The organism is Streptomyces sp. NPDC054794 (genome assembly GCF_053611585.1).
The window spans coordinates 56,795-111,927 of sequence record NZ_JBSHAQ010000028.1; the positions used below are offsets into that span (position 1 = coordinate 56,795).

A 55,133-nucleotide genomic window follows, 5' to 3' on the forward strand; every position below is an offset into this window, starting at 1 on the left:
AGCCGGACTCCGCGGTCGTACGGCTGCCGAGCAGGGCGGCGAAGGCGAGGACGACCAGGCCGGCGCTGACGACGGCGCGGGGCCCGAAGCGTGCGACGACCGGCTGGGCTCCCCGGGCGGCGATCATCAGTCCGCCCATCATCGGCAGCAGACGCACCCCGGTGCCGAGGGCGTCATGGCCGAGGACGGCCTGGAGGTAGGGCGGCAGGACGAACATCAGGCCGGACAGCACGAACATCACCAGGGTCGCGGCGACGGTGTTGAGCAGGAAGCCGCGCTGGGCGAGCAGCCCCATGTCGAGCATGGGCCGCAGGGCTCGGCGCTCGCGCAGCACCAGCCCGGTGAGCAGGACGACGGCCGCCGCGAAGAAGGCCGGCACCCGGGCGTCGCCCCAGCCGCGCCCGGGCGCCTCGATGATCGCGTAGATGAGGGCGGCCAGCCCGGACGCGGTGAGCGCGGTGGAGAGGACGTCCACCTTCGGGGAGGCCGGGTCGCTGGTCTCGGGCAGCAGGAGGCCGCAGGCCGCGACGCCGATGGCCACCATCGGGACGTTGACCAGGAAGACCGAGCCCCACCAGAAGTGGTTCAGCAGGAAGCCGCCGATGATCGGGCCGAGCGGCAGGCCGAGCGCCGAGGCGGCCGAGATGATGCCGACGGCCCGGGTGCGCTCGTCGGGTCCGAACAGCGAGGGCAGCACGGACAGCGCGAGCGGCATGACCAGCGCGGCGCCGACTCCCATCACCGCGCGGGCGGCGATCACCCAGTTCACGTCGTCGGCCAGGGTGCCGACCAGGGAGCCGGCGAGGAAGATCCCGAGGCCGGCGATGAGCATCCGGCGCCGCCCGAACCGGTCGCCGAGCAGGCCCGCGGGGAGCATCAGCGCGGCGAACACGACGACGTACGCGTCGGCCATCCACTGCTGCTGGCCGGTGGTCGCGCCGAGCCGCTCCGCCATGGTCGGCAGCGCCACGTTGAGGATCGTCATGTCGAAGCCGAGCACCAGCATGCTCGCGACCAGGGCCCCGAGGGCCCACCAGCGGCGGGGGTCGCGCCGCGTCTCCTGGGAAGGAATGACAGTAGCCATGAAATGAAAGTAACTCTCAAAATCGAGCTACTGTCAACGCATACGAAAGCGGCCACGGCTCGGATGAGCCGTGGCCGGTGATCGGGGGAGGTGGTTACGCGTGCTGGTACGCCACCAGGGAGATGCCGACGTAGTGGACGACGAAGGCGGCGAGGGTGAGGGAGTGGAACACCTCGTGGAAGCCGAACCAGCGCGGTGAGGGGTTGGGGCGCTTGATCCCGTAGACCACTCCGCCCGCGCTGTAGAGGAGGCCGCCCACGATCACCAGGACCAGGACCGCGATGCCGCCGGAGCGCATGAAGTCCGGCAGGAAGAAGACGGCCGCCCAGCCCATGGCCAGGTAGCAGGGGGTGTAGAGCCAGCGCGGGGCGCCCACCCAGAAGACGCGGAAGACGATGCCGGCGGCCGCGGCCGCCCAGATGCCCCACAGCAGCCACTGCCCCTTGGCGCCGGGCAGGAGCAGCATGGTCAGCGGCGTGTAGGTGCCCGCGATGATCAGGAAGATGTTGGCGTGGTCGAGTCTGCGCAGTATGCCGTCCATGCGCGGACTCCAGTTGCCCCGGTGGTACAGCGCGCTCACGCCGAACAGCAGGCACGCCGTCAGGACGTAGACGCCGCAGGCCACGCGACCGCGCGGGGAGTCGGCGAGGGCGGTGAGGATCAGGCCGGCGACGAGTACCGCCGGGAACATGCCGAGATGCAGCCAGCCGCGGAGCTTCGGCTTGACCGGGTGCGGCAAGGAGAGCGCGACGGGACCGCGGCCGGCGGCCGGCGGTTCCATGGGCGCGTCGGGAGCGGACGCAGTCATGACCGGAATCGTACCTACGGAACCGTAAGTTACGTAGCAGTCCCGGTCGATGGCGTGCCCGGAGTGGCCATCGTCTCACGACGGCTCCGGGGCCGTGCGCAAAGAGTCCCTCAGCCGAACTCCACGTGCACGCAAAGGAACGCGGGACAAGCCGAAAACCGTGGTCTTCCTCACGTCGCTCACCTGTGATGCGCTCTGGACATATGCGCACTACCATCGGATGATCAAATGAGTGCGGTCGGCACCGGATGAGCGGCTACGAAGCGTCCGGGCCGCGGCCCCCACGGGGCAACAAAGGACAAAATCCCTCATTTAGGAGCAATCGTGGCGCGCGACAACGCGGCTCCCCCCGTCATCCCCACCAACCACCAGGAACTGATCTCGTGGGTCAACGAGATCGCCGAACTGACCCAGCCGGACAACGTGGTCTGGTGTGACGGATCCGAGGCCGAATACGAGCGCCTCGCGGAGGAGCTCGTCAGCAAGGGCACCTTCAAGAAGCTGGACCCGGTCAAGCGCCCCCACTCCTACTACGCCGCCTCCGACCCGACCGACGTCGCGCGCGTCGAGGACCGGACCTTCATATGCTCCGAGAAGGAGCAGGACGCGGGTCCGACCAACCACTGGAAGGCGCCCGCCGAGATGCGGGAGATCTTCCAGGGCGAGCAGGGCCTGTTCCGTGGCTCGATGCGGGGCCGCACGATGTACGTCGTGCCGTTCTGCATGGGCCCGCTGGGCTCCCCGCTCTCCGCGCTCGGCGTGGAGATCACGGACTCCGCCTACGTGGCCGTGTCGATGCGGACGATGACGCGCATGGGCCAGGCGGTCCTGGACGAGCTGGGCGAGGACGGCTTCTTCGTGAAGGCCGTGCACACGCTCGGCGCCCCCCTGGAGGAGGGCCAGGAGGACGTCCCGTGGCCGTGCAACCGGACCAAGTACATCTCCCACTTCCCGGAGAGCCGCGAGATCTGGTCCTACGGATCCGGCTACGGCGGCAACGCCCTGCTCGGCAAGAAGTGCTACGCCCTGCGCATCGCCTCCGTCATGGCGCGTGACGAGGGCTGGCTCGCCGAGCACATGCTGATCCTCAAGCTGACCCCGCCGCAGGGCGAGTCCAAGTACGTCGCCGCGGCCTTCCCGTCCGCCTGCGGCAAGACCAACCTCGCCATGCTGGAGCCGACGATCTCCGGCTGGACCGTGGAGACCATCGGCGACGACATCGCCTGGATGCGCTTCGGCGAGGACGGCCGTCTGTACGCGATCAACCCCGAGGCCGGCTTCTTCGGCGTCGCGCCCGGCACCGGTGAGCACACCAACGCCAACGCGATGAAGACGCTGTGGGGCAACGCGGTCTTCACCAACGTCGCGCTCACCGACGACAACGACATCTGGTGGGAGGGCATGACGGAGGAGACTCCGGCCCACCTGACGGACTGGAAGGGCAACGACTGGACGCCTCAGTCCGACAGTCCGGCCGCCCACCCCAACGCCCGCTTCACGGTCCCCGCCGCCCAGTGCCCGATCATCGCGCCGGAGTGGGAGGACCCCAAGGGCGTGCCGATCTCGGCGATCCTCTTCGGCGGCCGCCGCGCCAGCGCGGTGCCGCTGGTGACGGAGTCCTTCGACTGGAACCACGGCGTCTTCCTGGGCGCCAACGTCGCCTCCGAGAAGACCGCCGCCGCCGAGGGCAAGGTCGGCGAGCTGCGCCGCGACCCCTTCGCGATGCTGCCCTTCTGCGGCTACAACATGGGCGACTACATGGCCCACTGGATCGACGTGGCCAAGGGCAAGGACCAGTCCAAGCTGCCGAAGATCTACTACGTCAACTGGTTCCGCAAGAACGACCAGGGCAAGTTCGTCTGGCCGGGCTTCGGTGAGAACAGCCGCGTCCTGAAGTGGATCGTGGAGCGTCTCGACGGCAAGGCCGAGGGTGTTCAGACCCCCATCGGCATCCTGCCGGCCAAGTCGGCCCTCGACACCAAGGGTCTCGAACTCGCCGACTCCGACCTGGACTTCCTGCTCACGGTCGACACGGAGGTCTGGCGCGAGGAGGCGGCGCTCGTCCCCGACCACCTCAACACCTTCGGCGACCACACCCCGAAGGAGCTGTGGGACCAGTACCACGCGCTGGTGCAGCGCCTGGGCTGAGGCCCGCACGAAAGAAAGACTCCGCGGCCGGTCTTCGGATGCCCTGACCAGCGATCGTCACGGCCGGCCGCGGTGCAGTCCTCCCGGACCGGCGAGGTCCCGCACGACGAGGTGCGGGGCCCAGGCCTGTCGCCGCGCTCCCGTCCGCCCCGACGGGAAGACACGGCGACAGGCCATTCGCCTTTTCGGGCGGCGATGTCGATTTTTCAGGCGGCGATGCCGATCCCGATGTCGACGAAGGCCCGGGGACTCAGGGCCCTCGGAACACCCACAGCCGGAGCAGCGCGAAGCGCAGCGCCGTCGCGGCCGCATTGGCCACGATCAGTGCGCCGACCTCCACCTCCGGCGCGTCGGGCAGAGTCCGGTGCACCACGGCGAGGGCCCCTCCGCTGAGCGCGAGTCCGGCGAAGAAGGCCACCAGTCCTTGCAGTTGATGCCGGGCGGCCCCCTCCGCGCCGCGCACCCGGAAGGTGAACCGGCGGTTGGCCGCGGTGTTGGCCACGGCCGTGACCAGGAGCGCGACCAGGTTGGCGGGCTGGGCGTCGAGCACCGGCCGAAGTGCCACGTACAGGCCCAGATAGGCGGCGGTGGACACCAGGCCGATGATCGCGAACACCGGAAGCTGCCGGGCGAACCCGGCCTCGGGTGCGTCGGAGGCGGTGGCGGGCTCGGTGAGGTTCGGCATGGATTACGGCACCCGGGGTTCGAGGACGTGTGTCTGTGCGCACTGAAACAGCGCCAGACAGTACCTTATGTGAGCAAAACGGGCGCCTGGTTGCGCCGCCCCGCTCCAGAATGGGCTGGCATCTCCGAATGATTGATGTGCTCCACGACCCGACCGACCAGATCGAGTCGGCGGTTGAGTTGTCGGTCGTGATCCCGATGTTCAACGAGGAAGAGGCGTTGCCGGCGCTGGTCGGGCGGCTGCGGCCGGTGCTGGACGGTACGGGCGAGCCGTACGAGGTCGTCGCGGTGGACGACGGGTCCAAGGACAGGACGGCCCAACTGCTGACGGAACTGCGGGCCACCTGGCCGCAGCTGCGACTGGTGCGACTGCGCCGCAACAGCGGACACCAGGCCGCGCTGACCGCCGGGTTGCACCACGCCCGCGGTCACTACGCCGCGAGCCTCGACGCCGATCTCCAGGACCCCCCGGAGAAGATCCCCGAGATGCTCGCCCTGGCCCGCTCCCGGAACCTGGACATCGTCTACGGCGTACGCGCCAACCGCTCCACCGACACCGGCTTCAAGCGCCGTACGGCGGGGGTCTACTACTGGCTCATGCGCCGCATGGTCGGCAACCACGTGCCGGCCCAGGCGGGCGACTTCCGTCTCCTGTCACGCAACGTGCTCGACGCCCTGAAAGCCCTGCCCGACCAGCCGCAGGTGTACCGGCTCCTCGTGCCCTGGCTCGGCTTCCCCAGCGGAGAGGTCACCTACCACCGCGAAGAACGCGTCGCCGGTGAGACCAAGTACCCCCTGCGCAAGATGGTCCTGCTGGCGCTCGACAGCATCGTCGGCTTCTCCGTCGCCCCGTTGCGCCTGGCCATCTGGCTGGGCACCTTCGCCTTCCTGGTCTGCCTCGGCGTGCTGGTGTACACGCTGGCCGCGTACACGGCGGGCGACACCGCCCCCGGCTGGACCTCCCTGATCATCGCCGTGCTCTTCATCGGCTCCGTCCAGCTCATCTGCCTCGGTGTGCTCGGCGAGTACATCGGCCGCGTCTACACGGCCATTCAGCGACGCCCGACCTACTACATCGGCGAGGACACCGGCGCGGCCGTCGCCCCCACGGCGAGCCTCGCCTGGCCGGGGCCGCGACGCGGGCAGGACTCCGTCGGCGGCTAGAACGGCCGGGGTGGTTGCCGTGACGGGCCGCAGAGATCACCGGCGAGGCTTGCGGTCGGCGTAGGCCCGGTACTCGTAGCCCGACCTGCCTGCCTCCGTGACCACAGCCTCCTCCACGAGGCCGTGGTCCGGAGACAGCCGGCACGCCGGGTCGGTGCGGGCGGCGTCGCCGGTGAGGGCGAAGGCCTGGCAGCGGCACCCGCCGAAGTCCTCGTCACGGTGGGGACAACCGCGGCACGGTTCGCGCATCCAGTCGGTGCCGCGGTACCGGTTGAAGGCGCCGGAGTGCTCCCAGATCCATGCGAGCGGCCGGTCCGCGACATTCGGCGGGTCGATGCCGGGCAGCGTCGCCGCGGCCGGACAGGGCAGCACCGTGCCGTCGGGTGTGACCGTGAGTGAGACCGCTCCCCATCCGCCCATGCACGGTTTGGCGACCCCCGCGACGTAGTCGGGTGCCACCCACACGAGTTCGGTGCGGCCCGCCAGCCGCTTCCGCCACCGCTCCACGGCCCGCGACGCCTGGCGCAGTTGCTCGACGCGGGGCATGAGCGCGGCCCGATTGCGCAGGGCCCAGCCGTAGAACTGCGTGTTGGCCAGCTCGATGCGGTCCGCGCCCCACGACAGCGCCAGGCGTACCAGGGCGTCGATCTCGTCGAGGTTGTCGCGGTGCAGAACGACATTGACCCCCAGGGGAAGCCCTGTCCGCCGGACCAGCGCCGCCGCGTGCTCCTTCGCCGCGAACGACCGGCGACCGGCGATCCGGTCGGAAGAGTCCGGATCCGCGTGCTGCACCGACAGTTGCACGCTGCGCAGTCCGGCCGCCAGGAGACCGTCCAGCCGGGCCTGGTCCAGCCCCAGCCCACTGGTGATGAGCTGGGTGTGAATGCCCGCCGAGTCCGCCGCCGCGACGATGGTTTCCAGGCCGTCCTTCAACAGAGGCTCCCCGCCGGAGAGATGGGTGCTCACCACGCCCAGGTCTCCGGCCTGCCGCATCACGTCCACCCATCGGTCCGTGGTCAACTCGCGCGAGCGGCGCGTCAGCTCCAGCGGATTCGAGCAGTACGGACAGCGCAACGGGCAGGCGTGCGTCAGCTCGGCGAGCAGGGCCCAGGGCCTTGCGACGCCGTTCACCGCAGCCAGCCCTCGGCCCGCATCCGGTCGAGGAACGCGGGCACGTCGGTGGCCACCGGGGCACCGGGAAAGCGTGTTCCGAGCTCACCGATGATCCGCCGGACGTCGCGCGCGCCGTCGCACAGTCCGAGGACGGTGCCGGCCTGCCCGGTCAGTACCACCACGCGCTCCGGCATGACCAGCAGATCGGTGCCACGCACCCGGTCGTGCCGCAGCACCACGGCCGGCGCGAGTTTGGGACGCCAGTTCGGCGCGGACCCCGCCGTCACGGCCTGGTCTCCTGTCCGGCCACGGCGTCCAGCAACGACCACAACACGTCGCATTTGAAGGCGAGTGCCGCCACCGCCCGCTCCTGCTCGGCCCCGCTGCGCGCCCACCGAAGGACCAGGCGCAATGCTTCCCCGCTGTCCCGCCGTCCCTGCCGGACGCGTGCCCGGAAATAGGCGAGGCCGTCGGCATCGATCCAGGGATAGTGCCGCTCGAAGGCCTCGATACGCCGCCGCATGAGGTCCGGAGCGGACAGTTCGGTCAGCGAGGCGGCCACCGCCTCCAGCGGTGACCGCAGGCGGCAGAAATTGACGTACCCGTCCACGGCGAGCCGCACTCCGGGCCGTACGTCCGCGCCGGACAGCAGCGCGGCCCGGTCCAGGCCGGCGGCCTCGCCCAGCCGCAGCCACCGCTCGATGCCGCCTTCGCCCGGCTCGCGTCCGTCGTGGTCCTCGATCCTGCGCAGCCACATGCGCCGCAGGTCCGGGGAATCGAACTTGGCGGTGATGAGGGCGTCCTTGACCGGGATGTTCCGCTGGTAGTGGAAACGGTTGGTGATCCAGCACCGCAGCTGTGCCGGGCTGAGCCGGCCTTCGTGCATGCGGATGTTGAACGGATGACGGTCGTGGTAGCGCTCTTCGGCCACGCCCCGCAGCCTTTGCTCGAACTCCGCGCTTCCCCAGGGCCGCAGGGCCGCCGCAGCCGGCATGGTGTGATCTCCGTTCCGCCGGCGGCCACCTCGGTGCCACGCCGGTCCGGCGTCCTGATACGTCGGCGTGCACCGCCGTGCGACCCCGAGGGCGGTCGGCGCCCTCAGGGTCGTGTCGGTGACCTCGCTAGCGGGTGGCCAGCGAGTATGCGGTGACTTCGAGAGCCGTGTCGACGACTACGTAGTCGGGCCGTTCCCAGGCCGTTTCGACGGTGCGAGGGGCCGCTTCGGTGTGGGCTCCGCGATCGGGTCCGCCCGTGGGTTCCCTGACTTCGTTCGGCATGATTCCTCTCCTTCCGGTGGACGGTGAGGTCCTCACCAGCATCCGGAGTCGCTGGAGGCCGGGCAACCGGAGACGGCTGCACGGGTGACCCGTCGGGCCTGTCCGGGCCTTGGCCCCGCGTGGCCCGCCTACGCTCCGGGTGAACATGCCCCCAAGGCCACCTGGGCCGTCACCGAGGCATCGCCGAGCGGCCTCGTCTACGCCGACGGCAGTCTGTACATGGCGAGCCTGCGCGGCATGCGCCTGTGGCGCATCCCGGTCAGCGGAACCGGCGTCGGCACCCCGGTGGCGTACTACACGAACCAGTACGGCCGTCTCCGTACCGTCGTCAAGGTTCCGGGCCGGAACACGCTGTGGGTGTTCACGTGCAACTCGGACCACAACGGCTCCCAGCCCGACGGCTCGGACCAGGTACTCGAGACGGATCTGAAGCCTTCGGCGTCCTGATCGGCTCTGCCGCCCTGAATCGGAAGGTCAGTTCGTGGCCTTGCGTACGAGCAGCGTGACGGTCATCCCCGCCATCGATCGGCTCCAGGCCGGCAAGTACCGGTTCCGCAGCACGGAGGCCTGGCCCTGGTTGATGGCGTTGAACGGGTCGGGGTCGGCACCGTGGCCCATGAGCCAGATGCGCTGCTCGTCCTTCAGGCACCGGTCCGGCACGGGGCAGTCGACCGCCTGGATCTGGTTGGCCTCCCTCGGGGCGCTCTGCAGGAACACGTCGCGCATCTTGATGCCGCGGGGCAGGTAGTACTGGACTCCGGCGTCGATCTTCCACGAGTGCTCACGGTCGTAGACGACGGCGTCCCCGGGCCGGTAGTGCTTCGTGACCAGGGCTGCCGCGGACCTGTAGTCGAGGGGAGCCTGCATGATCGGGCCGTCGTGGTCGAACGGCTGTCGCACTTGTCTCTGGTCGAACAGGTTGAGGACGGCCAGCACCGTGAGGAGGGCCGTTGCGGCCTTCCAGGAGGGACAGGCCGCGCTGATGCCGGCACCGGCGAGAAGGGCCCAGGCAGGGATGGTGAACAGCAGGTACGCGGGGCGGAAGTAGGAGATGCCGCCCTGGGAGGCGAGCCACACGAGCACGGGGGGCAGGACGGCCCAGACGGCGCACAGGAGCGGAGCAGACCTGCGCGGCGAGCGAGCCAGGACAGCGAAGGCGATCAGTGCTCCGGCGCACGCTCCGGAAGCGACGATGTCCTGCCAGATGGTGAGGAGCGCCCACCCGTCGGGCACCGGAATCCACCACAGCTGGGTGTTGACCTGGGACCGGCTGAGCAGGACGAGGGGGGCGAGACAGACGGCGACGGCCAGGAGGGCGAAGGCGGACTTCCACCACAGGGCGCGGTCACGCCGCGCGTGGGTCGCGAGCACGCAGGCGTGGGCTGCCACGACGGACAGCGCGATCACGTGGAGCAGTCCGAGGCCGAGTAGCGTGAGCGCGTACGCGGCCCAGCGCCACGGGTTGCGAGGGCGGTCGAGTACCCGGAGCAGCAGGAGGGTCGCGAGCGCCGCGAGGAGGATCACGAGGGCGTAGCTGCGTACCTCCTGGGCGTATCGGCTCACAGCCGGAACGAGCGCGAAGACAATTCCCGCCAGAATTCCGGCACGCGACCCGAAGAGCCGGTTCCCGATGAGGCTCACGACGGACGCGGCTCCGGACGCGGCGAGAACCGAGGGAAGCCGCATGGAAATGACGGAGTCACCGAAAAGGCTCACCCACAGGTGCAGCAGCAGGTAATACGTGCCGTGTACGGCGTCGATATTGTGCAGAGTGGCAAGGATGTGTCCCGTGTCGCGGGTCACCACGTCCCAGGTGATCAGCTCGTCGCGCCCCAGCGCGGGAGCGGTCAGGCCGTAGCCGGTCACGCCGAGGGTGAGGACGAAGGGCCACAGCAGCAGCCGTGTCCGGTGTCTCCTCGGTTCGGTCGCCGCCGCACCCCGGATCTCTTCGAGCGGTAGGGGCGGCGGAGCGGTGGCTACCATCAGGATCTCCTGTGCATTGCGGTGGGAACCCGGTACGCGAAGTGTTAGGCCGAGGCCGGCTCGACCGAGTTCCTGTCGGCGACGGCCTGAGGGGGCACGCTCGGTGTTTGGTTTCCGTGGCGGAACTCGTGGATCGTCGTCCGGAGGAGAGCGATCAGTGCGAGGAGCATCAGCGCGGCGTGCGCGGGCATCGACAGATAGGGAGTCATGGCCGGCGAGACGCAGCAGTACAGGTAGCTGCCGAACGATGCCAGCTGCACCAGCAGTGGCACGTACCAGAGCTGACGGGGCAGCTGGAACGCGGCCACCACGCTGAGCACGTCCGCCGCGTAGAAGTACCGCTCGTGCATCGAGGGCAGCAGGAACGGCACCACGACCGAGGAGCAGGCGGCGAGCAGCACGATCCGGGTGTCCGTGAGTCCCGGTACGCCGGATCCGGAGTGGGGTACCCCACGTCGGCCGCGCCGCAGTGCCCACACGGACAGTCCGATCAGGAGCGACACGAGGACTCCCGCGATCACGATGCCCGCGCTGCGCACGGCGCCGGTGTCACCAGGCACCGACACGAACTCGTACACGGACGGCGCATTGATGCTGAGGGCGGGATACGTGCCCGTCTGCCGGGAGTAGACCGTCAGCAGTGGACCGGGGTCGGCGCCGAGCAGCAGGGCCGGGACATCGAGTACGAGATACGTCGCGGGAATGGCGAGCAGGCACCGCCACGGCACCCGTCCCACCAGCACCAGTACGAGCAGGAAGGGGAAGAGGAAGACGGCCTGGAACTTGAACGCCAGGGCGAGCCCGAAGAACGCGCACGCCCACCACGGCCGGTGGCGCAGCACGTGGTAGATCCCACCGACCAGGAAGGCCACGTAGATGGCGTCGCACTGCCCCCACCAACCGCTGTTCGTGACGATGGTGGGCAGGAAGAGCACCGCCGCGGCTGCGCCGACGGCCGCCCAGCGCTGCGTGGGCCGGAGCACGGCCACGATCCGGAAGCTGTAGTACGCCAGCGCCAGGTCGAACAGGATCGAGATCCACTTGATGCCCACCAGTGGGGGCACAGGCAGGTAGGTCAGCGCGGCCAGCAGGTAGAGGTAGGGGACGTTGTAGTCGGAGAAGCCGGGGTCGGCGAGAGCCGGGAACCCGCCGTGGCTCACGATGTGCCAGTACCAGGGCGCAAGGAAGGTGACGTAATCCCCCGACTCGCTGGGGAGCAGGAGGATGCGGACCGAGACCGCCATCACCACCATCGTGTAGGCGGCCAGCGTCATCACCATGGGATCGGCCGTGCTCCGACGCGGTTCCTCGGCGGCAGTGTCGAGCATTCCGGACTCCGTTCAGGTCGCGCTCGATCGCGCCCTGCGGAAGGCATCCGGGCGCGACGGCGAACAGTATGTCCGAAACGCCCCGAGGTGGCGTGTAACAAACCGGCATTTATGGGTAATTCGCCTATGGTGCTGCCATGCGCGGAATTCTCCTGGCCGGAGGTACCGGCTCGCGACTGTGGCCGCTGACCCGCTCGGTGTCCAAGCAACTGCTGCCGGTTTTCGACAAACCGATGGTCTATTACCCGCTTTCCACATTGGTGATGGCGGGTATTCGGGACATCCTGATCATCACCACCCCTGAAGACCAGTATCAGTTCCGTCGTTTGCTCGGCGACGGCGGTCAACTGGGCCTGCGGCTGGAGTACGTGGCCCAGGAACACCCGGAGGGCATCGCCCAGGCCTTCCTGTTGGGGGCCGATTTCATCGGCGGCGAGCCCGTGGCCCTGATCCTGGGCGACAACATCTTCCACGGAAGCGGCCTCGGCACCCGCCTGGCCCACCATGACGGCGACATCGAGGGCGGCAGGGTGTTCGCCTATCCGGTCGCCAACCCCTCGGCCTATGGCGTCGTGGAGTTCGACGAGTCGGGCCGGGCGTTGTCCATCGAGGAGAAGCCGGCCCGGCCGAAGTCCCGCTACGCCGTACCCGGCCTCTACTTCTACGACCGTCACGTCGTGGACGTCGCCCGAGGTCTGCGACCCAGTCCCCGGGGCGAGTTGGAGATCTCGGACCTCAACAGGGCCTATCTGGAGGCCGGGTCGCTGCACGTGACCCGACTCGACCGGGGTACGGCCTGGCTCGACACCGGGACCTTCACCTCGATGGTTCAGGCCGCGGAGTTCGTTCGGGTGATCGAGGAGCGCCAGGGCTTCAAGATCGGCTGCGTCGAGGAGGCGGTCTGGCGGGCCGGTCTGATCGACGACGAGCGACTCCGGGAACTCGCCGAGCCGCTGCTCAAGAGCGGATACGGCCACTATCTGATGGGTCTGCTGGAGGATTCCCGTCATGTCCTCATGCCGCAAAGAGGAAGCGGAATGCGTCACGGAGCACTCACATGAGACCACTGGGCATCGAAGGAGCCTGGGTGGAAACGCCCAGGGTATTCGCGGACGACCGGGGCCGCTTTCATGAGTGGTTCAAGGATGAAAGATTCCATGAATCCACCGATCGGCGGTTGCGGCTCGCGCAAGCCAATTGCTCCCGTTCCGCCCTCGGAACTCTCCGGGGTATTCACTACGCTTCGGTCCCGCCCGGTCAGGCCAAGTACGTCACCTGTGTCGGCGGCGCCGTGCTCGATGTGATCGTCGACCTCCGCACCGGCTCTCCGACGTTCGGGACCTGGGAGGCCGTCCGGCTCGACGACACGACGCACCGTTGCGTCTACCTCTCCGAAGGCCTGGGGCACGCCTTCATGGCGCTGGAGGACAACTCCACTGTGGTGTACCTCTGTTCGGAGGGATACGCGCCGGAACGTGAATTCGGAATCGACCCGCTCGATCCGGCGCTGGCCATCGCCTGGCCCGAAGACCTCACGCCGTTGCTTTCCCAAAAGGATGCGGCGGCGCCCACACTGGAGGAGGCCGAGCGAAAAGGCCTGTTGCCTTCGTTCGACGACTGTGCGGCATATCGCAGACGTCATTGAGCCCGCTCGGGTGATCCTCATGGTGACATGCCGTCAAACCCTGACCATGTCATTGTCGTGAGTTTAAGAATGGTTTTGTCCGTGGCCCCAAGGCGGCGTGACTCGCATGCGAATCATGCGCAATGACTGCGCGCGCTTGCGGTTTGACCCCAGATCCTGAGGAAGGTTCTCTTGAACCGTAGAACGATCCGAAGCTCACGTCTGAGGACCGCCACGATGATGTCGGCGGGCGCTCTGGCGGTGATGCTCAACGTTGTACCGAACACGGTCGCCATCGCCGACGCCATTCACAGGTCGAACGTCGGCAACGCCGCGACCCATGCGGACCCTAATCCGTACGGCTACGACGACGGCAAGAGCGGCGACCGGGGTCCCCAAGGCCCCGCGGGCAAGCCGGGCCACGACGGTCATGACGGCAAGCCTGGCAAGCAGGGGCCGCAGGGGCCGCAGGGTCCGCAGGGGCCGCAGGGTCCGCAGGGCAAGAAGGGCCACCAGGGTGCTCAGGGCGCCCAGGGAGCCCAGGGTGCTCAAGGTGCTCAGGGAGCCCAGGGCCACCAGGGCAACCAGGGAGCTCAGGGAGCTCAGGGTGCTCAGGGTGCCCAGGGTGCTCAGGGAGCCCAGGGCCACCAGGGCAACCAGGGAGCTCAGGGTGCGCAGGGAGCTCAGGGTGCCCAGGGTGCTCAGGGTGCTCAGGGAGCCCAGGGCCACCAGGGCAACCAGGGAGCTCAGGGAGCTCAGGGTGCGCAGGGAGCCCAGGGTGCGCAGGGAGCCCAGGGCGCCCAGGGAGCCTCGGGTAACCAGGGCAACCAGGGAGCTCAGGGAGCTCAGGGAGCTCAGGGAGCTCAGGGTGCTCAGGGCGCCCAGGGTGCTCAGGGAGCCCAGGGTCCGCAGGGTGCTCAGGGTGCTCAGGGTGCTCAGGGTGCTCAGGGAGCCCAGGGTCCGCAGGGTGCTCAGGGTGCTCAGGGAGCCCAGGGCGCTCAGGGCGCGCAGGGTGCTCAGGGAGCCCAGGGTTCCTCGGGTATCAAGACGTACGTCAGGACCGCCACGTTCGCTCCCCCGGACCAGTCGGTGATCGCCTCGTGCGACACCGGCGACATCGCCACCGGCGGCGGATACTTCTCGGAGTCCGGCGCCGACATCTCGCTCAACAGGCCCGTTCCCAACGCTTCAGGGGACACCCCCGTTGCGTGGGAGGTCGGCAGGGCGCCCACCGGGCCCACCGCGCCTGAGCCCGCTCCCCCGAACACGGTCACGGCCTACGTGGTCTGCGCCGACATCACCCCGTAACTCCCACGCGAACGGCAGCGCGCCGGCTGCCGTCCGCTTCCCCTGGGAATCAGCGACGGTGCCCCGAGGCTTCGGCCTCGCGGGCACCGTCCGCGTTGCGCCCGTGCCGCGACCTGGCACCGGAAGGGAAGCCCCGGCGCTGAAACGCCGGGCAGCAGGAAGAATCGGAGAGCTATGCGCGTCCTTGTAACCGGCGGGGCTGGATTCATCGGCTCGGAATACGTCCGACGACGGCTGAACGCGGAGCCGACAGGACGGATCACCGTCCTCGACACACTCACCTATTCGGGGGTCGAGGCCAATCTCGCACCGGTGGCGGAACACCCGGGCTACACCTTCGTCCGGGGCGACATCTGCGACCCGGATGTGGTCGACCAGGTGATGGCGGGCCAGGACGCGGTGGTCCATTTCGCCGCCGAGTCGCACGTGGACCGGTCGATCGACGGGGCCGGACCCTTCGTCCGCACCAATGTGATGGGCACGCAGGTGCTCCTGGACGCGGCCCACCGGCACGGTGTCGGCCGCTTCGTCCATGTCTCCACCGACGAGGTCTACGGCTCGATCAGCGACGGCGCCTGGACCGAGGGGTGGCCCCTGGCGCCGAACTCCCCGTACTCCGCGTCGAAAGCCGGCTCCGACCTGCTGGCTCTCGCCCACCACCGCACCCACGGCCTGGACGTCGTGATCACCCGGTGCTCCAACAACTACGGGCCGTACCAGTTCCCAGAGAAGGTCATCCCGCTCTTCATCACCAACCTCATCGACGGGAAGACGGTCCCCCTCTACGGAGACGGCCGCAACATCCGCGACTGGGTGCACGTCTCCGACCACTGCCGGGGCATCGACCTGGTCCTGCACGGGGGCAGGGCCGGGGAGGTCTACAACATCGGCGGCGGGACCGAGCTGAGCAACCACAAGCTCACCGGTCTGCTGCTGGACGCGGTCGGCGCGGGCTGGGACCGGGTCGAGTACGTGGCCGACCGCAAAGGCCACGACCTGCGCTACTCGCTGGACGACAGCAAGATCCGCGAGCACCTCGGCTATGTCCCGCAGGTGTCCTTCACGGAGGGCTTGGCCGCCACGGTCGCCTGGTACCGCACACACCGCTCCTGGTGGGAGCCGCTCAAGGAGAGGGCCGCGCTGCGATGACCACGAGCTGGCTGGTGACCGGCGCACACGGGCTCCTCGGCCAGGATGTGCTGGCCGAGCTCGTCGGTGATCCGGACGTCTGGGTGACGGGGCTCAGCCGCGACAGGCTCGACATCACCGACCCGACAGCCGTCCGCGCCGCCGTCGCCGGTCACCGAGTGGTCGTCAACTGCGCCGCGTGGACGGATGTCGACGGCGCCGAGCGGTCCGAGGCGGCGGCCACAGCCGTGAACGGCACGGGCGTCCGCCACCTCGCACGCGCCTGTGCGGACAGCGGCGCGCTCCTGCTCCACGTTTCCACCGACTACGTGTTCCCCGGCGACGCCCGTCATCCGTACCCCGAAGACGCTCCGACGGGGCCCGTCAACGCGTACGGGCGAAGCAAACTGGCGGGGGAGCGGGCAGTCGTCGAACTGCTGCCCCGTGCCGGCTACGTCGTGCGCACCGCCTGGCTCTACGGCGCGCACGGCCCGAACTTCGTGACCACCATGCTCAAACTCGCGGCCCGGCACGAGACCTTGGACGTGGTGGCCGACCAGCACGGCCAGCCGACCTGGTCCCGGGCCCTCGCCCGGCAGCTGGCCGTCCTCGGCCGTGCCGCGCTGACCGGACAGGCACCGGCGGGCATCTACCACGGCACGGCGTCCGGCCGCACCACGTGGTGCGGCCTGGCGCGCGAGACCTTCCGGCGCAGCGGTCTCGATCCGGAGCGGATCCGCTCGGTCGGCTCGGACAAGTTCCCGCGTCCGGCCGCCCGGCCGGCCTTCGGCGTCCTGGGCCACGGCAGCTGGTCGGGGGCCGGCCTTGCCCCCCTCCCCCCGTGGGAAGACCAGCTGACGGCATCCCTGAAGGAACCCGTGTTCGCCGACCTGGCCGCCGCGGCGCGCGCGAGCGTCCGCCACACGTAGAAGGCGCCCTGCGGAACCGGACGGTCCGCAGGGCGCCTTCCGGGGCGCCGGGCACTCACCGGCTCACGGACTCCCGGAATTCTTTTGGCACCTGGGAAAGAACCCGGCGATCGACCGCCACCGCATGCCGGAACGCATCCTCGGCCTCGCCCGTGCGGTGCTGCTCCACCAGGAGAGAACCCAGTTGCAGCTGGACCGAGGTGGCCTTCGGATCGGCGGCAGCGGCACGCTTCAAGAGCTTGATCGCCCGGTCGGGATCGCTCGACCTCAGCAGATTCGCCTCGCTGTAGAGAGCGGACATGAATGACGGATCGGTCTCCAGAGCCTTCTCATAGGCGGCGACCGCATCCGCCGGATTGCCGGTCTGCTGACCGACGAGACCGAGGCCGTACCAGGCGAACTTGTTCTTGGGGTCCAGTTCCAGTACACGCCGGTAGTCCCGGGCGGCCCCGAGGGTGTCCTGCTTCGCCATGCTCTCAAGTGCGGACCGCAACAGCGTGCTCGCCTGATTGCCGTTCTGGGGCATGGACGCGGCCTTGGATTCCGACCGCACGGTCGACGGGGACGGAAGCGCCCAGAAGGTCACCCCGGTGGCGACCGCCGCCGTCACGGCGAGCCCTGCCCACAATCTCGTACGTTTCATGGGGTCACTTTTCGTGGAAGGTGGCGGACGGATGGAGTCGGCCTTTCTCAGGTCGTCCGCACCGACGTTACGAGTCGTCCCCGATGGTGCCGTCGTAGGGCAGGCGCGAGGGGCGTTCAGACCACTCGAATGCACGAATGCTGAAAATGGTTGCGGCCCAGCCTCTTTGCGTGGCTTTCATCGGCTGGATTGGATGGGACCCGTGAAGTCAACGGTCTGTCTCAACATGATCGTCAAGGACGAGGCTCCGGTGATCCGGCGTTGTCTCGAATCCGTACGGCCCCTGATCGACACCTGGGTCATCGTGGACACCGGCTCGACCGACGGCACGCAGGAGGTCATCCGCGACGTCTACAGCGACCTGCCCGGCGAACTGTACGAGCGGCCCTGGAAAGGGTTCGACGGCAGCCGTACGGAGGCGATCGAACTCGCCCGTGCCGCCGCGGACTACCTGCTCTTCATGGACGCCGACGACGTGATGGAGATGGAGCCGGGCTCCAGCATGCCCGAGCTGACCCTCGACGCCTACCGGCTCACCATCAGGAGCGGGAGCTACACGCACCGGCGCCGCGCCCTGGTCTCGACCCGGCTGCCGTGGCGGTACGTCGGTGTCCTGCACGAGTACCTCGACTGCGGTTCGCGGCACAGCCTCGCGAACCTGGAAGGCGCCACCATCGTCGTCGTGGGCGGCGGGGGACGCAGCAGGGGGAAGAGCCTGCGGGAGAAATACCTGGGAGATGTCGAGATCCTCCAGCAGGGACTGATCAAGGAGCCCGACAACGAGCGCTATGTGTTCTACCTGGCCCAGAGCTGGGGCAACGTGGGTGAGTTCGAGAGGGCGATCGAGGCCTACGACCGCCGTGCGGGCATGGGCAGTTTGGACGAGGAGGTCTTCTTGGCCCGCCTGTTCGGCGCACAGTTGGCCGAGAAGCTGGGGCGGCCGCCGGCCGAGGTGATGGATCGCTACCTCGGTGCGCACGAGAGCCGCCCCACACGCGCCGAGGCGCTCGGTGAGCTGGCGCGCTGGTGCCGCCTCAACGGGCAGCGGTGGCCGCTCGCCCACCTGTTCGCGCGGCAGGCGGCAAGCCTCCCGTATCCGAGGGCGGACCACCTGCTCGTCGAGCCCGAGTGGTACCGCTGGCGCGCGCTCGACGAACTCGGGGTGTCCGCCTACTGGGTGGGGGAGTACGAGGAAGCGGAGGACTGCTGTGAACGCCTGCTGGCGGGCAACGAGTTGCCCGCCGAACATCGCGACCGCGTGCTCCAGAACCTGGAGCTCTCACGACGCCACCTGCGCTCGAAGCAACTCCTCGCGGTGAGGCAGCGCGTCGGGGTCTGAAGCGGTGTGATTCCGGCCCGCGGACGTCGAAGGCGCCCGGTGGAACCCCACGGTCCACCGGGCGCCTGCCGTTTCGCGGGACCTAGACCAGCAGCTTTCCGCCGCACCGTGCGGCGCCGTCCTTCATCGCGATGAGGTTGGCGACCACGTACGAGATGTCGTTCTTGGAGTGCCAGTCGCTCGGGAAGTAGGTGACCAGCCGCGACGACTGGAACTTGGCCTGCAGATCCGGCACGAAGGTGCGGTACTGGTCGTCCGTGTAGTACCAGAACGAGTTCTCGTTGTAGTAGGCGACGTGCGCCGGGTCCTGGTACGCGCCGCGGCCGTCGGAGCTGGGCGTCATGGTGAGGAGCATGCCACCGGGTGCCAGCAGCCGGTACAGCTCGTTGATCAGCGGCACCTTGGTGGGCACGTACTCCAGGAAGTCCACCGCCCGCATCAGCCCGACGGAGCCGTCGGGCAGGTCCAGCTTCTCGGGCAGGGTCGCGACGATGTCGACGTCCTTCCCCGGCCGCTGGTCCACGCCCACATAGCCCGGCGGCTTGCGGTGCGCCGCACCGAGGTCGAGGGCGAGCAGCCCGCGCCGGTAGGTCCAGGCGAGGGCGTTGGCCTCGATGTACTTGTCGTACAGGGCGACCGTCTCGCGCTGGATCTGCGCGTTGATCTCCGGGTCCTTCTGGGTGTTGTCCGGGTGCACCCGCTGGAGGTACAGGCAGCGGTTGATGTGGTGGAAGTCGCCGAGGTGGAAGAGGCGGCACATCAGGTCCTGGTCGTCGAGGACCGTACGCGCGGCGTCGTACCCGCCGGCTTTCTCGTAGCTCTTCTTGCGGAACGCCCGCACATGGTTGGGCGCGTACCAGATGTAGGCGACGTTGTGCGGCGTCGGTGCCAGGGAGATGACCTGGAGCAACTTGCGGCCGTCGACCCGCACGTCCTCGTACTGCCAGCCGAACGTCTCGTCGAAGCGGCTCTCGTCCCGCTTCCCGTCCTCGGTGATCTGCGCGGTGTTGCTGTAGACGAAGACGACCTCGGGATGCGCGTCGAACGCCTTGCCGACCTCCGCCAGACAGGCCTTCGCGAGCAGGTCGTCGTGGTCGAGTTCCACCAGGATCTCGCCGCGGGCCAGTTCGCAGGCCCTGCGCTTGGCCGCCCCCACGCCGTCGATGTCGTCCGCGATCTCGACACGGACCCGGTCGTCGGGGCGCTCCGGCCGCCATCGGGCGCCGTTGTTGAGCAGGACGATCCACTCCCAGTCCGGACAGGTCTGCGCCTGCAGGGTCGCCAGGCACTCATCGAGGAAACGGGGCCGGTGGCTGGGGGTGAAGACGGAGAACCTCGGTGTCGCCGTCGACGTCATCTGTTGCTCCCTGCTTGGCTCGATGTCGGTGAGGGGATTGCGAGAACCGTGGAGTCGGGAATCACCTGAATTCCTCCGGCACTTGGGAACGCAGTGAGGGATCGTCCGCGACCGCACGACGGAACTCGTCCTCGGCTGCGTCGTCGCGGTGCTTCTGCTTCCAGATCCGTCCCAGGTGCAGATGCGCCGTGCCGGCCTTGGGATTGCCGGCGACGATCCGCTTGAGGAGTTCGGCCGCCCGGTCGGGTTCGCTCGACTCCAGCAGCACCGCCTCGTTGAAGAGGGCCGACGGGAACGCCGGATCGATCTGCAGGGCCTTTTCGTAGTCGGCACGGGCATCGACCACCCTGCCGTCCCCCTGTGCGATGACTCCCAGGTTGTACCAGGCGAATTGGTTGTGTGGGTCCAGTTCCAGCACCCGCCGGTAAGTGCGGTCGGCCCCCTCGGAGTCGTTGTTGTTCTGCTGCAGAATTCCTGCCTGCAAAAGCGTATTGGCATCCTGCAGGTTCTGGGTCGTCGATGGCGAGGCCTTGGAATCCTCAGGCGCTGCCGAGTAGGAATGAACTACCCACGATGTCACTCCGGTGGTGACTGCGGCCACACCGAAGAGTCCTGCCAACAATTGCCAGTGTTTCACTTTGTCACATCTCGTGGAATAGTGAAGGACGGTGGCGTGCCGGGGTCCGAACCGCCGTGATTTCCGCCGACGTTACGAGGCGATGCGGTTGCGGCCGCTGTTTGGCGGGCACTTGGTGGGCGCAGTCCACCCGAATGTACGTGTCGCGCGCACAAAAAAATGGCGCCCGGTCCGCGCGTCGCTGCGGGTGCACGCGGACCGGGGCCGTCAAGGGGACCCCGGGGGTGAGGGGTCAGTGGGTGGTGCTCAGTTCCTTCGGTTCGGCGAGTGCGGCGGCATGCGCGTCCATGCGCTCCGCCGACAGGATCGCCGCGGCGGTGTCGGCGCGAGACGCCGCGACGACGAGGGCGCGGCCGGCGAGGGCGTGCGCCCGCTCGTGCAGGGCGGCCACGCGGGGGTCGCCCGCGGTGCCGGACGCGCGGACCGGCGTATGCCCTCCCCGCAGCCGGGTCACCTCCCCGGTGAGCCGTCCGGCGGCCGTGTCCAGGTCCGTGGACGGCACGAGCGCGCGCAGCTCGTCGGTGACGGCGAGCAGTGCCGCGAGGTGTCCCGCGAGCTGGATGTCCAGCTCCTCCTCGCGCGACCGGTGGGGGAAGTCGGGGGTGGTGCCGGCCATCGTGGTGCTGTGGACGGACCTGCGGGAAGGCCCGGTGCGGATCGGTTCGTACATGGGAGATGGCCTCCTGCGCTCTGACAGGAAGCCATCCTAGCTTAGATTTCGTCTAAAGTTGATCCGGTTCACGGATTGTGGTGCGTCGGCTACGGCTGGCTGTAGCCGTCCAGGAATTCGCCGATCCGCGTGACCGCGTCCCGCAGGTCCCCGACCGTCGGCAGCGTCACGACCCGGAAGTGGTCCGGCTCCGGCCAGTTGAAGCCGGTGCCCTGGACGACCATGATCTTCTCCCGGCGCAGCAGGTCCAGGACCATCTGGCGGTCGTCCTTGATCTTGAAGACCTTCGGATCCAGGCGCGGGAAGAGGTACAGGGCGCCCTTCGGTCGTACGCACGTCACGCCCGGGATCTGCGTCAGCAGTTCGTAGGCGGTGTCCAGCTGCTCCTTGAGCCGGCCGCCCGGCAGCACCAGGTCGTTGATCGACTGGCGCCCGCTGAGCGCGGCCACCACTCCGTGCTGGCCCGGCATGTTCGCGCACAGGCGCATGTTCGCCAGGATCGTCAGACCCTCGATGTAGGAGTCGGCGTGCGCGCGCGGGCCGGAGATCGACATCCAGCCGACCCGGTAGCCGGCCACCCGGTAGGCCTTCGACATGCCGTTGAAGGTGAGCGTCATCAGGTCGGGGGCCACGGCCGCGGTCGGGGTGTGCGTGGCGCCGTCGTAGAGGATCTTGTCGTAGATCTCGTCCGAGCAGACCAGCAGGTTGTGGCGGCGGGCGATGTCCGTCAGGCCCTTGAGCACCGACTCGTCGTACACCGCGCCCGTCGGGTTGTTCGGGTTGATGATGACGAGCGCCTTGGTGCGGTCGGTGACCTTGCGCTCGATGTCGGCGAGGTCGGGCATCCAGTCGGACTGCTCGTCGCAGCGGTAGTGCACCGCGGTGCCGCCGGAGAGGGAGACGGCCGCCGTCCACAGCGGGTAGTCCGGCGCCGGTACGAGGACCTCGTCGCCGTCGTCCAGCAGGCCCTGCATCGCCATCACGATCAGCTCGGAGACGCCGTTGCCGATGAAGACGTGCTCGACGTCCGTCTCGATGCCGAGGGTCTGGTTGTGCATGACGACCGCGCGGCGGGCGGCCAGCAGGCCCTTCGCGTCGCCGTAGCCGTGTGCCGTCGAGACGTTGCGGAGGATGTCCTCCAGGATCTCCGGCGGGCACTCGAAGCCGAACGCGGCCGGGTTGCCGGTGTTCAGCTTGAGGATGCGGTGGCCGGCCGCCTCGAGCCGCATCGCCTCCTCGAGAACCGGGCCCCGGATCTCGTAACAGACGTTGGCGAGCTTGGTCGACTGGATCACCTGCATGTCCGTGAGCTTACGGGCCGGTAACGCCCCATGGGCCGTGTTTTCCACCACGTGAGACAAAGCGTTTTGGGCTGTTATCGCCGGTAGCTGTCCCAGCAGCCCCTCCCGTACCTAGAATGCCCGGCCATGTCCAGCCATCCCCAGCACGGAAACGGGGCCGACGGCGTGAACGACGCGAACGGCACGCACGAGGCGCACGGCGCCCCTGCGGCGGGTCCCGCGGGCGGTGGGCCCGCAGTGGCGCCGAACGTCTACCACCCGCAGGCCGCGTCGGCGCCCGCGTACGACACGTACGCCGATCCGGCGACCGCGCACGGGTGGCAGAACGCGTACGACGAGACGCGCGAGCTGCCTCGGGTGACGGACGAGACGGCCTTCCTGCCGGCTCCCGTACCGGCCGCCCCGGCGGGCCCGCCGGAGGGCGTGCCGACGGGACAGGGCCGTGCCGCGGCGCGGCGCGCGCGGAGCAGGCGGGGCGCCGCGTCGCGGCGCCGGATCGCGATGGCCGCCGGTGCCGTGGGTGCCGTCTCCCTCGCCGTGATCGCGGGGATGTCCGCCTTCTCGGGGTCCTCGTCGGGCGGGCCGCAGGGGCAGGGCGAGCGCAGCGGTTCGAGCACCAAGGAGGACCCGGGGGCGCCCGGTGGCCCGAAGTCGTCCGCCACGGGCCCGTCGGACGGTGCGACGCAGGCTCCCGCCGCCTCCGCGACCCCGAGGGCCTCGGCGAGCGACTCCGCGACCGGCAGCCCTTCGCCCACGGCGCCGACGTCGTCCGCGGTGACCGCCACCGCCACGGCGAGCTCGTCGGTGAGCGCCTCCGCGAGCAGTTCCGGTCAGGGCGACCAGGGTGGTCGGCCCGGACGCGGGCGGGGTCACGGAAAGCATTGAACAACTAGGGTCCGTCTTCAGACGGATCTTGCCCAGAGCGGGAATGCCGCGGAAGCCCTTGAGCCGGTCGACCCGCCACCGTAGCGGCCGCGGGTCGGTGGCGGCGGCGTGCTGGTGGCGGCGGCGTGCTGGTGGGCAGGGACGACGGTGGAGTCGAAAGCGGGTGTAGGCCGTTTCCCGCGGCCCATGGCGGGCCGGCACCTGGGCCCCACCACGTCCCGACACGCCATCAGACTCCGTACGAACCTGCTCGACCGCCTGCAGGAGGCCAGGGAACAGGGCCGGCTCGGTGAGGTCGCCCCGCCGAGCAGAAGCTCACCGCCAGGCGCGACCTCGCAGCCCGGCACCCCACCGTCCACCTCGGCATGCCCGACTTCCGTACCAGCGCCGACCGCGGGCCCTTCGAGCCTGCTGCCGCCCGGTCGAGTGGCACGGTCACCGGATGGGGTGACGGTTGCCGGTCGAGGCATCGGTGGCTGGTCCCAGAGGGGATGGGACTAGCGCAGAGTAGGACTATCACCAGGAGTCATCGTGAAGGTCGTGAAGGTCATCGGGCGACGGTCGGTCCCTGTGGCGATGGGGCTCGTTCTGGCTGCAACGGGGGTCTCGGCCACGGCTGCTTCGGCCGTGTCGGCTGCTCCGCGAGCCGCTGCGAGCAAAGTTCAGATCCTGAGATTCACCGCTGCCGACAACGGCAAGACGGTGACGGTCGACCCCGGCGACATCGTCAGTGTCTTCTTGACGAGTACCACTACGCCCGGGTCCAGCACACCGTTCGTCTGGAGCGCGCCCACATCCTCGGACTCGAACGTCCTCGCAGAGGCAACCAGCATCGCCGTCCCGAACGGCGACGCGTTCGGCATCTTCAGGGCAACCGGATCAGGGTCGGCCACGCTCTCCGCCACGAGGGAATGCAAGACCGTCCCGCCCGGCCCCATGTGCACTGCGCCCACCCTGCTGTGGCGCGTCACCGTCAACGTGCAGTAGGCCGCTGCACGGAGAGCGGATACGCAGGGCCCGCCGCCTCAGTGGGTGTCCCGGTGGATGACGCGGCCGTAGCGGCCGGCTCCGGGCTGCGGTGCCGCCGGACTGAGACCCGGGTATACGTCCCACCAACGGTCGGCGGCTGAGCGGTAGTTGGCGCGCCGTCCAAGGCGACGATCGTGGTGAGTGATTTGCGGTGAGTTGAGAACGATCCGCTCCCTGCGGACCGCATACAACTTCTTGCCGCCACCCCTCTGTCATCCCACAATGTGCATGACAAGACGGCAGGCGGCCGGAAAATCTCCGGTCGCTCACGTCTGCAGAGGGGACCCCCACATGAACAAGCCTCTCCTCGCCACGCTCGCGACCCTGGTGATCACCGGGGCGGGCATGGCACCCGCGGCCGCCGCCACGGCCACCCCGAGCGCGGCCCCGGCGGCGAAGAGCACGGCCACGAAGGCCAAGGGCGCCGCGCCCACGCTCCGGGCCGTCAACTTCGCCGGCACCGTCTCGCTCAGCAACTGCTCCGGCTCCGTCATCCGCTTCCCCGCCTCCGCGGACAGCGACCCGGCGCTGGTGCTGACGAACGGTCACTGCCTGGAGACCGGCTTCCCCGACCCCGGCGAGGTCATAGTCGGCCAGTCCTCCAGCCGCTCCTTCGGTCTGCTCAACGCGTCGGCCACCCGGGTCGGGACCCTGCGCGCCAACAAGGTCGTGTACTCGACGATGACCGACACGGACGTCACGATCTACCAGCTCAACACCACGTACGCGCAGATCAAGAGCACGTACGGGATCAGCCCGCTGACGGTGCAGGACACGCACCCGACCGCCGGCACCGCGATCACGGTCGTCTCCGGGTACTGGAAGCGGACCTACGCCTGCAACGTCGACGGGTTCGTCTACCGCCTCAAGGAGGGCAGCTGGACCTGGAAGGACTCGGTGCGCTACACCTCCGCCTGCAAGACGATAGGCGGCACGTCGGGATCGCCGGTCGTCGACAACGCCACCGGCAAGGTCGTCGCCGTCAACAACACCGGCAACGAGGACGGCCAGCGCTGCACGGACAACAACCCGTGCGAGGTCGACGCGAACGGCAACGTGACCGTCCGCTACGGCATCAACTACGCCCAGGAGATCTACAACATCCCGGCCTGCTTCACCACCGGCAACAAGCTGGACCTGAGCGCGAGCGGCTGCACCCTGCCCAAGCCGTAGTGCCGGGCGGGCGGGCGGTCACCGGGGAGTCCGGCGCACCGCCCGCCCGGCCAGCACGTCCGTCCGGCGCCCGTCCTCGATCACGAAGCGGCCGTCGACCAGGACGTGGGGGATGCCCGAGGGGAGAGCGCGCGGCTGCTCGAAGGTGGCCCCCGCCGCGACCGTCTCCGGGTCGAACAGGACCAGGTCGGCGCGGTGTCCCTCGCGGACGAGCCCGCGGTCCGGCAGGCGCAGCCGGGCCGCGGGACGCGAGGTGAGGTGGGCGACGCACTCCTCCAGGGACAACACGCCCAACTCCCGCACGTAGTGCCCGAGGTAGTGCGGGAAGGTGCCGTACGCCCGTGGGTGCGGCTTGGCGCCCCGCAGGATGCCGTCCGAGCCGCCGGTGTGCGTGCGGTGCCGCATGATCGCGCGGACGTTCTCCTCGTGGCCGACGTGCTGCAGCACGGTCGGGCCCAGCCGGTCCTCGACCAGCAGCCGGCGCGCGGTCGCCCACGGGGTCTCGCCGTGCCGCAGCGCCGACTCCTCGACCGTACGGCCCACATGGTCCGCGAGGGCCGGATCGCCCACACCGGAGATCTCGACCGTGTCCCAGTCCACCGGCACCCCGTGGCAGCCGTCCGAGCCGACGACCTCCAGCTCGTACCGGATCCGCTCGGCGGTCGGCCCGTCGGCCAGCCGGCGCAGTATCTCCCGCGGGCCGCCCTCGCTCGCCCAGCCCGGCAGCAGCGCGGCCAGGGTCGTGCAGCCGGGGGTGTAGGGGTAGGTGTCGAGGCTGATGTCGGCCCCGGCGGCGAGCGCGTCGTCGAGGAGCGCGAGAAGTTCCGGTGCGCGGCCCTCGTTGACGCCGAAGTTCATGGTGGCGTGCGCGAGATGGAGCGGGCACCCCGCCTCGCGGGTCAGCGCCACCATCTCCGCGTACGCCTCCAGGGCGCCCGCCCCGTACGAGCGGTGGTGCGGGCAGTAGTAGCCGCCGTAGGACGCCACCACCCGGCACAGCTCGGTGAGTTCGGCGTCCTCGGCGTACATGCCCGGGGTGTAGGTGAGCCCGGACGACATGCCGACCGCGCCCTGCTCCAGGCCCTCCGCCACCAATCGCCGCATCCGGTCCAGCTCTTCGGGCGTGGCCGCCCGGTCCTCCCAGCCGACGGCCAGTGCCCGGACCGTGCCCTGGGGGACGAGGTAGGCCGCGTTCACGGCGATGCCCCCATCGAGCCGGTCCAGGTACTCGCCGACCGACCGCCAGTCGAAGTCGACGTCCTCGCCGTACCCGTTCCAGCCGGTGATCGCCCGGCGCACCTCGTCGAGCGTGCGGTCGTCGACCGGCGCGTACGACAGCCCGTCCTGGCCGAGGACCTCCAGCGTCACGCCCTGCGCGGCCTTGGCGCTGTGGTCGGGGTCGCGCAGCAGCGCCAGGTCGCTGTGGGCGTGCATGTCGATGAAGCCGGGGGCGAGGACCAGACCCTCGGCGTCCAGCTCGCGCATGGCCCGGGGTCGCTGACAGCCCGCGGCCGCCGCCTCCTTGACGATCGAGACGACGCGGCCGCCGTCGATCACGACATCGGCGCGGTACGAGGGCTCCCCGCTGCCGTCCACCACGTCCGCGTCCCGGACGACGAGCTGCTCCACGACCGTGACCTCCTGGAAGAACCTACGGGCTGGAAGACGGACTAGAAGAACGTACGGATGTAGTCGACGACCGTCCCGTCCGCCTCGGCCACCGGGATCAGCTGCCACTTGTCGAAGGACGTGCAGGGGTGGGACAGGCCGATGCCCAGCCAGTCGCCGACCTCGATGTCCGCCTCCGGACCGGTGCGCAGCCACAGGTGCTGGTCGGACAGGGCGGTCACCTCGATCCCGGCCGCCGGGCGCTCGACACCGTCCCTGCGTACCACCTGGGCGAGGGGCAGGTCGAGGTCGTGGGCGGCGTCCCGCTTGCCCGCGTTGACGAACGCCTCGGTCGCCGACGGGCGGGACACCACCTGCGCCCACAGCCGGAACGCCGGCTCCAGCGCGCCTTCCTCGGGCACCCGGTTGAACGGGGTCTGCTTGCGGTAGTGCACGTCGTCGTGCGAGACGTACGCGCCCGAGCGCAGCAGCTTCAGCACCGGCAGGGAGAGTTCGGGGAGCTCCGCGAACACGTCGGCCACCGCGTCGAACCACTCGCTGCCGCCCGCACTGACGACGATCTCGTCGGCCTCCGCGAACCGCCCCGCCTTGTCGAACTCCACGGCGATCCCGGTCAGCCGGCGCAGCCAGGCCCCCACCGACTCCACACAGGCGCCGGGGACCTGGGCCTCGTACCCCGCGACGCCCACCAGGCGCAGCGTCCGCGTGCCGGCCACCGCGTCCGCGACCGCCGCGCACTGCGCCTCCGTACGCACGCCGGTGCGGGCGCCCTCGCCCGCGCCCAGCTCCACGACCACGTCCACCGGGCGGGCGGCGCCGCGCAGCGCCGCGTCCATCAGTTCCACCCCGCGCACGGAGTCGACGTAACAGATGAAGCGGAAGGACGGGTCGGCGTCGAGCTCGGCGGAGATCCAGCGCAGCGCCGCCGCGTCCACCAGCTCGTTGGCGAGGAACACCCGCTCGATCCCGAACGCCCGCGCCACCCGCACCTGGTGCGGCACCGCGAGGGTGATGCCCCAGGCGCCGTGCTCGATCTGGCGCCGGAAGAGCCGTGGGGCCATGGAGGTCTTGCCGTGCGGGGCGAAGGCGAGGTGGTGCCGGGCCGCGTACGTCTCCATGAGTCGCAGGTTGTGCTCCAGGCGCTCGGCGGACAGCGCGAGGACGGGCGTGGTGAAGCCGTCGGTGAAGAGGTTGCGCCGCTCGGCGGCCAGCTCGCCGACGGTCAGGCCGTCGGCGTCCGGGGGGAGGCCCTTGAAACGGTGGTCGACGCGTTCGTCGGCCAGGCGGTCGAGCGCTTCGGTGCTCATGGAGCCTCCCTCTCAGGCGCGTTGCAATATATGCAACGGCCATTGCGTGTGGCGCTTACTGGTGTCTAGCATCTCGCCGACAACCGGGTCAACGGAGCCGCCGCGGCCCGGACATCGACAGGAGTCAGGAGTCATCATCCTGGACGCTACTGACGACTCGGGCGCCAACCCCGTCGCTCCCGCCGTCGTGGACGTCGTCGCGCTCGGCGAGTCCATGGTCACCTTCCTGCCCACCCGGCCGGGGCGACTGGCCGACGTACCGTCCTTCGACCGCGCCATCGGCGGTGCCGAGTCCAACGTGGCATGCGTGCTGGCCGCCGCCGGGCATCGCACGCGCTGGGTGAGCCGGGTGGGGGCGGACGGCTTCGGCGACCATCTCGTCGAGACGATCGCGGGGTACGGCGTCGACGTGGCGTCCGTGCGGCGTGATCCGGCGCGGCCCACCGGCGTCTACTTCCGTACGGCCGGCGACCGGGCCGCCGACGACCACGAAGTGGCGTACTACCGCGCCGGATCTGCGGCCTCGGCGATGGCGCCCGGGAACGTGGACCGCATGCCGCTGCGCGCGGCGCGTGTGCTGCATCTGACCGGCATCACGGCCGCGCTCTCCGCACCCTGCCGTGAACTGGTGCGCGCGCTGACCGCCCCCCGGGCCGGGCGGCCGACGGTCTCCTTCGACGTCAACCACCGGCCGGGGCTGTGGCGGGCGGCCGACGGGGCGCGGGTCCTGCTGGAGCTGGCCCGGGACGCCGACATCGTGTTCGTCGGCGAGGACGAGGCCGAGCAGGCCTGGGGCGTCACCGGCTCACCGGCCGCGGTCCGCCGGCTGCTGCCCGAGCCACGGGTGCTGGTGGTGAAGCAGGGGGCGCGGGGGGCGACGGTGTTCGCGGGCGAGGACGGTCGGGCCGCCTTCGAACCGGCCCTCGCCGTCGACGTCGTGGCCACGGTCGGCGCCGGTGACGCCTTCGCCGCCGGATTCCTCTCCGGCACCCTGCGCGGACTGCCGGTCCGGCAGCGGCTGCGGCACGGGCACCTCATGGCCGCCGCCGCGCTCACCGTCCCCGGCGACCTGGCCGCCCCGCCGTCCCGGGACCACGCCGACCGGCTGGCCGCCCTGGACGAGCGGGCGTGGGGGAGACTTCGACTCGGCCCCGGCTGGACGCAAGCCGCGCAGGCCCCGGAGGAGGTAGCCACCCCATGAGTCAGACCGTCGACCGCGCGCTGAGCATCCTGCCGCTGCTCGCCGAGGGCCCCGCCGACCTCGGCCAGGTCGCCGACCGGCTCGGCGTCCACAAGTCCACGGCCCTGCGCCTGCTGCGCACCCTCCACGAACACGGCCTCGTCTACCGCCAGTCCGACCAGCGCTACCGCCTCGGCGCCCGCCTGTTCGCCCTCGCCCAGGAGGCGATGGAGAACCTCGACATCCGCGAGATCGCCCACCCCCACCTCGTACGCCTCAACGAGCGGTGCGGGCACACCGTGCACCTCGCCGTGTACGAGGAGAACGAGGTCCTCTACATCGACAAGGTGGAGAGCCGCTATCCCGTGCGCATGTACTCGCGCATCGGCAAACCGGTCGCCATCACCGTCGCCGCCGTCGCCAAGCTGCTCCTCGCCGACCTGCCCGAGGCCGAGCGGCGCCCGCTCGCCGAGAAGCTCGACTACCCCCTGTACACGCCCCGTTCGACGCCCAACGCCGCCGCGTTCCTGAAGGAGCTGGCCGTGGTGCGCGAACAGGGCTGGGCCACCGACCTCGGCGGCCACGAGGAGTCCATCAACTGCGTCGCCGCCCCCATCCGCGGCGCCGACGGCAGGGTGGTCGCCGCGATGTCGGTCTCCGCGCCGAACGTCGTCGTCACCGCCGAGGAACTCCTCACCCTGCTCCCGCAGGTGCGCCGCACCGCGGACGCGATCAGCGGCGAGTACTCCGGACGAACCCCAGCGAAGGACACCCCGTGACCGAGAAGACCGCGCTCACCCCCAAGACCCACACGACCCCGCCCGCGAAGTTCTCCCACGGCGTGCGCAAGGGCAACATCCTCCAGGTCGCGGGACAGGTCGGCTTCCTGCCCGCCGAGGAGGGCAGGAAGCCCACGCCCGCCGGACCCACCCTGCGCGAGCAGACCCTCCAGACCCTCGCCAACGTCAAGGCGATCCTCGAAGAGGGCGGCGCGAACTGGGACGACGTGATGATGATCCGCGTCTACCTCACGGACACCGCCCACTTCGCCGAACTGAACGAGATCTACAACCGGTACTTCGAGGAGCAGGCGCTCACCCAGCCGCCCGCCGCGCGCACGACGGTCTACGTCGGCCTTCCCGCGGGCCTCCTCGTCGAGATCGACGCCCTCGCCGTCCTCGGCTGACCACCGACGCCCGCTCGACTCCCGCACCTCGCACACCCCGGCACGACAGCGCCACGCCGTGCCGGGGTCCGCCCTGCCCGAAAGCACCATGCACCTCCGAAGAGGCCCCCATGTCCTTCGCTTCGGCCGCCGCGACTCCCCCCACCCCGCCCCACACCGGAGGACTGCTCCTCCTCGTCGACGGCACGACCGGTCTGCTGCTGGTCGCCGCCCTCGGCATCGCCCTCCTGCTCTTCCTGATCATCAAGGCGCGGCTCCAGCCGTTCGTCGCGCTGCTCGCCGTCTCCATAGCCGTCGGCCTGCTCGCCGGCCTGTCGGTCACCGAACTCTTCGGCACCGTCCAGCGCTCGGACGCCGTCTCCACCGTCGAGTCCGGCATGGGCGGCATCCTCGGCCATGTCGCGATCATCATCGGGCTCGGCACGATGCTCGGCGCGATCCTCGAAGTCAGCGGTGGAGCCGAGGTGTTGGCGTCCCGGCTGCTCGGCCTCTTCGGCGAGCGGCGCGCCCCACTCGCCATGGGGACCACCGGACTGGTCTTCGGTATCCCGGTCTTCTTCGACGTCGGCATCTTCGTCCTCGCGCCGATCGTGTACGCGGCCGCCAAACGGTCCGGCAGGTCGGTCCTGCTCTACTGCCTTCCCCTGCTCGCGGGCCTGTCCATGACCCACGCCTTCCTGCCGCCGCACCCCGGCCCGGTGGCCGCCGCCGGTCTCCTCCACGTCCAGCTGGGCTGGGTCGTCCTCATGGGCATCGTCTGCGGCGTCCCCGCCGTGCTCGCCGCGTGGGCGTACTCGGCGTGGATCGGCCGGCGGATCTTCGTCGACGTACCGCAGGACATGGTGGAGGCGGCTCAGGAGGCGAGGCGCGCGGTGGTCCGCGAACAACGGGAGGCCGGGGTCGAGCCGCCGGAGAGGCCCGTCCCGCTCGGCACGGTCCTCGCCATCATCGGTACGCCGCTCGTGCTGATCCTCGCCGCGACCTTCTCCTCGATCGCCCTCGACCCTCCCCCAGGCTCTCCGACAAGCTCCGAGCAGGGGGGACCCCCATCCGTCCGCTCGGTGTTCGAGTTCTTCGGCAGCCCGTTCGTGGCCCTCACCATCGCCCTGCTGCTCGCCTACTACCTCCTCGGCATCCGGCGCGGCTGGTCCCGCAAGTCCCTGGAGACCGTCTCGACCTCCTCGCTCAAGCCGGTCGGCAACATCCTCCTGGTGGTCGGCGCGGGCGGTGTCTTCGGCGCGGTCCTCAAGGCCAGCGGCGTCGCGCAGGCCCTTGCCGGCACCTTCCACGACGTGGGCCTCCCGGTGATCGTCCTCGCCTACCTGATCTCCGTGGTGCTGCGCGTCGCGCAGGGCTCGGCGACGGTCGCCATCGTCACCACGGCCGGCATCGTCGCCCCGCTCCTGTCCGAAGGCGCCCACTCCCAGGCCTTCATGGCCCTCGTCATCGTGGCCGTCTCGGCCGGCTCGATCTTCGCCTCCCACGTCAACGACGGCGGCTTCTGGATGGTCGCCAAGTACTTCGGCATCACCGAACGCGACACGCTCCGCACCTGGACGATCCTGGAAACGGTCCTGTCGGTGGCGGGGTTCGCGGTGGCGGCGGGGGTGAGTGTGTTCGCGTAGGCACGATCAAGCGCCCGGTGCGGAACGGACGAGCGGGACACGTCATACGTTAGGGGGGTGAACCATCGGGAAGGGCGGGCTGGCTGTTCCCGGCACAGGATTGTCGTCCATACTTCCCGCGTGGAGCAGCGCATAGGATCGAGCAGCAAGCCCCCGGAGGGCGCCGGATTCGACCCGGCCTTCATCCCCGGGCTCACCTCACCCGCGTCCGCCGAGCCGGAGGACGCCAAGCCGGAGGCCGACGCGCCCGAGGCCGCCGGGCCCCAGGAGGACGCGGCGCCGGCCGGGGCCGAGACCCCGGCGAAGCCCGCCCTTGAGAAGGAGGCCCCGCAGGAGGAGAGCCCCGAGGGCCCCGTCTTCGAGGCCTCCGACCGCCGCGCCAAGATCGTGGCCGACCGCCGCGGTGTTCGCCTGAGCCTCGATCAGGAGGCCTGCGAGTTCCGCTGGGACGAGATCGGCGCGGTCGAGACGGAGTCCCCCCGCTTCGGCAAGCGGTTCACCATCACGGTGCACACCCCTGACCGCCGCTGGTACCCGATAGAGATCGAGGCGACGGCCAGGAGCCGCTTCAAGGAGTGGGAGGAACAGCTGGACACGGTCCTCGACGCCTACTTCGAAGAGGCCTAGGACCCGTCCGGCACTAGCTGCAGTACTGGGCCTCCTTGCCGATGGCCCGGTACATGCAGTCCGCGTTCTCCAGCAGCTGGAACACCGCGTCGCGGTTGCGTGAGGTCTCCCGCTCGATCACCTCGTCGGGCGGGTAGAACCCTCCGTCCCAGCTGGACGTCGGGTACATCTCGAAGGTGTAGTCGAAGATCTTGTGCACGCCCCACAGGTAGTCGTCGATCGACCCGTCCGTGATGTACAGGTCGCTCGCCTGCTCCGGCGTGTACCCGTTGCTCGCGGCCATCTTCTCCCCCACCGCCTTGAACGCGGCGGCGTCGTCGGCCGTCATCCCGGTGGCCGTGTCCGCGTACGTGTACCCGAACGGCCACAGCACCAGCTCGCTGTAGGTGTGGAAGTCGATGCCGGCCCTGATCTGCTGCTTCCCGCCGACGACCCGGCCGCGCACGAAGTCGGAGACCACCTTCACCTCGGGCGCCGACTCGGCGGACGCTCCGCGGTACGTCTCGGACGACTTGGAGCTCGACGACCCGCCGCAGCAGCCCCACTTGTAGTTCCAGTTGCGGTTGAGGTCCGTACCTGCGTACGACGAACCGCTGTTGGGCTGCCGGTTCTTGCGCCACGACCGGTACGAGCCGGTGGCGATGTCGTACTCGCCGCCGTCCGGGTTGAGATCCGGCACGATCCAGATCTCCCGGCTTTTGACGATGTTGGTGACCCGGGAGTCGGTCCCGTACCCGGCGCCCAGCTCCCGCAGCAGGTACAGCGCCATCTCCACGGTCAGGTGCTCACGGGCGTGCTGGTGGAAGGTGAACAGCACCTCGGGCTCGTTCTCGTCCGTGGCCACGTTGTCGCTGACCTTGATGGCGACGATGTCCCGGCCCTGGTACGACTTGCCGATCACCCGCTTGCTCATGATGTTCGGATAGGCGGCGAGCCGCTGGTCGATCTCCGCGTTCATCTCGGCGTAGTTGTGGTACTTCGAGTCGGCCGAGGGGAAGTCGAACAGCCGCGTCGCGTCGGCGGGGCCGCTGCGGTCGGGTGCGGCGCCGAGCGGCGTCACGTCGTAGCCGAGCCGCCGCAGCTCCTTGATCTGGGCGGCGCGTCCGGAGACGACCACCGTCTCCTCGTCGGCCTCGTCCACGGTGACGCCGGTGCGCTGAATGGCCGTACGGGTCACGGGAGTCGTGCTCCGGTGGATCTCGTACTGCCCGATGTCGTCGGCCGAGGGCGTCGCCTTTCCGGCGCCGACGGCGTCGGCATGGGTGGCGGTCGCCGACACGGGTGCCGCGAGGGCGAGGGCCAGCAGGGCGCCGAGCGCGGCGGTTCGTCTGCCGCCGAGAGCGCCTGAGCCGCGTATACGAAGTCGCATGAACTCTCCTTGGTTCTCCAGGAATTCCGGGGTCGCCGGATGTGGGGAGTGGAGCTGGGGGGTGTTTCAGTGCGACGTACGGGGTGCTGTCGTGCTGTCGTGCTGTGTGGGGTCGTGCCGTGTGGGGTCTTGCTGTGCGTGGACTGTGCGTGGACTGTCCATGGGCTGTGCGTGCGGTGCGGGTTGGCGTCATGATCCGGCGTTGGCATGATCAGGTCAAGGATGGACAAAGGGTCCCCGGCGGAATTCGGCCGGGCAGTGTACGCGGGCCCTCACGCCCGCAGGCGGCCCCGGCCGAAGAACACCCGTTGGCGTGACGGGAGTGTGCGTGGGCGGCCGAGCCGGGGAAGAGTGAGGGCCCGCTGTCCGGCCAGGAGGAGGGCTGGCTGATCATGGGTGGATCAGCGCCGAGACGGGACGCGCACCTGCCGGTCGAGACGACGAGCTTCGTCGACCGGCGGGAGGAACAGAGCGAGGGCCGCCAACTGCTGGCCAAGGCCCGCCTGGTCACGCTCACCGGCCCGGGGGGCGTCGGCAAGACCCGCCTGGCCGGACGCATCGCGGCCCGCGTCGCCCGGGCCTTCCCGGACGGCGTGCGCCACGTCCACCTGGCCGGCCTCCACGACCCGGCCCTCGTCCCGCTCGCCGCCGCCGACGCGCTCGACCTGCACGACCACTCCACCCAGCCGGCGCTGGACGCCCTGGTGGAGCAGGTGCGCGACCGCAGACTCCTGTTGGTCCTCGACAACTGCGAGCACCTGTTACCCGCCTGCGCCGAACTCGCCGCCGCCCTCCTGCGCGGCACCACCGGAGTCCGCGTCCTCGCCACCAGCCGCCACCGCCTCGGCCTCACCGAGGAACACCTCATGGAGGTACGGCCCCTGTCGGTCCCCGACCCGGACGGCGACCTCTCCGCCGCCGAGACCCACCCGGCCCTCGCCCTCTTCGCCGACCGCGCCGCCGCCGTCGTGCCCGGCTTCCGCCTCACCCCCGGCAACCGCGCCGCCGTCGCCCGCCTCTGCCGGCGCCTCGACGGCCTCCCGCTCGCCATCGAACTCGCCGCCGTCCGCATGCGCGTCCTCGGTATCGACCAGCTCCTGGCCCGCCTCGACGACCGCTACCGCCTCCTGTCCTGTGGCAGCCCCGCCGTCCTGCCCCGCCACCAGACCCTCGGCGCGGCCGTCGACTGGAGCCACGAACTGTGCACCGAGCGCGAGCAGTCGGTGTGGGCGCGGCTCTCCGTGCTGGCCGGGAGCTTCGATCTGGAGACGGCGGAGGCGGTGTGCGCCGACGACGGCGAGAGCGGGGGAGGGGCCGTGCCCGGGACCGGTGCGGTGCGGTCGTACGACGTCCTCGAAGCCGTCGCCGGACTGGTCGACAAGTCCGTCCTGTGCCGGGAGAACGGGCCCGGCGGCGTCCGCTACCGCCTCCTCGACACCCTGCGCCACTACGGGCTCGGCAAGCTGCGCGCACGCCCCGGGGACGAGGCGGCCGCCCGGCGCTGCCAGCGGGACTGGACGCAGGCACGGGCCGCCGCCTATGAGCGGGCGTGGTTCGGGCCGGACCAGCGGGAGATCGTGGCGCGGCTGCGCGCCGACCAGGACAATCTGCGCGCCGCCCTCGACCACAGCCTCTCCGAACCGGGCGAGGCGCTCGCCGGGCTGCGCCTCGCGGGCACCCTGTGGTTCTACTGGCACGCCTGCGGCGCACCCCGCGAGGGCCGCCACTGGCTCGACCGCGCCCTAGACGCCAACCCCGAACCCACTCGCGAACGCGCCCGCGCCCTGTGGGTCTCCGCCCTCCTGGCCGGCAGCCCCGAGGACCTCACCCGGGGCCTGCACCGCGCCCAGGAGGCCCGCGCCCTGGCCCACCGCCTCGGCGACGAGGCGGAGGCCGCCCACGCCGACTACGTCATCGGCGTCGTCCAGCTCTTCGCCGACGACCTGCACACCGCCCTCGCCCACTACGAGTCCACCGTCGCCCGCGGTCGCGTCCCCGGCCAGCACCTCAGCCTGCACGGCCTCGACCTGGTCGAACTCGCCTGCGCCCGCGCCTTCCTGGGCGAGACCGACCGGGCCGTCGCCGTGTGCGAGGACGCCCTGCGGCTGTGCGAGGCGCACGGCGAGGCGTGGGTGCGCTCCTACGTGCTGCGCATCCTCGCCCTCGCCCACAGTGCGCGGAGCGACTGGCCGCGGGCCGCGTCGTACGCCTGCCGGGCCCTGCGCCTCAAGCTCGACGTCCACGACGTCATCGGCATCGGCCTCACCCTCGACCTGCTGGGCCTGATCACGGCCGAGGGCGGGGACACCGAGCGCGCCGCCGTCCTGCTCGGCGGCGCCGACCGGGTCTGGTCCGACATCGACCGCGACCGCTGGGGCTCCACCGCCCTCAACTCCGCGCGCCGTGACGGCGAGAAACGGGTGCGCGAGGAGGTGGGGGAGCGGGCCTACGACGAAGCGTACGGCAGGGGCGTCGGGCTCGGCCTCGCCGCGATCGTGGCGTACGCGCTCCGTGACCCGCAGGAGCCGGCGGCGCGGCGCGAGCCGGACCCGCCGCAGCGCCTGACCCGGCGCGAGAGGGAGGTCGCCGAACTCGTCGCCGAGGGACTCGCCAACCAGCAGATCGCCGATCGCCTGGTCATCGCCCGCCGCACCGCCGAGGGCCATGTGGAACGCATCCTCGGCAAGCTCGGCTTCAGCAACCGCAGTCAGATCGCCGCCTGGGTGACGGCACAGCGCTGACCAGGCACACCGTGACGGACGTACGAGAGATGGGGATCCCATGAGTACAGACACCGGGGCGCAGTCCGGACCCGCCGAGGGCGCGTTCGACCACCGGATGGCCGAGTTCGGCTCCAACGACGCGTTCGTGGCGGCCGCGCTGCCCTTCCTCGCCGAGGGCCTCGGCGCCCCCGGCGAACCCCCGCCCGTGGCCATCGCCGCCCCCGCCCGGCTGGACCTCCTGCGGGACGCCCTCGGCACGGACGCCAAGGACGTCGGCTTCGTCCCGCACACCGACTGGTACACCGGCTCCGCCGCCAACGCCGTGGCCCAGGGCGCCGGTTACCTCGCCGCGCACGCCGGCCCGGGCGGAAGTATCCACCTCCTCATGGAGCCGGACTGGGCGGGCCGCGCGGGCCGTTCGCCCCGGGAGAGCGCCGAGTGGATCCGCTACGAGTCCCTCGCCAACCTCCTCTTCGCCCCCTTCTCCACGACGGCCCTGTGCGTCTACGACACCCGCACCGCCGGCCCCGCCCTGGTCGAGGAGGCCCGCCGGGCCCACCCCGGTACGGGCCTGTACGAGGCCCCGCCCACCCTCGTGCGCGAACTGGACGCCGTACCCCTGCCGCCGCCGCCCGGCGACGCGACCTCGCTGCCGGTGGCGGACCTGGACGACGGCGTGCGCACCTGGGCGGCCGAACACGGACTCCCGCCCGCGGACGCGGAGTTGTTCACCACGGCCGTCACGGAGGCGGCGACGGCCCTCGGCCCGGCGACCGGCGCCCTGCTGTGGGGACGGGCCCCGGCCTGCGTCTGCGAACTCCGTCTGCCGCGCGGCGTCGCCGACCCGCTCGCGGGCTTCGTACCGCCGCCGACCGGGGACCTGGAGCCGGGGCAGGGGCTGTGGTTCACCCGGCAGGTGTGCGCGTACGTGGACGTGCGCGACGGTGCGGACGGGGCGACGGTCCGCATCCAGTACGCGTAGCCCGGACGCAGATAGGTACGGGTGGGTACAGGTAGGGAATGGGGTAATCCTCCCCGTGTGGGGCGGTGCGCGGGGAGGCACCCTGAAGGGCATGCTGCAACCCTCCGGGAGACACTTTCCGGATCCCCACCCTCAGTACGCGGCGTACCCGCAGCCCCCCATACGGGCAGGCCACCTGAGTGTCGAGTACGAGCCGCTGCCCACGGCGGCCCGCGAGGCGCGCGCAGCGGTACGCCGGCACCTGGAGGAATGGGGGCTGGCGGAGCAGAGCGACGTGGCGGACGTCGCCGAACTCCTGGTCAGCGAGCTGGCCACCAACGCTCTGCGGCACGCCGCGAGCCGCTTCAGGCTCACCCTCTCCGCCTCGCACGGCGTGCTCCGCTGCGAGGTCGGCGACGCCGACCGCCGGGCCCCGCGCCTGATCGACGCGGGCGCCGGGGAGAGCGGCAGGGGAATGGCCCTGGTGAACGCCCTCGCTCAACGCTGGGGCTGCCACGAGGAGGGGCCGGGGAAGACGGTGTGGTTCGAGCTCGGCACGTGCGGCGACGAGGGGTGCGGGTGGCGGGGGCTGTAGCGCCCGAGCGCGACACCGGCCGGGAAGCGGACGGCCCCCACGGCCACTCGCAAGTGGCGTGGGGGCAACCCGTGGGGGGTCGGAATCGGCTCGGGTCGAGCCTTTCGGGATCAGGGTTCAGGGTCTACGGCAGCCCGTGCACATGCGCCCCCACCCCGTTCGACCAGGCGTTGCCGGACTTGGCGTCCCAGTTGGTGGACCAGGTCATCGCGCCGCGCAGGTCGGGGTAGGTCTTCGAGGGCTTGAAGGAGCCGCACGAGGTGCCCCTGGTGAGGCAGTCCAGGGCGTTGTCGACGATCGTGGGGGAGACGTAGCCGCTGCCCGCCGCGCTGGTCGAGGCGGGCAGGCCGAGGCCCACCTGGGACGGGGACAGGCCGCCCTCCAGCTGGATGCAGGCCAGGGCGGTCAGGAAGTCGACCGAGCCCTGCGAGTACACCTTGCCGTCGCAGCCGAGCATCGAACCGCTGTTGTAGTACTGCATGTTGACGACCGTGAGGATGTCCTTCACGTTCAGGGCCGTCTGGAAGTACGTGTTCGACGTCGACTGCATGTCGATCGTCTGCGGCGCCATGGTGAGCACCAGCGACGAGCCCGCCTTGGCCGACAGCGCGCGCAGCGCCTGCGACATGTACGTCGCGTTCAGACCGTTCTCCAGGTCGATGTCGACGCCGTCGAAGCCGTACGTCTGCATCAGCGAGTAGACGGAGTTCGCGAAGTTCGTCGCCGACGTCGGGTCGCTCACCGACACCGTGCCGTTCTGGCCGCCGACCGAGACGACGACCTTCTTCCCGGCCGCCTGCTTCGCCCTGATGTCCGCCTTGAACTGGTCGACGGTGTAGCCGCCGAGCCCGGCCGAGTCCAGGTTGAAGGTGACCGCGCCCGGAGTCGACGTGGCGTCCGCGAAGGCCACCGCGATGATGTCGTAGGCGGACGGGACGTCGGACAGCTTCTGCACCGTCGCGCCGTTGTTGAAGTTCTGCCAGTAGCCGGTGACCGCGTGCCGGGGCACGGCGCCGCCCCCGCCTCCGCCGCCCGATGCCGTCGTCGTCCCGGTCACGGCCGCCGACTTCGGGGACTCACCCGCCGAGTTGGTCGCGGTGACCTGGAAGGAGTACGACGTCGACGCCGCGAGGCCGGTGACGGTCGCGGACGTGCCGGTCACCGCCGTGACCTTCGTGCCGTCGCGGTAGACGTTGTAGCCCGTCGCGCCGGAGACCGCGTTCCAGGCCAGCGAGACCGACGAGGACGTCGTGCCGGAGACGGCGAGGCCGCCGGGAGCGCCCGGCACGGTCGGGGCCGGGTCGCCGCCCCCGCCGCCGTCGGGCCCGTACACCGACACGTCGTCGGCGTAGTACGCCGCCTGGCCGTACCAGCCGTGCGTGTAGACGCTGACCGAGGTCGTCGACGACCCCGTGGTGAACGTCGTCGACAGCTGCTTCCACGACGCCGAGTCGGGGGTCCAGGTCGAGACGTCCGTGGTGCCCGTGCCCGTCACGCCCAGGAACGCGTAGCCGCCCTGCACCCACGCGCTCAGCGTGTACGTGGAGTTCGGCTTCACCGCCACCGTCTGGGTGCACTGGGCGGAGTCCTGCCCGGCCGGTGTCGCCTTCAGCGCGGCCGCGCCGGAGTGGACGGGGGAGGAGACCGTCGCGCCGCTGTTCGCGGAGCAGGTCCAGTTGCTCAGGGCCGACTCGAAGCCGGCGTTCTTGACGTTGTTCACGTCCGCTGCGGAGGCCGGGCCGGCGGAGATCCCCGCCGCCGTCACGGCCAGCGCGAGGGCCGCCACGGCCGACCAGGTTCGTGTGCGTGGTCTGAATCTGGGCATGACAACAAGTTGGTCCAGACCAATCCGCCTGTCAATAGGTCCAGACCAAATCGGAGGGTGGTCGGATGCTCAACCTGTCCTGATTTGGCGGGGCTTGTGAGCAGACGGATCCCGAGCAGCTGCACAAACGCTGTTCTCCGGTCACAGAGGCGTGGATACAGTGCTGAGGTAGTCACGCAATGAAGTCGTCCCGGCCCATGGGAGTAACGCCGGTGGGCCGACGGGTGGGGAGAGCGGGGAGCTGCGCGTGCCAACTGCCATTGCCGTGACCAGCGCCGACATGGCGCTGCCAGTGCAGGACGAACGGACCATGCCCGCCGTGGTGCTGCGGGACCTCGACAAGCGGCCGCTGGAGCATGCGCTGGCCGAACTCCAGGCGCTCGTCGAGCAGCACGGGCATGTGATCGTCCTGTGCTCGCAGGCCGTCCCGGCGGCGGTCACCCAGCGCCTCCACACCCTGCGCTCGCTCCTGGAGAGCGACCGCATCGCCCTGTTCCGGCCCGACCTGCCGCCCCTCGGACTCGCGGTCCTCGCGCGCCAGTTGCGGCAGCTCGCCTCCTGCGACCTCAGTCCGGGCGTGCTCGCCTCCGCCGGGCGACTGCTCGTCCACTACATCCACTCCGGCGCGGTCCTCGGCTCCGTCGCCCGGCTCGACCGCGTCCCGGTCGGGCTCAAGGCGCACGCCAAGTCCTGGGTGCCGGGCAGCCAGTTCGCGGTCGTCGCGCACCCCGAGCCGCAGCTGGTCCGGGTCGGGCCCGGCGCCACCCTGGCCGGACCCGAGTTCAGCACCTGGATGCTCGTCGCCCGGGGGCAGCTGCAGTCCGACTGGCTCGCCTCGCTGGCCAAGTCCTGGAGCGCGCACGGCCTGCGCGAGACCCCGTTGCCGGCCGAGTCCCCGCAGTGGTGGGGGACGAGCCGGCTCATCGAGTTCTGCAGCTATCTCGCCGACCTCTCCGTGCTCTACCAACTGGTCACCTCGGTACGGCAGAGCACCTGCCACTGGTGCGGCATCGACGTCATCGGCGACCGCTGCGTCTTCTGCTCCGCGACCCCACCCGTCTACGAGCCCCCCGCACCCCGGGCCCTGGAACAACGCACGCCCGCCTGACCCGCCCCGACCGCACACTCCCCGACGATCCCGCTCGACCGATTCCCCCAATGAGGTTGCACGGCTCATGAACTCCCGTCAGCGCCGCGGCGTGATACTGCTGATCCTGTCGGTCGTCTGCGCGCTCGGCGCCTTCGCCGGCGTCCTGTCCGTCATCGACGACGTGAAGTCCAAGGTCGGCCCCGAGGTCACCGCGTACCGGGTCAGGTCCGACGTGGCGCCGTACGCCACGCTGAACACCAGCCAGTTCGAGAAGATCAAGATGCCCGAGCGGTGGCTGTCGTCCAACGCGGTCACCAGCCTGCGCGAGATCCAGGGCAAGATCGCCGTGACCACCCTGCGCAAGGGCTCGCTGCTGCAGTCCGACATGATCGTCGACCAGCCCGCGCTCCAGGCGGGCGAGCAGGAGGTCGCCATCATGATCGACGCGGCCACCGGCGTGGCCGGCAAGATCACCCCGGGCTCCCGCGTCAACGTCTACGCCACCTTCGAGGGCAAGAAGCAGGGCGATCCGGACCAGTCCAAGATCATCGTGACCAACGCCCGGGTCCTCGACGTCGGCCGGCTCACCTCCCTGGAGCCCGACAGCAAGAGCCAGGACCGCCAGGGGCCCACCGACGCCGTCCCGATCACCTTCGCACTGTCCACCATCGACGCCCAGCGCATCACCTACGCCGAGTCGTTCGCCCAGCGGGTCCGGCTCGCGCTGGTCGCCCCCGGCAGCGAGACCACCGTCCCGGACAAGGACCGCACGTACGAACTCGCGACGGACAAGTGAGAGGCGGTCCGCATGCCCACCAGGATCCTCCCGGCCGTCTCGGACGCGGACGCCGTCCGCTCCGTGACGACCCTGCTCAGCCAGCTGCCGGACGCCGAACCGCTCGCCCCGGTCGTCGACTCCACCCAGCTGATCGACACCCTCGCCCGCCTCGCCGCCGAGTCCGTCGACGACCTTCCCGAGGTCGTCGTCGTCCATGAACGCATCGGCCCGGTCCCGGCCCTGGAACTCATCCGCGAAGTCGCCCTGCGCTTCCCGGCCGTCGGCGTCATCCTCGTCACCACCGACGTCAGCTCCGGCCTCTTCTCCGCCGCCATGGACTCCGGTGCCCGCGGACTGGTCGGGCTGCCCCTGAGCTACGAGGAGCTGGCCAGCCGCGTCCAGGCCGTCGCCCAGTGGTCCAACGGCGTACGGCGCCATCTCGGCCACGGCGCCGACGTGTTCAGCGGCGTCGGCGGCACCGTCGTCACGGTCAGCGGCGCCAAGGGCGGCGTCGGCGCCACCCTCTGCGCCATCCAGCTGGCCCTCGCCGCCCAGGCCTCCGGCCGCGCCACCGCCCTGGTCGACATGGACCTCCAGACCGGCGACGTCGCCTCCTTCCTCGACGTCCAGTTCCGCCGCTCGGTCGCCGACCTCGCCGCCATCACCGACATCTCCCCGCGCGTCCTCGCCGATGCCGTCTTCCGCCACGAAACGGGCCTCGCCCTGCTGCTCGCGCCCGGGGACGGCGAACGCGGCGAGGAGGTCACCGACCGCGCCGCCCGGCAGATCATCAGCGCCCTGCGCTCCCGCTACGAGGTGGTCGTCGTCGACTGCGGCGCCCAGCTCGGCGGGGCGAGCGCGGCCGCCGTCGAGATGGCCGAGACGGCGCTCCTGCTCACCACCCCGGACGTGGTCGCCGTACGTGCCGCCAAGCGCACGGTCCGGATGTGGGACCGGCTGCAGATCCGCAAGGCCGAGGAGACCACGGTGGTGGTCAACCGCCACTCGCGCGGTACGGAGATCCAGCCGCAGCTCGTCCAGCGCATCACCGGCACCGCGCTGGCCGGCACGGCCGTCCCCGCCAACTTCAAGGAACTCCAGGCGGTGGTGGACGCCGGACGCGTCCACGAACTCGACAGCAGGAGCACGGTGAAACAGGCCCTGTGGTCCCTCGCCGGGGAGCTCGGACTGGTGCGGGCGCCCGCGGGGGACCGGCGGGCCGGCCGGACGCGGGGCGACCGGGCGTCGGTGAGTCTGCGGCGCCGCAGGGAGGGCGGCGGGTGAAACGGCCGGAGGGAGACAAGGCGAAACGGCCGGGGGGCGACAAGGGGCAGGTCACCATCGAGTTCCTCGGCATGACGCCGTTGATCGTGCTGACGCTGGTGCTGATGTGGCAGTGCGTGCTCGTGGGGTACACCTTCACGCTCGCCGGGAATGCTGCGGACGAAGGGGTGCGGGCGGGGACGGCGGCGCCTCCGGGGGCGCGCTTGGACGTGTGCAAGCAAGCGGCGCTGAAGCATCTGTCCGGGGCGTGGAAGGGGGGTGCCGCGGTGAGGCACTGCGACGGGTCCGGCTATGTGACCGCGGACGTCGACCTCAAGGTCCCGGTGCTCTTCCCCGGCTTCCTCGACTTCCCCGTCACGGTGCACGGCCACGCCGGTGCCGTCGAGGAGGTGAAGCGCTGAGATGCCGTGCGAGCGCAAGCGGCGCGACGCCGGTCAAGTCGCCATCGAATACCTCGGCTTCATCCCGATCCTGCTGATCGTCGCCCTGGCCGGCATCCAGATCGGCGCGGTCGCCTACGCCGCCGAACAGGCGGGGACGGCGGCCCGTGCGGGGGCGCGGGCCGCCTCACTGCGACAGGACGTGGGACAGGCGTGCGCGGACGCGGTCAGCGGCGGCATGAAGGTGGCCTGCGAGCCCTCGGAAGGGGACGACTCCGTCACCGTCACCGCCAGTGTCTCCATCCCGTCGCTCGTCCCCGGCTGGCCCTTCGACACCGCCCGCCAGACCGCCACCATGCCGCTCGACCACTGACCGAGGAGCGAGGAGCAGCCACCCATGAGCCTGCGGGCACGCATCAACTCCCCCGAGGAGCAGGGCAGCCGGGGCGAGGACGGCCACCTGGTCGCCTCGTACCGGGCCAAGCTCTTGGAGGAGATCGACCTCGCGGAGATGAGCTCGCTGGCCGCCGCCGAGCGTCGGGCCCGGCTGGAGCGGGTGCTCGGGCACATCATCAGCCGCGAGGGCCCGGTCCTGTCGACGGTCGAGCGTTCCCAGCTGATCCGCCGGGTGGTCGACGAGGCGCTGGGCCTCGGCATCCTGGAACCGCTGCTCGAAGACGCCTCCATCACGGAGATCATGGTGAACGGCCCGGACGCGATCTTCGTCGAGCGCGGCGGGCGGGTCGAGCAGCTGCCGCTCCGCTTCGTCTCCCAGGACCAGCTGATGCAGACGATCGAGCGGATCGTCTCCACGGTCAACCGCCGCGTGGACGAGTCGAACCCGATGGTCGACGCGCGTCTCCCGTCCGGCGAGCGCGTCAACGTCATCATCCCGCCGCTGTCGCTGACCGGCCCCACCCTCACCATCCGCCGCTTCCCGCGCTCCTTCACCCTCCAGGAGCTGATCGGCTTCGGCTCGCTGGACGAGCACATGCTGTTCCTGCTCGCGGGCCTGGTGCAGGCGAAGTTCAACATCATCGTCTCCGGCGCCACCGGCACCGGCAAGACGACGCTGCTCAACGCCCTCTCCGGGCTGATCCCGGCACACGAGCGGATCATCACCATCGAGGACTCCGCCGAACTCCAGCTCCAGCAGACGCACGTGGTCCGCCTGGAGTCCCGCCCGCCGAACGTGGAGGGCAAGGGCCAGGTCACCATCCGCGACCTGGTGCGCAACTCCCTGCGCATGCGCCCCGACCGCATCGTGGTCGGTGAGGTCCGCGGCGGCGAGTCCCTCGACATGCTGCAGGCCATGTCCACCGGCCACGACGGCTCCCTGGCCACCGTGCACGCCAACAGCGCCGAGGACGCGCTCACCCGACTGCAGACCCTCGCCTCGATGTCGGACGTCGAGGTCCCCTTCGTAGCCCTGCACGACCAGATCAACAGCGCCGTCGACGTCATCGTCCAGCTGACCCGCTTCGCCGACGGCGCCCGCCGCATCACCGAGATCGCCCTGCTCGACAGCCACGGCGGCGAGCCGTACCGGATCGCGACCGTGGCCCGCTTCCACGCGCGGCCCATGACCCACGACGGCCGTGTCCACGGCACCTTCGAGTACTTCCCCCTGCCACGCCGCACCGCCGACCGCCTCTACATGGCGGGCCAGCCCCTACCCCAGGCCTTCGGCGTCGCCCTCAGCGCGGACCAGCTCGCCACCCGAGAAGCCAGGTAGGTAGGCCATCCCCATGGATCTCCACACCCTCGTCACCCTCACCTCCGGCGTCACGCTGCTGACCTGCGTCCTGGCCGTCGCCGGTGTGCACACCTACGCCTCGGGCCGGGCCCAGCGCGCCGCGCTCATCGACCGTCTGTCGTACACCGGCCGGATCCCCGAGACCGGGCGGCGGCGCCGCTTCCGCAACCTCGACCGGCGGCTGCGCCGCACCCGGCTCGGCAGGAAACTGGAGCTGCGGCTGGTGGCGACGGGGCTGGACGTCACCCCGGGCGAGTTCTTCGTCTACATGCTCGCCGCGGTCGCCGCCCTCTGGCTCATCGGCCAGGCGGCCCTGGCCCCCTTCTTCGGGCCGCTGGCCGGACTCCTGGGCATCGGGGCCGCCGTGCAGTTCCTCAACTGGCAGCGGCAAAAACGCATCGAGCGCTTCATCAACCAGCTCCCCGAACTGGCCCGCATCCTGGCCAACGCCACCCAGGCCGGCCTCGCCCTGCGCACCGCGATCGGCATGGCGGCGGAGGAGCTGGAGGCCCCGGCGGGCGAGGAACTCTCCAAGGTCGCCGACCAGTTGGCGATCGGGCACTCGATGGACGACGCGCTCGGCGAACTCGCCGACCGTCTCCCCTCCCGCGAACTCGTCGTCCTGGTCACCACCCTGGTCCTGTCCAACAAGGCCGGCGGCCAGGTCGTCTCGGCCCTGCGCAACCTCACCGAGACGCTGGAGGAGCGCAAGGAGACCCGGCGCGAGATCCGCACCCAGCTCTCCCAGGTGACCATGACCTCGTACGCCGTCCCCGTCATGGGCATCGGCGTGCTCTTCCTCATGGACGGCGTCAAGGAGGGCGCCCTGGAGCGCATGACCGGCTCACCGGTCGGCCAGGCCTGCGTGATCATCGCGTTCGCGCTCTACGCCATCGGCTTCGTCCTCATCCGCCGGATGAGCCGGATCGACGTCTGAGGGAGGGAGCGGAGTCATGGCATTTCTGCTGGCACTGGTCATGGGCCTCGGCGTCTGGGGCGCCTTCGCCGGGATCCGCATGTACCGGGCGGACGCCAAACTGCCCGGCGACCTGGCGGTGGCCCTGGAGGTGGGAGCGACCCGCACCGGCGCGGTCGACTCCCTGATCGACCGCCTGGGCATGCGTTACGCGCCCACCGTCCTGCGCCTGATGGGCCCCAAGCAGGTCGCCAAGTACCGCCGCAGGATCGACCTCGCGGGCAACCCCGGCGGCCTGACCATAGACCGCTACGCGGCGCGCCGGGCGGTGTACGGCGCGCTGGGCGCCGTCGGCTTCCTGGTGATGCTGCCGCGCGGCCACTACTTCGTGGCGCTGCTGCTGCTGGCCTTCGGCGCGTTCTGGACGGAGGTCGGCATCTGGTCGGCGATCCGGGTCCGCAAGGACGTCATCGAGCGGACCCTGCCCGACTTCCTCGACGTCCTGGCGGTGGTGGTCAGCGCGGGCCTCGGCTTCCGCCAGGCCCTGGACCGCGTGGCCTCCCGGTACGAGGGTCCCTGGGCCGACGAACTCCGTATCACGCTGCGCCAGATGGACCTGGGCATGAGCCGCCGCCAGGCCTTCGCGGAGCTGCGCCGCCGCAACGACTCGGAGCAGGTCGCCATGTTCGTCACGGCGCTGCAGCAGGGCGAGGAACTGGGCGCGCCGATCGTCGACACGCTGGTGTCCCTCGCCAAGGACATGCGCCGTACGGACGCCCAGAACGCCCGCCGCAAGGCCGCCCGTGCGGTACCCCGGGCCACGCTGATGATCACGACGTTCATGGTCCCGGCGACGATGCTGCTGCTGGGCGCCGGCCTGCTGCTGGGCTCCGGGGTGGACTTCGGCTCGATCACGGGGAAGTAGGCGGAGGCGGCGACGGTGACGACGATGACGAGGGAAGGCACCGGGCGACGGTGGCGGCGGGGGAGGCCGGAAGCGGTCCGTGCCGGGGCGGCGGGCGAAGCGCCCGCGCCCGCACGCACGCCGGAGGTCCCGTCCGCACGCACACCGCAGGTCCCGCCGGCACCCGCGCCGCAGGTCCCACCCGCCCCGCAGGTCCCCTCCGCACCCACCGCCGGTCCCCGGCCCCCCTTCGTGCCGGACCCGGAGAAGATTCAGATACGCGCTCTGCAGGCCATGTGCCGGCAGGTGTTCGGGTTCCGGCTGGCCATGATCGCCCTGGCCGCCCCCGCCGCCCTCCTCAACGCCGCCCCCGGCCTGGGCGTCCGCCTGGTGGGCGCGGCCGTCGTCGTCACCTTCATGGCGTCGTACGTCCTCTTCCGCGACTGGGAACGCTTCGGCCCCCTGCTCCTGCGCCACCCCACCCTGCTCGCCGCGGACACCCTCTTCGGCTCGCTGCTCCTCGTCTCGGCGGGCCCGGACACCACCCTCGCCTACGTCAGCGTCTGCACCCCCCTGCTCGCCGGGCTGGTCTACAGCTGGCGGGGCGCGGCCTGCTTCGCCTCGCTCCAGTCCCTGATCCTGCTCCTGGTCCACGCGACGCTGAAGGGCCACCACCACGCCGACGTCGCGCAGTCCCTCCTCCTGCCCGGCCTCTGCGTGATCGCGGGCGCGGTCGGTTCGACCCTGCGCAACCTGATGCTCCGCTTCGGCGCCGCGACCCGGGCGCTGACGACGGTGCAGGCCCGCCTCGCCGTCACGGAGGCGGTCAACGCCGAACGGGCCAGGCTGGCCAGGGAGATGCACGACTCGGTGGCGAAGACGCTGTACGGCGTCGCGCTGGCCGCGGACGGTCTGGCGGCGTCGGCCTCGGCGGACCCGATGGACGCCGACCGCGTCAAGCAGCAGGCGGAACTGGTCTCCCGCTCGGCCCGCAGGGCGGCCGCCGAGACCCGGGAACTCCTCACCGACCTGCGCCGGGAGCACGACCCGGCACACGGCACGGACGTGCTGACGGAGATGGCGGCCCGTACAGCGGACTTCGCGACGCGTACGGGCCTGGCGGCAGTGTATTGCCCCACGGGCGAACAATCTTCCCTCCTGCTCCCGCCCGCGGTCGCCCGCCACCTCCTCACGATCGTGTCGGAGGCCCTGGAGAACGCCCACCGGCACGCGGAGGCGACCCGGGTGGAGGTACGGGCGGGAGTCCACGGCGACGTACTCCGGATCGGCGTCCTCGACGACGGCAAGGGCCTCCCGCCGGGCACGGACCTCGAACAACTCCGCCGCACGGGTCACTTCGGCCTGGTCGGCATGGTGGAACGGGCGGCGTCGGTAGGCGCCCGCGTCCACCTCGGCGGCGTCGACCGCGCGGGCGGGGGCACGGAGGTCCTCGTGGAGCTCCCGCTGGACGCGTTGGCACCCCCCACACCCCAATCCCCCCGAGAAGCATGAGAGGAGGCACCCCGATGCCGAGGAACCCCTTCGAGAACTTCCCGCCGACCACCCCTCCCGCCCCGCTCCGGCTCGTGGTCGCCGACGACAACCCCGTGGTCCGCGCGGGCCTGACCGCCCTGCTGTCCGGCCGGGCGGACACCACCGTGGTCGCGGAGGTCGCGGACGGCCGCGCCGCGTGCGAGGCGGCGCACCGGCACCGCCCCGACGTGATCCTCCTCGACGTCCGGATGCCCGACGTCGACGGCATCTCGGCACTTCCGTACCTGGTGCCGCTGGCCCCGGTCCTGATGCTCACCTACAGCCACGAGCCGGAGACCATCCAGGAGGCGGTACGCCTGGGTGCCGGGGGCTACCTGGTCCACGGCGAGTTCGACGTGGAGCAGTTGGTGAGGGCGGTACGGGACATCAAGGAGGGGCGGCCGCACTTCACGACCACGGCGGCAGGGGCGTTACTGTCCCAGCTGCAACCGCATGCAACTGCACACTCGGGAGGTGAACTCCCCGCGATCCCAACGCAAACTTCCCCTCAAAAGCTTTCGCTAATGCAATCCAATGTGGGACAGTCATTGAGGTCGCGATTCCGACTGAGTACCAGGGAGGCGGAGATCATGGACCTCATCGCGTCCGGCATGAACAACCAGCAGATCGCCGCCACCTGCTTCATCAGCGAGAAGACGGTCAAGAACCACATCAACCGCATCTTCGCCAAGCTCCACAGCACGAGCCGCTCACAGGCGGCCGCGAAGTGGCTGGGGGTGGCGTGACATGGGGGCGCGGGGGAGGGGTGGTTGGGTCCGGGAATGGGTCCTGGGGCCCTCCGGGAGGCTGGGTGTTCCGCCCTACGTTGGCTGGATCGGAAGCGAACCTGGAGGGGAAACCAATGAGCAAGTGGTTCAACACCACCGTCACATACCTACAGGCCCGCGCTGTCCGCAACGACAAGGGTCAGACCGCGGTGGAGTACCTCGGCATCATTGCGGTGGTCGTGGCGATCGTGCTGGCGATCACGGGTACGGACATCGGTCAGACCATCTACAACGCGATCGTCGACAAGATCACCGAAGTCACGGGCGGCTGAACCGGCCCGGCAGGTACACCGACGCAGGGCAGGCCTTCCCCATCTACATCACGGTGGTGGCGGGCCTGCTCTTCCTTGCGTTCGCCTACCTCGCGGTCGGCCAGGCCGCGGTCAACCGGAGCGGCGCCCAGACGGCCGCGGACGCGGCGGCGCTCGCGGCGGCCCAGGACAAGCGGGACAAACTCGCGGCCGAGTGGGTGAAGGACGTAGTCGACCCGAAGCAGTGGCAGCGCATCTTCGACGGCGACGGGACGGACATCGGCGATCCCTGCGCGCGGGCGGTAGAGCTCGCCGACAGCAACGACGCCACGGGCCATTGCGATCCGCAGGGCCTGCTGGCCTACACGGTCAGCGTCCAGAGCAACAAGCCGGTCGGTGACTCCGTCGTCCCCGGAACGGAGAACGTGTACTCGAAGGCCACCGCCATCGCCGTGATCGAGCCGCTCTGTGGGTTCGATCCGCCAGGTGAGGACACCGGGGACCACACCCTGCCACAGCTCACCTGCAAGGACGGGGACCAGGACCGGAAATGGGACCTGGACCCGGACGACCTCACCGACCTCCCGAAACCCCAGGACCTCTTCGACGTTCACCTGGCGAACCACGAGTGATGAAGGAAAGAGAGTGATGAGCGATCGGTTCACGGCGAAGGCCCGCAGGGGGATGGTCGCGCTGACCGTTGCGGCTGGTCTGGCCATCGGTGTGGCCGGCTGCGGCGGCGGTGGTGGCGACGACGGCAAGAAGCCGGAGGCCTCGGCGTCCGCGTCCAAGGGCGGGACCAACCCGAGTGCTCAGCAAGGGCAGGCAAAAGCGCCCCTGGCCGAGTTGAAGGGGCCCAATGGGCTGCTCCTCCAGATCACCTCGGCCGAGCGGGACACGGGTGGGTTCGTCACGGTCAATGGCACCCTGAAGAACGACGGTGGCAACACGATCACCATTCCCGCCCAGTTGAGCGGGAACGAGACCGAGATCATCAGGAACGGCCATTCGCTCGGCGGAGCCACCTTGGTGGATTCCAAGGGAAAGAAGCGCTACTACGTCCTCCGCGACACCGAAGGTCGTCCCCTCACCACGACAGGGCTCTCGACGATCAAGTCGGGGGAGACCGTCCCGGTGTTCATGCAGTTCCCGGCTCCGCCCGCCGACACTTCAGACGTGTCCTTCCAGCTGCCCATGTTCGCCTCCGCCGACATCACGATCTCCGGGTGAGGCACTGTGACCCTCACAACCCGCCTCCCCCTGGCCGCAACCACCGCCGCCCTCCTCGTCGCGACCACCCTCTACGCCGCCGGCCCGGTACACGCCGACGACAGTGACCCCAGCGTTCCCCCGGGCACCGAGGCCTCCGCCTCCGCCCCCGTCAAGGTCGACCCCACCGACCCGGACCTGAAGCTGCCCGAGGGGGCCACCCTCGCCGCAGCCAAGGTGCTGGACATCAAGTCGGTCGTGGAGGAGCAGAGCGGTGACGAGCGCCGCGAGGACACCAACGCTGATGTGAAGTTCGCGCTCCAGGCCGAGGTGCTGTTCGGCAAGGACAGCTCCAAGCTCAACGACGAGGCGAAGTCCCGCATTTCGGCCATCGCCGAGGAGATCAAGAAGCAGAACGCGACCCGGATCCGCGTCTTCGGCTTCACGGACGACCTCGGCTCGTCCGCCCACGGCGACGTGCTGTCCCGGCAACGGGCCAACGCCGTACAGGCATTCCTGGACCAGGACCTGAACGACCCGGGCATCACGTTCGAGGTGCGGGGCTACGGCGAGCAGTACCCGATCGCGGACAACTCGACGGAGGCGGGGCGGAAGAAGAACAGGCGGGTGGAGGTGTCGTTCCCACGGGCGTGAACCGGGGCGGGAGCCGGCCGGGCCCCGTTGCGCGAAACGGTGTTTCGTGACCTCTTCCAAAGGCCGTTACGGTCGGATTCATGGAGTCGAACTTTCCGACGGCCGAAGAACTCGCGGCTGCCTTACGTGCTGGTGAAGTGACCTCGGCGGAACTGACCGACGAGGCGATCGCCCGTATCGAGCGGGACGACAAGGCGATCAACTCGATCTGCGTACCGGACTTCGACCGCGCGCGGACCGCCGCGCGCGACGCCGACCGGGCGCGCGCCCGCGGCGAGGACCGGCCGCTGCTCGGCATACCGGTGACGGTCAAGGAGTCCTACGACGTCGCCGGGCTGCCCACGACCTGGGGCATGCCGCCGCACCGCACCCACATACCGGCCGAGGACGCGGTGCAGGTGTCGCGGCTCAGGGCCGCGGGCGCGGTGGTGCTCGGCAAGACCAATGTGCCCTTGGGGCTGCAGGACGTGCAGAGCTTCAACGAGATCTACGGCACCACCAACAACCCGTGGGACCACGGTCGCACCCCGGGAGGATCCTCCGGCGGATCGGCGGCGGCCCTGGCGTCGGGATTCGGTGCGCTGTCCATCGGATCCGACATCGGCGGTTCGTTGCGCACTCCCGCACATTTCTGCGGTGTCTACGCGCACAAGCCGACGCTCGGGCTGGCGGCGCACCGCGGCATGGTCCCGCCGTCCGCGCCGGCACTGCCGGCCGACCTGGACCTCGCCGTCGTCGGTCCGATGGCGCGCAGCGCCCGCGACCTCGCGCTCCTGCTCGACGTCATGGCCGGACCGGACCCGCTGACGCTCGGTGTGGCGTACGAACTGACGCTGCCGCCCGCGCGGCACGAGCGGCTGCGCGACTTCCGGGTCCTGGTCCTCGACGAGCATCCGCTCATTCCGACCGGGTCCGCCGTGCGGGCGGGCGTGCACCGGGTGGCCGACGCGCTGGCCGACGGCGGCGCCCGCGTCGAACGGCACAGTCCGCTGCTGCCCGATCTCGCCGAAGCCGCGACGCTCTACACGCAGTTGTGGTTTTCGAGTGCCGCCGCGAGTTTCCCCGTCGAGGTGTACGAGGAGCTGCGGACCCACGCCGCCGGGCTGAGCGCGGACGACCGGAGTCTCGACGCGGCCCGGCTGCGCGGCATCGTGCTCAGCCACCGTGACTGGGTCGCGGCGAACAACCGTCGCGAACTCCACCGTCACGGCTGGCGGCGGCTTTTCGCCGAGTTCGACGCCGTGGTGTGTCCCGTCACGCCCACTCCCGCGTTCCCGCACGACCACAATCCCGATCTGAGAGCACGCCGGATCGACATCGACGGCGTCGCGTACCCGTACCTCGACCAGCTCGTCTGGGCCGGTGTCGCCACCATGCCCGGTCTACCCGCCACCGCCGTACCGGCGGGCCGGTCCCCCGAGGGCCTGCCGGTGGGAGTGCAGCTCATCGGCCCGATGTTCGAGGACCGCACCCCGCTGCGCCTGGCCGAACTGCTGGAGCGGAGGATCGGCGGCTTTTGGGCACCGCAGTAGGGCCCTACGACTCCACCTCCACGGCGACTCGCACACCGACGTCCAGACCCCACCCGGCCATGACGCCCGCCTCCGACTCCAGCACATGCCGGGAACGGAAGCGGGGGAGGCCCAGGCGGCCCGGCTTCATCGTGCGGACGGCCATGACGGTGAGGTGGCGGTCGAGGTAGGCGACGTCGATGGGGATGCGCATACGGAAGGTGTGGATGCCGCCTGCGGGGGAGAGCAGGATCGCCCCGTCGACGGAGTCCCGCCCCAACAGGCCTTTCGTCCGGGCGCGGTAGGAGGTCGCGATCTCCAGCGGAACGGCGACCGCGGCGCGGCTGCCGTCACCGTGCACCACGAGCTTCCCTCGCCCGTCCGGCCAACGTGCCATCGCCGGTCCACCTCCCCTGTCCACTGTGACCGTATCCATAAAGGAGTTGTCCCGGATCCCCTGGCCCGCTACGAAGGTCGGCATGACTCGACTCGGTGCTGTCTTTCGGCCTCAGCTTCCGGCTGAGCGGTTGCGGGGTGTGGCTCGGCTCGCTGATGAGTGCGGGCTCGAGGAGTTGTGGCTGTGGGAGGACTGCTTCCTGGAGGGTGGGATTTCGACGGCCGCCGCCGCGCTCGCCTGGACCGAGCGGGTCCGGGTCGGTGTCGGACTGCTGCCCGTGCCGCTGCGCAATGTCGCCATCACCGCGATGGAGACCGCCGCGCTGCACCGGATGTTCCCGGGGCGCGCGATCGTGGGCGTCGGGCACGGCGTGCAGGACTGGATGGGGCAGGTCGGCGCCCGTGCCGAGTCCCCGCTGACCCTGCTCCGGGAGCATCTCCACGCGCTGCGCGCCCTGTTGGCCGGTGAGCGGCTCACCGTGGACGGGCGGTACGTCAAGCTCGACGACGTGGCGCTCGACTGGCCGCCCCAGGGCCGCGCCGACGTCTTCGCCGGCGCCACCGGACCGCGCACGCTGCGTCTGACCGGCGAGGCCGCCGACGGCACGATCCTCACCGCTGCCACACCCCCGGACGGCGTGCGGCGGGCGCGGCGGCTCATCGAGGAGGGGCGGCGCGCCGCCGGGCGCGAGGGGGCGCACCCCGTCGTCGTCTACCTCCTCACCGCCACCGGCCCCGACGCCGCCGCCAGGCTCCGTGCCGAGCTGCTCGACGAGGGGCTGGAGTCGGTCCCGGAGCTCGGGGTCGCCGGCGACGCGGGGGCCGTCGCCAAGGCGGTTCAGCGGCTCGCCGAGGCGGGCGCCAACACGGTGGTCCTGCAGCCGACGGGGGACGAGCCCGACCCCGAGGGATTCGTCCGGTTCGCGGCCGAGGAGGTCCGGCCCCTCGTGCCGTAGCGCGGGACCCGTTGTCAGTGGCGGCTGACACACTCGGCCCCATGACCGAGATGCAGGACGGTGCGTACGAAGAGGTACGGCTGCGCGA

Annotated in this window: 57 protein-coding genes (2 of these 57 running past the window's edge); 37 read left to right on the top strand and 20 right to left on the bottom strand. The window is 70.4% G+C overall.

Annotated features, from left to right (window positions below):
* Both ACWGKT_RS27485 and trhA read right to left on the bottom strand, forming a co-directional pair.
* A protein-coding gene (locus tag ACWGKT_RS27485; protein WP_453275813.1) for an MFS transporter crosses the window boundary here: on the bottom strand, positions 1–1,084 show its 5' portion. Its footprint begins 500 nt before the window's first position; the window shows 1,084 of its 1,584 coding nt (coding positions 1–1,084); the start codon lies at positions 1,082–1,084; its stop codon lies beyond the left edge, outside the window.
* 94 nt (positions 1,085–1,178) lie between these two features.
* Positions 1,179–1,892, bottom strand: coding sequence for a PAQR family membrane homeostasis protein TrhA (trhA, locus tag ACWGKT_RS27490; RefSeq protein WP_356143312.1), 714 nt, complete (start codon positions 1,890–1,892; stop codon positions 1,179–1,181).
* Positions 1,893–2,216: 324 nt separating this feature from the next.
* Here trhA and ACWGKT_RS27495 point away from each other — a divergent pair, with 324 nt between their 5' ends.
* Entirely contained in the window at positions 2,217–4,040 is a 1,824-nt protein-coding gene (locus ACWGKT_RS27495) for a phosphoenolpyruvate carboxykinase (GTP) (protein ID WP_453275814.1), read from the top strand.
* Between the two features lie 250 nt (positions 4,041–4,290).
* Here ACWGKT_RS27495 and ACWGKT_RS27500 read toward each other — a convergent pair whose 3' ends face one another.
* A complete protein-coding gene (locus ACWGKT_RS27500) occupies positions 4,291–4,725 on the bottom strand; it encodes a GtrA family protein (protein WP_356143308.1) in 435 nt (144 codons plus the stop codon).
* A gap of 128 nt (positions 4,726–4,853) precedes the next feature.
* Here ACWGKT_RS27500 and ACWGKT_RS27505 point away from each other — a divergent pair, with 128 nt between their 5' ends.
* Positions 4,854–5,888 carry a glycosyltransferase family 2 protein gene (locus ACWGKT_RS27505; protein WP_453275815.1) on the top strand — a complete coding sequence of 345 codons (1,035 nt, stop codon included), beginning with the start codon at positions 4,854–4,856 and terminating at the stop codon, positions 5,886–5,888.
* 36 nt (positions 5,889–5,924) lie between these two features.
* On the opposite strand, the gene pqqE is transcribed toward ACWGKT_RS27505, so the two are convergent.
* The 4 genes from pqqE to pqqA all read right to left on the bottom strand — a co-directional run bounded on the left by pqqE (position 5,925) and on the right by pqqA (position 8,278).
* The gene (gene pqqE, locus ACWGKT_RS27510; protein ID WP_453275816.1) at positions 5,925–7,019 is read right to left on the bottom strand and encodes a pyrroloquinoline quinone biosynthesis protein PqqE; all 1,095 of its coding nucleotides are present in this window, start codon (positions 7,017–7,019) and stop codon (positions 5,925–5,927) included.
* On the bottom strand, positions 7,016–7,288 hold the full coding sequence (pqqD, locus tag ACWGKT_RS27515) for a pyrroloquinoline quinone biosynthesis peptide chaperone PqqD (RefSeq protein ID WP_453275817.1): 273 nt from the start codon (positions 7,286–7,288) through the stop codon (positions 7,016–7,018). The genes pqqE and pqqD overlap by 4 nt, the downstream gene beginning before the upstream one ends.
* Positions 7,285–7,995 (bottom strand): pyrroloquinoline-quinone synthase PqqC, encoded by a 711-nt coding sequence (pqqC, locus tag ACWGKT_RS27520; protein ID WP_453275818.1) that lies wholly within the window; start codon positions 7,993–7,995, stop codon positions 7,285–7,287. Before pqqC ends, pqqD begins: the two co-directional genes overlap by 4 nt.
* Before the next feature lie 127 nt (positions 7,996–8,122).
* A complete protein-coding gene (pqqA, locus tag ACWGKT_RS27525; protein WP_453275819.1) occupies positions 8,123–8,278 on the bottom strand; it encodes a pyrroloquinoline quinone precursor peptide PqqA in 156 nt (51 codons plus the stop codon).
* An 84-nt stretch (positions 8,279–8,362) separates the two neighbouring features.
* On the opposite strand from pqqA, the gene ACWGKT_RS27530 reads away from it, so the two are divergent.
* Complete coding sequence (locus tag ACWGKT_RS27530) at positions 8,363–8,725, top strand: hypothetical protein (protein WP_453275820.1); 363 nt, start codon at positions 8,363–8,365, stop codon at positions 8,723–8,725.
* Positions 8,726–8,752: 27 nt separating this feature from the next.
* Here ACWGKT_RS27530 and ACWGKT_RS27535 read toward each other — a convergent pair whose 3' ends face one another.
* Both ACWGKT_RS27535 and ACWGKT_RS27540 read right to left on the bottom strand, forming a co-directional pair.
* The gene (locus ACWGKT_RS27535; protein ID WP_453275821.1) at positions 8,753–10,261 is read right to left on the bottom strand and encodes a glycosyltransferase family 39 protein; all 1,509 of its coding nucleotides are present in this window, start codon (positions 10,259–10,261) and stop codon (positions 8,753–8,755) included.
* A 44-nt stretch (positions 10,262–10,305) separates the two neighbouring features.
* Complete coding sequence (locus ACWGKT_RS27540) at positions 10,306–11,589, bottom strand: glycosyltransferase 87 family protein (protein ID WP_453275822.1); 1,284 nt, start codon at positions 11,587–11,589, stop codon at positions 10,306–10,308.
* 137 nt (positions 11,590–11,726) lie between these two features.
* Here ACWGKT_RS27540 and rfbA point away from each other — a divergent pair, with 137 nt between their 5' ends.
* From rfbA to rfbD, 6 genes are all read left to right on the top strand, one after another.
* Complete coding sequence (rfbA, locus tag ACWGKT_RS27545; RefSeq protein WP_453275823.1) at positions 11,727–12,650, top strand: glucose-1-phosphate thymidylyltransferase RfbA; 924 nt, start codon at positions 11,727–11,729, stop codon at positions 12,648–12,650.
* Positions 12,647–13,234: a dTDP-4-dehydrorhamnose 3,5-epimerase gene (rfbC, locus tag ACWGKT_RS27550; RefSeq protein WP_453275824.1), complete on the top strand. Its 588-nt coding sequence runs from the start codon at positions 12,647–12,649 to the stop codon at positions 13,232–13,234. Before rfbA ends, rfbC begins: the two co-directional genes overlap by 4 nt.
* A gap of 523 nt (positions 13,235–13,757) precedes the next feature.
* A complete protein-coding gene (locus ACWGKT_RS27555; protein WP_453275825.1) occupies positions 13,758–14,306 on the top strand; it encodes a hypothetical protein in 549 nt (182 codons plus the stop codon).
* The gene (locus ACWGKT_RS27560) at positions 14,303–14,521 is read left to right on the top strand and encodes a hypothetical protein (protein WP_356143285.1); all 219 of its coding nucleotides are present in this window, start codon (positions 14,303–14,305) and stop codon (positions 14,519–14,521) included. Before ACWGKT_RS27555 ends, ACWGKT_RS27560 begins: the two co-directional genes overlap by 4 nt.
* Before the next feature lie 174 nt (positions 14,522–14,695).
* Positions 14,696–15,670 (top strand): dTDP-glucose 4,6-dehydratase, encoded by a 975-nt coding sequence (gene rfbB / locus ACWGKT_RS27565; protein ID WP_453275826.1) that lies wholly within the window; start codon positions 14,696–14,698, stop codon positions 15,668–15,670.
* The gene (rfbD, locus tag ACWGKT_RS27570) at positions 15,667–16,578 is read left to right on the top strand and encodes a dTDP-4-dehydrorhamnose reductase (protein WP_453275827.1); all 912 of its coding nucleotides are present in this window, start codon (positions 15,667–15,669) and stop codon (positions 16,576–16,578) included. The genes rfbB and rfbD overlap by 4 nt, the downstream gene beginning before the upstream one ends.
* Before the next feature lie 55 nt (positions 16,579–16,633).
* Here the strand turns inward: rfbD and ACWGKT_RS27575 are convergent, their stop codons facing one another.
* Positions 16,634–17,221: a tetratricopeptide repeat protein gene (locus ACWGKT_RS27575; RefSeq protein WP_453275828.1), complete on the bottom strand. Its 588-nt coding sequence runs from the start codon at positions 17,219–17,221 to the stop codon at positions 16,634–16,636.
* 202 nt (positions 17,222–17,423) lie between these two features.
* On the opposite strand from ACWGKT_RS27575, the gene ACWGKT_RS27580 reads away from it, so the two are divergent.
* The gene (locus tag ACWGKT_RS27580) at positions 17,424–18,560 is read left to right on the top strand and encodes a tetratricopeptide repeat-containing glycosyltransferase (protein ID WP_453275829.1); all 1,137 of its coding nucleotides are present in this window, start codon (positions 17,424–17,426) and stop codon (positions 18,558–18,560) included.
* Between the two features lie 82 nt (positions 18,561–18,642).
* On the opposite strand, the gene ACWGKT_RS27585 is transcribed toward ACWGKT_RS27580, so the two are convergent.
* The 4 genes from ACWGKT_RS27585 to ACWGKT_RS27600 form a co-directional block, all read right to left on the bottom strand.
* On the bottom strand, positions 18,643–19,917 hold the full coding sequence (locus tag ACWGKT_RS27585) for a glycosyltransferase (protein WP_356143275.1): 1,275 nt from the start codon (positions 19,915–19,917) through the stop codon (positions 18,643–18,645).
* Positions 19,918–19,978: 61 nt separating this feature from the next.
* Positions 19,979–20,518, bottom strand: a complete 540-nt coding sequence (locus tag ACWGKT_RS27590) for a tetratricopeptide repeat protein (RefSeq protein WP_356143273.1) — start codon at positions 20,516–20,518, stop codon at positions 19,979–19,981.
* A 268-nt stretch (positions 20,519–20,786) separates the two neighbouring features.
* Positions 20,787–21,224 carry an SCO4983 family protein gene (locus ACWGKT_RS27595; protein ID WP_356143271.1) on the bottom strand — a complete coding sequence of 146 codons (438 nt, stop codon included), beginning with the start codon at positions 21,222–21,224 and terminating at the stop codon, positions 20,787–20,789.
* A gap of 89 nt (positions 21,225–21,313) precedes the next feature.
* Positions 21,314–22,525 carry a pyridoxal phosphate-dependent aminotransferase gene (locus ACWGKT_RS27600; protein WP_453275830.1) on the bottom strand — a complete coding sequence of 404 codons (1,212 nt, stop codon included), beginning with the start codon at positions 22,523–22,525 and terminating at the stop codon, positions 21,314–21,316.
* Positions 22,526–22,651: 126 nt separating this feature from the next.
* Between ACWGKT_RS27600 and ACWGKT_RS27605 the strand changes: the two genes are divergently transcribed.
* A complete protein-coding gene (locus tag ACWGKT_RS27605; RefSeq protein WP_453275831.1) occupies positions 22,652–23,410 on the top strand; it encodes a hypothetical protein in 759 nt (252 codons plus the stop codon).
* A gap of 662 nt (positions 23,411–24,072) precedes the next feature.
* On the opposite strand, the gene ACWGKT_RS27610 is transcribed toward ACWGKT_RS27605, so the two are convergent.
* Positions 24,073–24,315 (bottom strand): hypothetical protein, encoded by a 243-nt coding sequence (locus tag ACWGKT_RS27610; RefSeq protein ID WP_356143266.1) that lies wholly within the window; start codon positions 24,313–24,315, stop codon positions 24,073–24,075.
* 415 nt (positions 24,316–24,730) lie between these two features.
* Between ACWGKT_RS27610 and ACWGKT_RS27615 the strand changes: the two genes are divergently transcribed.
* Positions 24,731–25,612 (top strand): S1 family peptidase, encoded by an 882-nt coding sequence (locus ACWGKT_RS27615; protein WP_356143264.1) that lies wholly within the window; start codon positions 24,731–24,733, stop codon positions 25,610–25,612.
* 18 nt (positions 25,613–25,630) lie between these two features.
* Here the strand turns inward: ACWGKT_RS27615 and ACWGKT_RS27620 are convergent, their stop codons facing one another.
* Both ACWGKT_RS27620 and ACWGKT_RS27625 read right to left on the bottom strand, forming a co-directional pair.
* Positions 25,631–27,241 (bottom strand): N-acyl-D-amino-acid deacylase family protein, encoded by a 1,611-nt coding sequence (locus tag ACWGKT_RS27620; protein ID WP_453275832.1) that lies wholly within the window; start codon positions 27,239–27,241, stop codon positions 25,631–25,633.
* A 41-nt stretch (positions 27,242–27,282) separates the two neighbouring features.
* Complete coding sequence (locus ACWGKT_RS27625; RefSeq protein ID WP_453275833.1) at positions 27,283–28,548, bottom strand: amino acid deaminase; 1,266 nt, start codon at positions 28,546–28,548, stop codon at positions 27,283–27,285.
* A gap of 187 nt (positions 28,549–28,735) precedes the next feature.
* Between ACWGKT_RS27625 and ACWGKT_RS27630 the strand changes: the two genes are divergently transcribed.
* From ACWGKT_RS27630 to ACWGKT_RS27650, 5 genes are all read left to right on the top strand, one after another.
* Positions 28,736–29,749 (top strand): sugar kinase, encoded by a 1,014-nt coding sequence (locus ACWGKT_RS27630; RefSeq protein ID WP_453275834.1) that lies wholly within the window; start codon positions 28,736–28,738, stop codon positions 29,747–29,749.
* Positions 29,746–30,507 carry an IclR family transcriptional regulator gene (locus ACWGKT_RS27635; protein ID WP_453275835.1) on the top strand — a complete coding sequence of 254 codons (762 nt, stop codon included), beginning with the start codon at positions 29,746–29,748 and terminating at the stop codon, positions 30,505–30,507. The genes ACWGKT_RS27630 and ACWGKT_RS27635 overlap by 4 nt, the downstream gene beginning before the upstream one ends.
* Positions 30,504–30,914, top strand: a complete 411-nt coding sequence (locus tag ACWGKT_RS27640; protein ID WP_453275836.1) for a RidA family protein — start codon at positions 30,504–30,506, stop codon at positions 30,912–30,914. Before ACWGKT_RS27635 ends, ACWGKT_RS27640 begins: the two co-directional genes overlap by 4 nt.
* A 110-nt stretch (positions 30,915–31,024) precedes the next feature.
* A complete protein-coding gene (locus tag ACWGKT_RS27645; protein WP_453275837.1) occupies positions 31,025–32,539 on the top strand; it encodes a GntP family permease in 1,515 nt (504 codons plus the stop codon).
* Positions 32,540–32,659: 120 nt separating this feature from the next.
* Positions 32,660–33,166, top strand: coding sequence for a hypothetical protein (locus ACWGKT_RS27650; protein ID WP_453275838.1), 507 nt, complete (start codon positions 32,660–32,662; stop codon positions 33,164–33,166).
* A 13-nt stretch (positions 33,167–33,179) separates the two neighbouring features.
* Here the strand turns inward: ACWGKT_RS27650 and ACWGKT_RS27655 are convergent, their stop codons facing one another.
* Positions 33,180–34,535 carry a M14 family metallopeptidase gene (locus ACWGKT_RS27655; protein WP_453275839.1) on the bottom strand — a complete coding sequence of 452 codons (1,356 nt, stop codon included), beginning with the start codon at positions 34,533–34,535 and terminating at the stop codon, positions 33,180–33,182.
* A gap of 392 nt (positions 34,536–34,927) precedes the next feature.
* Here ACWGKT_RS27655 and ACWGKT_RS27660 point away from each other — a divergent pair, with 392 nt between their 5' ends.
* From ACWGKT_RS27660 to ACWGKT_RS27670, 3 genes are all read left to right on the top strand, one after another.
* The gene (locus ACWGKT_RS27660) at positions 34,928–37,276 is read left to right on the top strand and encodes an ATP-binding protein (RefSeq protein ID WP_453275840.1); all 2,349 of its coding nucleotides are present in this window, start codon (positions 34,928–34,930) and stop codon (positions 37,274–37,276) included.
* Between the two features lie 40 nt (positions 37,277–37,316).
* The gene (locus tag ACWGKT_RS27665; protein ID WP_453275841.1) at positions 37,317–38,240 is read left to right on the top strand and encodes an anti-sigma factor RsbA family regulatory protein; all 924 of its coding nucleotides are present in this window, start codon (positions 37,317–37,319) and stop codon (positions 38,238–38,240) included.
* Positions 38,241–38,331: 91 nt separating this feature from the next.
* Positions 38,332–38,814 (top strand): ATP-binding protein, encoded by a 483-nt coding sequence (locus tag ACWGKT_RS27670; protein ID WP_453275842.1) that lies wholly within the window; start codon positions 38,332–38,334, stop codon positions 38,812–38,814.
* Positions 38,815–38,938: 124 nt separating this feature from the next.
* Here ACWGKT_RS27670 and ACWGKT_RS27675 read toward each other — a convergent pair whose 3' ends face one another.
* Positions 38,939–40,639, bottom strand: a complete 1,701-nt coding sequence (locus ACWGKT_RS27675; RefSeq protein ID WP_453275843.1) for a chitinase — start codon at positions 40,637–40,639, stop codon at positions 38,939–38,941.
* A 247-nt stretch (positions 40,640–40,886) separates the two neighbouring features.
* Between ACWGKT_RS27675 and ACWGKT_RS27680 the strand changes: the two genes are divergently transcribed.
* The 15 genes from ACWGKT_RS27680 (at position 40,887) to ACWGKT_RS27750 (ending at position 53,714) form a co-directional block, all read left to right on the top strand.
* Complete coding sequence (locus ACWGKT_RS27680) at positions 40,887–41,747, top strand: hypothetical protein (RefSeq protein WP_374296069.1); 861 nt, start codon at positions 40,887–40,889, stop codon at positions 41,745–41,747.
* Positions 41,748–41,814: 67 nt separating this feature from the next.
* The gene (gene cpaB / locus ACWGKT_RS27685) at positions 41,815–42,525 is read left to right on the top strand and encodes a Flp pilus assembly protein CpaB (RefSeq protein WP_453275844.1); all 711 of its coding nucleotides are present in this window, start codon (positions 41,815–41,817) and stop codon (positions 42,523–42,525) included.
* Positions 42,526–42,537: 12 nt separating this feature from the next.
* Complete coding sequence (locus ACWGKT_RS27690; RefSeq protein ID WP_453275845.1) at positions 42,538–43,791, top strand: AAA family ATPase; 1,254 nt, start codon at positions 42,538–42,540, stop codon at positions 43,789–43,791.
* A gap of 71 nt (positions 43,792–43,862) precedes the next feature.
* Positions 43,863–44,192, top strand: a complete 330-nt coding sequence (locus tag ACWGKT_RS27695; RefSeq protein WP_356143450.1) for a pilus assembly protein — start codon at positions 43,863–43,865, stop codon at positions 44,190–44,192.
* 1 nt (position 44,193) lies between these two features.
* Positions 44,194–44,544: a TadE/TadG family type IV pilus assembly protein gene (locus tag ACWGKT_RS27700; RefSeq protein ID WP_356143238.1), complete on the top strand. Its 351-nt coding sequence runs from the start codon at positions 44,194–44,196 to the stop codon at positions 44,542–44,544.
* Between the two features lie 24 nt (positions 44,545–44,568).
* Positions 44,569–45,906: a CpaF family protein gene (locus ACWGKT_RS27705; RefSeq protein ID WP_453275846.1), complete on the top strand. Its 1,338-nt coding sequence runs from the start codon at positions 44,569–44,571 to the stop codon at positions 45,904–45,906.
* A 13-nt stretch (positions 45,907–45,919) separates the two neighbouring features.
* Positions 45,920–46,864, top strand: a complete 945-nt coding sequence (locus tag ACWGKT_RS27710) for a type II secretion system F family protein (RefSeq protein WP_453275847.1) — start codon at positions 45,920–45,922, stop codon at positions 46,862–46,864.
* 16 nt (positions 46,865–46,880) lie between these two features.
* Entirely contained in the window at positions 46,881–47,768 is an 888-nt protein-coding gene (locus ACWGKT_RS27715) for a DUF5936 domain-containing protein (protein ID WP_356143232.1), read from the top strand.
* Between the two features lie 273 nt (positions 47,769–48,041).
* Positions 48,042–49,259 (top strand): sensor histidine kinase, encoded by a 1,218-nt coding sequence (locus ACWGKT_RS27720; protein WP_453275848.1) that lies wholly within the window; start codon positions 48,042–48,044, stop codon positions 49,257–49,259.
* Positions 49,256–50,026, top strand: coding sequence for a response regulator (locus tag ACWGKT_RS27725; protein WP_453275849.1), 771 nt, complete (start codon positions 49,256–49,258; stop codon positions 50,024–50,026). The genes ACWGKT_RS27720 and ACWGKT_RS27725 overlap by 4 nt, the downstream gene beginning before the upstream one ends.
* A gap of 116 nt (positions 50,027–50,142) precedes the next feature.
* Positions 50,143–50,340 (top strand): Flp family type IVb pilin, encoded by a 198-nt coding sequence (locus ACWGKT_RS27730; protein WP_453275850.1) that lies wholly within the window; start codon positions 50,143–50,145, stop codon positions 50,338–50,340.
* Complete coding sequence (locus tag ACWGKT_RS27735) at positions 50,337–50,951, top strand: pilus assembly protein TadG-related protein (protein ID WP_453275862.1); 615 nt, start codon at positions 50,337–50,339, stop codon at positions 50,949–50,951. The genes ACWGKT_RS27730 and ACWGKT_RS27735 overlap by 4 nt, the downstream gene beginning before the upstream one ends.
* Before the next feature lie 16 nt (positions 50,952–50,967).
* A complete protein-coding gene (locus tag ACWGKT_RS27740) occupies positions 50,968–51,549 on the top strand; it encodes a hypothetical protein (protein ID WP_453275851.1) in 582 nt (193 codons plus the stop codon).
* 6 nt (positions 51,550–51,555) lie between these two features.
* The gene (locus ACWGKT_RS27745; protein WP_453275852.1) at positions 51,556–52,182 is read left to right on the top strand and encodes an OmpA family protein; all 627 of its coding nucleotides are present in this window, start codon (positions 51,556–51,558) and stop codon (positions 52,180–52,182) included.
* A gap of 80 nt (positions 52,183–52,262) precedes the next feature.
* On the top strand, positions 52,263–53,714 hold the full coding sequence (locus ACWGKT_RS27750) for an amidase (protein ID WP_453275853.1): 1,452 nt from the start codon (positions 52,263–52,265) through the stop codon (positions 53,712–53,714).
* 4 nt (positions 53,715–53,718) lie between these two features.
* On the opposite strand, the gene ACWGKT_RS27755 is transcribed toward ACWGKT_RS27750, so the two are convergent.
* Positions 53,719–54,090, bottom strand: a complete 372-nt coding sequence (locus ACWGKT_RS27755) for a DUF192 domain-containing protein (protein WP_453275854.1) — start codon at positions 54,088–54,090, stop codon at positions 53,719–53,721.
* Between the two features lie 82 nt (positions 54,091–54,172).
* Between ACWGKT_RS27755 and ACWGKT_RS27760 the strand changes: the two genes are divergently transcribed.
* Positions 54,173–55,045, top strand: coding sequence for an LLM class flavin-dependent oxidoreductase (locus ACWGKT_RS27760; protein WP_453275855.1), 873 nt, complete (start codon positions 54,173–54,175; stop codon positions 55,043–55,045).
* A gap of 41 nt (positions 55,046–55,086) precedes the next feature.
* Positions 55,087–55,133: the 5' portion of a GNAT family N-acetyltransferase gene (locus ACWGKT_RS27765; RefSeq protein ID WP_453275856.1), read on the top strand. Its footprint extends 439 nt past the window's final position; only the first 47 of its 486 coding nucleotides appear in the window; it begins with the start codon at positions 55,087–55,089; its stop codon lies beyond the right edge, outside the window.

What these genes read in the sequence shown, in the direction of transcription:
- ACWGKT_RS27500 (WP_356143308.1), bottom strand. Translation starts at nt 4,725, where the DNA reads ATGCCGAACCTCACCGAGCCCGCCACCGCCTCCGACGCACCCGAGGCC.
- ACWGKT_RS27660 (WP_453275840.1), top strand. Translation starts at nt 34,928, where the DNA reads ATGGGTGGATCAGCGCCGAGACGGGACGCGCACCTGCCGGTCGAGACG.
- ACWGKT_RS27690 (WP_453275845.1), top strand. Translation starts at nt 42,538, where the DNA reads ATGCCCACCAGGATCCTCCCGGCCGTCTCGGACGCGGACGCCGTCCGC.
- ACWGKT_RS27540 (WP_453275822.1), bottom strand. Translation starts at nt 11,589, where the DNA reads ATGCTCGACACTGCCGCCGAGGAACCGCGTCGGAGCACGGCCGATCCC.
- ACWGKT_RS27675 (WP_453275843.1), bottom strand. Translation starts at nt 40,639, where the DNA reads ATGCCCAGATTCAGACCACGCACACGAACCTGGTCGGCCGTGGCGGCC.
- ACWGKT_RS27720 (WP_453275848.1), top strand. Translation starts at nt 48,042, where the DNA reads ATGTGCCGGCAGGTGTTCGGGTTCCGGCTGGCCATGATCGCCCTGGCC.
- pqqC (WP_453275818.1), bottom strand. Translation starts at nt 7,995, where the DNA reads ATGCCGGCTGCGGCGGCCCTGCGGCCCTGGGGAAGCGCGGAGTTCGAG.
- pqqA (WP_453275819.1), bottom strand. Translation starts at nt 8,278, where the DNA reads ATGCCGAACGAAGTCAGGGAACCCACGGGCGGACCCGATCGCGGAGCC.
- ACWGKT_RS27575 (WP_453275828.1), bottom strand. Translation starts at nt 17,221, where the DNA reads ATGAAACGTACGAGATTGTGGGCAGGGCTCGCCGTGACGGCGGCGGTC.
- rfbA (WP_453275823.1), top strand. Translation starts at nt 11,727, where the DNA reads ATGCGCGGAATTCTCCTGGCCGGAGGTACCGGCTCGCGACTGTGGCCG.
- rfbC (WP_453275824.1), top strand. Translation starts at nt 12,647, where the DNA reads ATGAGACCACTGGGCATCGAAGGAGCCTGGGTGGAAACGCCCAGGGTA.
- ACWGKT_RS27505 (WP_453275815.1), top strand. Translation starts at nt 4,854, where the DNA reads ATGATTGATGTGCTCCACGACCCGACCGACCAGATCGAGTCGGCGGTT.
- ACWGKT_RS27715 (WP_356143232.1), top strand. Translation starts at nt 46,881, where the DNA reads ATGGCATTTCTGCTGGCACTGGTCATGGGCCTCGGCGTCTGGGGCGCC.
- ACWGKT_RS27605 (WP_453275831.1), top strand. Translation starts at nt 22,652, where the DNA reads ATGTCCAGCCATCCCCAGCACGGAAACGGGGCCGACGGCGTGAACGAC.
- ACWGKT_RS27645 (WP_453275837.1), top strand. Translation starts at nt 31,025, where the DNA reads ATGTCCTTCGCTTCGGCCGCCGCGACTCCCCCCACCCCGCCCCACACC.
- ACWGKT_RS27740 (WP_453275851.1), top strand. Translation starts at nt 50,968, where the DNA reads ATGAGCGATCGGTTCACGGCGAAGGCCCGCAGGGGGATGGTCGCGCTG.
- ACWGKT_RS27535 (WP_453275821.1), bottom strand. Translation starts at nt 10,261, where the DNA reads ATGGTAGCCACCGCTCCGCCGCCCCTACCGCTCGAAGAGATCCGGGGT.
- ACWGKT_RS27670 (WP_453275842.1), top strand. Translation starts at nt 38,332, where the DNA reads ATGCTGCAACCCTCCGGGAGACACTTTCCGGATCCCCACCCTCAGTAC.
- rfbD (WP_453275827.1), top strand. Translation starts at nt 15,667, where the DNA reads ATGACCACGAGCTGGCTGGTGACCGGCGCACACGGGCTCCTCGGCCAG.
- ACWGKT_RS27695 (WP_356143450.1), top strand. Translation starts at nt 43,863, where the DNA reads ATGACGCCGTTGATCGTGCTGACGCTGGTGCTGATGTGGCAGTGCGTG.
- ACWGKT_RS27615 (WP_356143264.1), top strand. Translation starts at nt 24,731, where the DNA reads ATGAACAAGCCTCTCCTCGCCACGCTCGCGACCCTGGTGATCACCGGG.
- ACWGKT_RS27655 (WP_453275839.1), bottom strand. Translation starts at nt 34,535, where the DNA reads ATGCGACTTCGTATACGCGGCTCAGGCGCTCTCGGCGGCAGACGAACC.
- ACWGKT_RS27635 (WP_453275835.1), top strand. Translation starts at nt 29,746, where the DNA reads ATGAGTCAGACCGTCGACCGCGCGCTGAGCATCCTGCCGCTGCTCGCC.
- ACWGKT_RS27595 (WP_356143271.1), bottom strand. Translation starts at nt 21,224, where the DNA reads ATGTACGAACCGATCCGCACCGGGCCTTCCCGCAGGTCCGTCCACAGC.
- ACWGKT_RS27705 (WP_453275846.1), top strand. Translation starts at nt 44,569, where the DNA reads ATGAGCCTGCGGGCACGCATCAACTCCCCCGAGGAGCAGGGCAGCCGG.
- ACWGKT_RS27700 (WP_356143238.1), top strand. Translation starts at nt 44,194, where the DNA reads ATGCCGTGCGAGCGCAAGCGGCGCGACGCCGGTCAAGTCGCCATCGAA.
- ACWGKT_RS27710 (WP_453275847.1), top strand. Translation starts at nt 45,920, where the DNA reads ATGGATCTCCACACCCTCGTCACCCTCACCTCCGGCGTCACGCTGCTG.
- ACWGKT_RS27625 (WP_453275833.1), bottom strand. Translation starts at nt 28,548, where the DNA reads ATGAGCACCGAAGCGCTCGACCGCCTGGCCGACGAACGCGTCGACCAC.
- ACWGKT_RS27750 (WP_453275853.1), top strand. Translation starts at nt 52,263, where the DNA reads ATGGAGTCGAACTTTCCGACGGCCGAAGAACTCGCGGCTGCCTTACGT.
- ACWGKT_RS27600 (WP_453275830.1), bottom strand. Translation starts at nt 22,525, where the DNA reads ATGCAGGTGATCCAGTCGACCAAGCTCGCCAACGTCTGTTACGAGATC.
- ACWGKT_RS27585 (WP_356143275.1), bottom strand. Translation starts at nt 19,917, where the DNA reads ATGACGTCGACGGCGACACCGAGGTTCTCCGTCTTCACCCCCAGCCAC.
- ACWGKT_RS27665 (WP_453275841.1), top strand. Translation starts at nt 37,317, where the DNA reads ATGAGTACAGACACCGGGGCGCAGTCCGGACCCGCCGAGGGCGCGTTC.
- ACWGKT_RS27730 (WP_453275850.1), top strand. Translation starts at nt 50,143, where the DNA reads ATGAGCAAGTGGTTCAACACCACCGTCACATACCTACAGGCCCGCGCT.
- ACWGKT_RS27755 (WP_453275854.1), bottom strand. Translation starts at nt 54,090, where the DNA reads ATGGCACGTTGGCCGGACGGGCGAGGGAAGCTCGTGGTGCACGGTGAC.
- ACWGKT_RS27725 (WP_453275849.1), top strand. Translation starts at nt 49,256, where the DNA reads ATGAGAGGAGGCACCCCGATGCCGAGGAACCCCTTCGAGAACTTCCCG.
- ACWGKT_RS27760 (WP_453275855.1), top strand. Translation starts at nt 54,173, where the DNA reads ATGACTCGACTCGGTGCTGTCTTTCGGCCTCAGCTTCCGGCTGAGCGG.
- rfbB (WP_453275826.1), top strand. Translation starts at nt 14,696, where the DNA reads ATGCGCGTCCTTGTAACCGGCGGGGCTGGATTCATCGGCTCGGAATAC.
- cpaB (WP_453275844.1), top strand. Translation starts at nt 41,815, where the DNA reads ATGAACTCCCGTCAGCGCCGCGGCGTGATACTGCTGATCCTGTCGGTC.
- trhA (WP_356143312.1), bottom strand. Translation starts at nt 1,892, where the DNA reads ATGACTGCGTCCGCTCCCGACGCGCCCATGGAACCGCCGGCCGCCGGC.